Annotated in this window: 39 protein-coding genes, 1 tRNA gene and 3 pseudogenes (2 of these 43 running past the window's edge); 24 read left to right on the top strand and 19 right to left on the bottom strand. The window is 70.2% G+C overall.

The window, feature by feature from the left end; genetic code table 11:
• Both eccCa and ABZ906_RS05240 read left to right on the top strand, forming a co-directional pair.
• Nucleotides 1–3,942, top strand: partial view of a type VII secretion protein EccCa gene (gene eccCa / locus ABZ906_RS05245; RefSeq protein ID WP_361377543.1) — the 3' portion only. The gene continues 66 nt to the left of window position 1, outside the view; the window shows 3,942 of its 4,008 coding nt (coding positions 67–4,008); its start codon lies off the left edge, out of view; the stop codon is at nt 3,940–3,942.
• Entirely contained in the window at nt 3,939–5,390 is a 1,452-nt protein-coding gene (locus ABZ906_RS05240) for a DUF6177 family protein (RefSeq protein ID WP_361377540.1), read from the top strand. The genes eccCa and ABZ906_RS05240 overlap by 4 nt, the downstream gene beginning before the upstream one ends.
• 623 nt (nt 5,391–6,013) lie before the next feature.
• Here ABZ906_RS05240 and ABZ906_RS05235 read toward each other — a convergent pair.
• Both ABZ906_RS05235 and ABZ906_RS05230 read right to left on the bottom strand, forming a co-directional pair.
• Nucleotides 6,014–6,149 (bottom strand): annotated as a pseudogene (locus tag ABZ906_RS05235) (transposase); the annotation flags it as partial.
• Between the two features lie 104 nt (nt 6,150–6,253).
• On the bottom strand, nt 6,254–6,958 hold the full coding sequence (locus tag ABZ906_RS05230) for an NTP transferase domain-containing protein (RefSeq protein WP_361185793.1): 705 nt from the start codon (nt 6,956–6,958) through the stop codon (nt 6,254–6,256).
• Between the two features lie 208 nt (nt 6,959–7,166).
• Here ABZ906_RS05230 and ABZ906_RS05225 point away from each other — a divergent pair, with 208 nt between their 5' ends.
• The 4 genes from ABZ906_RS05225 (at nt 7,167) to ABZ906_RS05210 (ending at nt 23,621) form a co-directional block, all read left to right on the top strand.
• Nucleotides 7,167–8,372 carry a glycosyltransferase gene (locus ABZ906_RS05225; protein WP_361377537.1) on the top strand — a complete coding sequence of 402 codons (1,206 nt, stop codon included), beginning with the start codon at nt 7,167–7,169 and terminating at the stop codon, nt 8,370–8,372.
• Between the two features lie 831 nt (nt 8,373–9,203).
• Complete coding sequence (locus tag ABZ906_RS05220) at nt 9,204–13,196, top strand: amino acid adenylation domain-containing protein (protein WP_361377534.1); 3,993 nt, start codon at nt 9,204–9,206, stop codon at nt 13,194–13,196.
• A complete protein-coding gene (locus ABZ906_RS05215) occupies nt 13,193–22,714 on the top strand; it encodes an amino acid adenylation domain-containing protein (protein WP_361377531.1) in 9,522 nt (3,173 codons plus the stop codon). The genes ABZ906_RS05220 and ABZ906_RS05215 overlap by 4 nt, the downstream gene beginning before the upstream one ends.
• Nucleotides 22,715–22,748: 34 nt before the next feature.
• Nucleotides 22,749–23,621 (top strand): TauD/TfdA family dioxygenase, encoded by an 873-nt coding sequence (locus ABZ906_RS05210; RefSeq protein ID WP_361377528.1) that lies wholly within the window; start codon nt 22,749–22,751, stop codon nt 23,619–23,621.
• A gap of 491 nt (nt 23,622–24,112) precedes the next feature.
• On the opposite strand, the gene ABZ906_RS05205 is transcribed toward ABZ906_RS05210, so the two are convergent.
• The gene (locus ABZ906_RS05205) at nt 24,113–24,331 is read right to left on the bottom strand and encodes an EF-hand domain-containing protein (protein WP_249586417.1); all 219 of its coding nucleotides are present in this window, start codon (nt 24,329–24,331) and stop codon (nt 24,113–24,115) included.
• A gap of 195 nt (nt 24,332–24,526) precedes the next feature.
• Between ABZ906_RS05205 and ABZ906_RS05200 the strand changes: the two genes are divergently transcribed.
• Complete coding sequence (locus ABZ906_RS05200) at nt 24,527–24,847, top strand: transposase domain-containing protein (protein ID WP_361377525.1); 321 nt, start codon at nt 24,527–24,529, stop codon at nt 24,845–24,847.
• Between the two features lie 58 nt (nt 24,848–24,905).
• On the top strand, nt 24,906–25,145 hold the full coding sequence (locus ABZ906_RS05195) for a glycosyltransferase (RefSeq protein ID WP_361377522.1): 240 nt from the start codon (nt 24,906–24,908) through the stop codon (nt 25,143–25,145).
• Nucleotides 25,146–25,348: 203 nt separating this feature from the next.
• On the opposite strand, the gene ABZ906_RS05190 is transcribed toward ABZ906_RS05195, so the two are convergent.
• Nucleotides 25,349–25,609, bottom strand: a complete 261-nt coding sequence (locus ABZ906_RS05190; protein WP_361377519.1) for a hypothetical protein — start codon at nt 25,607–25,609, stop codon at nt 25,349–25,351.
• Nucleotides 25,610–25,790: 181 nt separating this feature from the next.
• Here ABZ906_RS05190 and ABZ906_RS05185 point away from each other — a divergent pair, with 181 nt between their 5' ends.
• Complete coding sequence (locus ABZ906_RS05185; protein ID WP_361377516.1) at nt 25,791–26,000, top strand: hypothetical protein; 210 nt, start codon at nt 25,791–25,793, stop codon at nt 25,998–26,000.
• Between the two features lie 744 nt (nt 26,001–26,744).
• On the opposite strand, the gene ABZ906_RS05180 is transcribed toward ABZ906_RS05185, so the two are convergent.
• Together ABZ906_RS05180 and ABZ906_RS05175 are read right to left on the bottom strand one after the other, a co-directional pair.
• The gene (locus ABZ906_RS05180) at nt 26,745–27,443 is read right to left on the bottom strand and encodes a TMEM175 family protein (RefSeq protein ID WP_361377513.1); all 699 of its coding nucleotides are present in this window, start codon (nt 27,441–27,443) and stop codon (nt 26,745–26,747) included.
• Nucleotides 27,444–27,608: 165 nt separating this feature from the next.
• Complete coding sequence (locus ABZ906_RS05175; protein WP_361377510.1) at nt 27,609–28,115, bottom strand: hypothetical protein; 507 nt, start codon at nt 28,113–28,115, stop codon at nt 27,609–27,611.
• Between the two features lie 184 nt (nt 28,116–28,299).
• On the opposite strand from ABZ906_RS05175, the gene ABZ906_RS05170 reads away from it, so the two are divergent.
• The 3 genes and pseudogenes from ABZ906_RS05170 to ABZ906_RS05160 all read left to right on the top strand — a co-directional run bounded on the left by ABZ906_RS05170 (nt 28,300) and on the right by ABZ906_RS05160 (nt 31,487).
• Nucleotides 28,300–29,532 carry a sensor histidine kinase gene (locus ABZ906_RS05170; RefSeq protein WP_361377507.1) on the top strand — a complete coding sequence of 411 codons (1,233 nt, stop codon included), beginning with the start codon at nt 28,300–28,302 and terminating at the stop codon, nt 29,530–29,532.
• Nucleotides 29,529–30,224, top strand: coding sequence for a response regulator transcription factor (locus tag ABZ906_RS05165; protein ID WP_361377504.1), 696 nt, complete (start codon nt 29,529–29,531; stop codon nt 30,222–30,224). Before ABZ906_RS05170 ends, ABZ906_RS05165 begins: the two co-directional genes overlap by 4 nt.
• Nucleotides 30,225–30,579: 355 nt before the next feature.
• Nucleotides 30,580–31,487 (top strand): annotated as a pseudogene (locus ABZ906_RS05160) (integrase core domain-containing protein).
• Nucleotides 31,488–31,650: 163 nt separating this feature from the next.
• Here ABZ906_RS05160 and ABZ906_RS05155 read toward each other — a convergent pair.
• Nucleotides 31,651–32,307 carry a hypothetical protein gene (locus ABZ906_RS05155; RefSeq protein WP_361377501.1) on the bottom strand — a complete coding sequence of 219 codons (657 nt, stop codon included), beginning with the start codon at nt 32,305–32,307 and terminating at the stop codon, nt 31,651–31,653.
• Between the two features lie 420 nt (nt 32,308–32,727).
• Here ABZ906_RS05155 and ABZ906_RS05150 point away from each other — a divergent pair, with 420 nt between their 5' ends.
• Genes ABZ906_RS05150 through ABZ906_RS05140 form a run of 3 tightly spaced genes read left to right on the top strand, consistent with a single transcriptional unit; the run spans nt 32,728 to nt 34,603 of the window.
• Nucleotides 32,728–33,363 (top strand): transposase, encoded by a 636-nt coding sequence (locus tag ABZ906_RS05150; protein ID WP_361377498.1) that lies wholly within the window; start codon nt 32,728–32,730, stop codon nt 33,361–33,363.
• Complete coding sequence (locus tag ABZ906_RS05145; RefSeq protein WP_361378099.1) at nt 33,246–33,533, top strand: transposase; 288 nt, start codon at nt 33,246–33,248, stop codon at nt 33,531–33,533. The genes ABZ906_RS05150 and ABZ906_RS05145 overlap by 118 nt, the downstream gene beginning before the upstream one ends.
• Nucleotides 33,509–34,603 (top strand): integrase core domain-containing protein, encoded by a 1,095-nt coding sequence (locus ABZ906_RS05140; RefSeq protein WP_361377495.1) that lies wholly within the window; start codon nt 33,509–33,511, stop codon nt 34,601–34,603. The genes ABZ906_RS05145 and ABZ906_RS05140 overlap by 25 nt, the downstream gene beginning before the upstream one ends.
• A gap of 330 nt (nt 34,604–34,933) precedes the next feature.
• Here the strand turns inward: ABZ906_RS05140 and ABZ906_RS05135 are convergent.
• A tRNA-Pro gene (locus ABZ906_RS05135) sits at nt 34,934–35,007 on the bottom strand.
• Nucleotides 35,008–35,115: 108 nt separating this feature from the next.
• Between ABZ906_RS05135 and ABZ906_RS05130 the strand changes: the two genes are divergently transcribed.
• The 3 genes from ABZ906_RS05130 (at nt 35,116) to ABZ906_RS05120 (ending at nt 38,899) form a co-directional block, all read left to right on the top strand.
• A complete protein-coding gene (locus ABZ906_RS05130) occupies nt 35,116–35,631 on the top strand; it encodes a DUF309 domain-containing protein (protein WP_361377492.1) in 516 nt (171 codons plus the stop codon).
• A gap of 320 nt (nt 35,632–35,951) precedes the next feature.
• Nucleotides 35,952–36,737, top strand: coding sequence for a precorrin-6A synthase (deacetylating) (gene cobF, locus ABZ906_RS05125; protein WP_361377489.1), 786 nt, complete (start codon nt 35,952–35,954; stop codon nt 36,735–36,737).
• Nucleotides 36,738–36,814: 77 nt separating this feature from the next.
• Complete coding sequence (locus ABZ906_RS05120; RefSeq protein ID WP_361185754.1) at nt 36,815–38,899, top strand: MDR family MFS transporter; 2,085 nt, start codon at nt 36,815–36,817, stop codon at nt 38,897–38,899.
• Nucleotides 38,900–39,032: 133 nt separating this feature from the next.
• Here ABZ906_RS05120 and ABZ906_RS05115 read toward each other — a convergent pair whose 3' ends face one another.
• The 6 genes from ABZ906_RS05115 to ABZ906_RS05090 form a co-directional block, all read right to left on the bottom strand.
• A complete protein-coding gene (locus tag ABZ906_RS05115; RefSeq protein ID WP_361377486.1) occupies nt 39,033–39,824 on the bottom strand; it encodes a sulfite exporter TauE/SafE family protein in 792 nt (263 codons plus the stop codon).
• A gap of 85 nt (nt 39,825–39,909) precedes the next feature.
• Nucleotides 39,910–41,445 (bottom strand): long-chain fatty acid--CoA ligase, encoded by a 1,536-nt coding sequence (locus ABZ906_RS05110; RefSeq protein WP_361377483.1) that lies wholly within the window; start codon nt 41,443–41,445, stop codon nt 39,910–39,912.
• Nucleotides 41,446–41,578: 133 nt separating this feature from the next.
• Nucleotides 41,579–42,766 (bottom strand): thiolase family protein, encoded by a 1,188-nt coding sequence (locus ABZ906_RS05105; protein WP_361377480.1) that lies wholly within the window; start codon nt 42,764–42,766, stop codon nt 41,579–41,581.
• A 194-nt stretch (nt 42,767–42,960) separates the two neighbouring features.
• The gene (locus ABZ906_RS05100) at nt 42,961–44,184 is read right to left on the bottom strand and encodes an FAD-dependent oxidoreductase (protein WP_361377477.1); all 1,224 of its coding nucleotides are present in this window, start codon (nt 44,182–44,184) and stop codon (nt 42,961–42,963) included.
• Entirely contained in the window at nt 44,181–45,626 is a 1,446-nt protein-coding gene (locus ABZ906_RS05095) for an FAD-dependent oxidoreductase (protein ID WP_361377474.1), read from the bottom strand. The genes ABZ906_RS05100 and ABZ906_RS05095 overlap by 4 nt, the downstream gene beginning before the upstream one ends.
• Nucleotides 45,623–47,092 (bottom strand): FGGY family carbohydrate kinase, encoded by a 1,470-nt coding sequence (locus tag ABZ906_RS05090; protein ID WP_361377471.1) that lies wholly within the window; start codon nt 47,090–47,092, stop codon nt 45,623–45,625. The genes ABZ906_RS05095 and ABZ906_RS05090 overlap by 4 nt, the downstream gene beginning before the upstream one ends.
• Before the next feature lie 234 nt (nt 47,093–47,326).
• On the opposite strand from ABZ906_RS05090, the gene ABZ906_RS05085 reads away from it, so the two are divergent.
• Both ABZ906_RS05085 and ABZ906_RS05080 read left to right on the top strand, forming a co-directional pair.
• Nucleotides 47,327–48,319 (top strand): hypothetical protein, encoded by a 993-nt coding sequence (locus tag ABZ906_RS05085; protein ID WP_361185738.1) that lies wholly within the window; start codon nt 47,327–47,329, stop codon nt 48,317–48,319.
• Nucleotides 48,320–48,428: 109 nt separating this feature from the next.
• Nucleotides 48,429–49,958, top strand: coding sequence for an amino acid permease (locus ABZ906_RS05080; RefSeq protein WP_361185736.1), 1,530 nt, complete (start codon nt 48,429–48,431; stop codon nt 49,956–49,958).
• Between the two features lie 98 nt (nt 49,959–50,056).
• Here the strand turns inward: ABZ906_RS05080 and ABZ906_RS05075 are convergent.
• The 4 genes and pseudogenes from ABZ906_RS05075 to ABZ906_RS05060 form a co-directional block, all read right to left on the bottom strand.
• A pseudogene (locus tag ABZ906_RS05075) lies at nt 50,057–50,610 on the bottom strand (GNAT family protein).
• A gap of 88 nt (nt 50,611–50,698) precedes the next feature.
• On the bottom strand, nt 50,699–51,451 hold the full coding sequence (locus ABZ906_RS05070) for an SDR family oxidoreductase (RefSeq protein WP_361377468.1): 753 nt from the start codon (nt 51,449–51,451) through the stop codon (nt 50,699–50,701).
• Nucleotides 51,452–51,605: 154 nt separating this feature from the next.
• Nucleotides 51,606–52,481 (bottom strand): NAD(P)H-binding protein, encoded by an 876-nt coding sequence (locus tag ABZ906_RS05065; RefSeq protein WP_361377465.1) that lies wholly within the window; start codon nt 52,479–52,481, stop codon nt 51,606–51,608.
• A 2-nt stretch (nt 52,482–52,483) separates the two neighbouring features.
• Complete coding sequence (locus ABZ906_RS05060; protein WP_361377462.1) at nt 52,484–53,533, bottom strand: saccharopine dehydrogenase NADP-binding domain-containing protein; 1,050 nt, start codon at nt 53,531–53,533, stop codon at nt 52,484–52,486.
• An 81-nt stretch (nt 53,534–53,614) separates the two neighbouring features.
• Here ABZ906_RS05060 and ABZ906_RS05055 point away from each other — a divergent pair, with 81 nt between their 5' ends.
• From ABZ906_RS05055 to ABZ906_RS05040, 4 genes are all read left to right on the top strand, one after another.
• A complete protein-coding gene (locus ABZ906_RS05055) occupies nt 53,615–54,247 on the top strand; it encodes a TetR/AcrR family transcriptional regulator (RefSeq protein WP_361377459.1) in 633 nt (210 codons plus the stop codon).
• A gap of 28 nt (nt 54,248–54,275) precedes the next feature.
• Nucleotides 54,276–55,517 carry a glycosyltransferase gene (locus tag ABZ906_RS05050; protein ID WP_361377456.1) on the top strand — a complete coding sequence of 414 codons (1,242 nt, stop codon included), beginning with the start codon at nt 54,276–54,278 and terminating at the stop codon, nt 55,515–55,517.
• A 125-nt stretch (nt 55,518–55,642) separates the two neighbouring features.
• Nucleotides 55,643–55,930, top strand: coding sequence for a DUF4190 domain-containing protein (locus tag ABZ906_RS05045; RefSeq protein WP_361185719.1), 288 nt, complete (start codon nt 55,643–55,645; stop codon nt 55,928–55,930).
• 237 nt (nt 55,931–56,167) lie between these two features.
• Entirely contained in the window at nt 56,168–57,544 is a 1,377-nt protein-coding gene (locus ABZ906_RS05040) for an AMP-binding protein (RefSeq protein ID WP_361377453.1), read from the top strand.
• On the opposite strand, the gene ABZ906_RS05035 is transcribed toward ABZ906_RS05040, so the two are convergent.
• Nucleotides 57,541–57,671, bottom strand: partial view of a radical SAM protein gene (locus ABZ906_RS05035; protein ID WP_361185714.1) — the final stretch only. The gene runs 1,237 nt beyond the window's last position; 131 of the gene's 1,368 nt are visible here — the last part of the coding sequence; the start codon falls outside the window, past its right edge; its stop codon occupies nt 57,541–57,543. The two genes, ABZ906_RS05040 and ABZ906_RS05035, sit on opposite strands and share 4 nt — an antisense overlap.

The following is a 57,671-nucleotide window of genomic DNA, read 5'->3' as shown; positions in this document are numbered from 1 at the left end:
ACCATCGAACCGCCGCCCAATCTGCCCGAAGGCAAGATGGGCAATGCGGCCACCGCGCTGCTTCCGATGGCCGGCGTCATGGGCTCGGTCGTCATGATGACCGTCATCCGCAACAGCCAATTCGCCGCCATCGGCGCGATCGTCCTCGTCTTCGCCCTCCTGGGTGCGGTAGCCCTGTTCCTGTCCCAGCGCGGCAAGGCCCAGCGCACCCGGCGTACCCAACGCGAGCGCTATCTCGAATACGTCGAGGAACAGCGCGAGGAACTCGGCGCCACCGAGCGGGAGCTGCGGCGCCAGGCACGCATCCTCAACCCGCCGACCGCCGCGCTGTACGACCTGGTGCGTGACCCGGCCCGGCTGTGGGAGCGCCGCCGCCTCGACGCGGACTTCCTGCGGGTGCGCCTCGGCACCGGCGACGTACCCGTACAAGGCCTTGCGATCGGCCAGAACCAGGGCAGCGGCGTACTGACTCCGCCCGACCCGTTCATGCTGAACGAAGCACGGGCACTGCAGCACCGGTTCACCACCGCGACCGACTTCCCGCTGACCGCGCCACTGGACCGGGCGGGCAACGTCAGCATCATCGGCGAGCGGGACGCCGTCCTGCGCATCGCCCGCGCCCTGCTGATCCAGACCGCCGTGACACATGCCCCCGACGACGTCGCCATCGCCCTCGGCGTGCCCGGCGAACGCCTGGAGGACTGGGGGTGGGCGAAGTGGCTGCCCCATGTCCTGGACCCGCAGCAAAGCGACGGGCCCGCCGCCGCCCGGCGCATCGCGCCCAGCATCGAGCAACTCGCCCGGCAGTGCGCCCCGGACCTGCGCCGCCGCTCCTCCTATGCAGCCGAAGTACGCCGCGGCCTGTCCGACCGCAATGCGCTGCGCATGAACGACCGGCTCCTGGTCGTGAGCGATTGCCACGGCAGCACGGCTACCGAACTCCCCCGCCACGACAGCGCCGTCGACCTGACGGGGATGGGCGTGACCGTACTGCACCTGCTCGAACAGCAGGTCCACGAACCCGACCAGGTCAGCGTCCGCATCATCGTCGACGGCGAGCACGTCACCGTCGAGGACCTGCGTGCCCCCGACGCGATGCCCGGCCAGGGCACGGCAGACGTCGTCAGCATCGCTGGGGCGGAGGGCCTGGCCCGCATGCTCGCCCCGCTGCGCCTCTCGGCCGAGTCCGCCGCCGAGGGCACCCCCATCTCCGGCCCCGTCGACTTCCCCACCCTGCTGGGCATCGACGACCCGGCCGCCCTCGACCTCGGCAAGCTGTGGGCGCCACGCGGCGAACGCGACTTCCTGCGCGTGCCCATCGGCCTCAACGACCGCCACGAACCCGTCTTGCTCGACCTCAAGGAGTCCTCCGAACTGGGCATGGGCCCCCACGGCCTGTGCGTCGGCGCGACCGGCTCCGGCAAGAGCGAACTCCTGCGCACCCTGGTACTGGCCTTGGCCGCCACCCACTCCCCCGAAGACCTGGCGCTCGTCCTGGTCGACTACAAGGGCGGCGCCACCTTCGCCCCCTTCACCGAACTGCCGCACGTCGCCGGTGTCATCACCAACCTGGAGAACCAGGCCGGGCTCGTCGAACGCGTCCACACCAGCCTGGCCGGCGAGGTCAAGCGCCGCCAGCAGGTCCTCAAGGACGCCGGGAACGTCGCCGACATCGGCCACTACGCTGCCCTGCGCGCCAAGCAGCCCGAGCTCGAGCTCGAGGCGCTGCCCCACCTGTTCGTCGTCATCGACGAGTTCGGCGAACTCCTCACCGCCAAGCCGGACTTCATCGACCTGTTCCTGTCCATCGGGCGCATCGGCCGCTCGATCGGCGTGCACCTGCTGCTCTCCAGTCAGCGCATCGAGGGCGGCAAGCTCAAGGGCCTGGAGACCTACCTCTCCTACCGCCTCGGCCTGCGCACCTTCTCCGCAGACGAGTCCCGCACCGTCCTGGACACCGTGGACGCCTTCCAGCTGCCGCCGCTGCCCGGCTTCGGCTACCTCAAGGTCGACACCTCTACGTACGAACGCTTCAAGGCGGGTTACGTCTCCGGCGCCTATCTCGGCCCGGCCCTGCGCGAGCAGACCGACGCGGAACCCCTCGCCTGGCCCTACCCCACCTTCAATACGGGCCAGGACCCGACCACCGGCGCGCCAGAAGAGCCCGCGATGCGGGAGCGGGAGACCGGCCCGACCGTCCTGACGGCCATGGTCGACCAGCTGTGCACGGCAGCCCCTCCCGTACGACGCATCTGGCTGCCCCCGCTGCCCGACGCAATCTCACTCGATGCCGCCGCCGGGCCCGTACAAGCTTCCGAGCGCGGCCTGCACCTCGCTACCTCCACCGGGGCCATGCAGATACCGCTGGGCGTCCTCGATGATCCGGCCAAGCAGTGGCAGAAGCCCTGGATCCTGGACCTGACCGTCGCCGGCGGGCACGCCGCCGTCATCGGCGGCCCACAGTCCGGCAAGACCACCCTGCTGCGTACCCTCGCGCTGTCCCTGGCCCTGACCCAGACCCCGCATCAGGTCGCCGTCTACGGCCTCGACCTGGTCGGCGGCGGCCTGACCGCCCTCTCCGGGCTACCGCACGTAGGCGGCATCGCGGGCCGCGCCGACCACGAGCGCGCCGCCCGCACGGTCGCCGAGGTCCGCGCCCAACTCGCCTTGCGCGAGGAGCTCTTCCGCGAATACGGCATCGACTCCGTCGACCAACTGCGCCAGCTGCGCGCGAACGGCCGCCTGACCGAGCTTGGCTCGACCGACATCGTGCTGCTCATCGACGGATTCGGCGCCTTGCGCGATGAGTTCGCCGAGCTGGACGACACCGTCGCCGACCTCCTCAAGCGCGGCAGCGGCTACGGCATCCACATCGTGGCGGGCATGCTGCGCTGGAACGACGTCCGCATCGCCACCCAGTCGATGTTCGGCACCCGCGTCGAACTGCGCCTCAACGACCCCTCCGACTCCAGTGTCGACCGCAAACTATCCGAGACGCTGAGCGCGGACACCCCGGGCCGCATCCTGACCGACGCCAAGCTCTTCGCCCACACCGCCCTGCCCCGCATCGACGGCCAGCCGACCACGAGTGACCTCGGCCCCGCCCTGGAACGCGCCGGACGTACGTTGCGTGCCAGCTGGCACGGCGAACTCGCCGCCCCCGTACGGGTCCTCCCCACCGCCCTGCCCACCGCGAAGCTGCCCTCGGTCACCGCCGAACCCTCACGCGTCCCGCTCGGCGTCGACCAGGACGCCCTCGCCCCGGCGTTCCTGGACCTGACCGGCCAGGACCAGCACCTGCTGATCCTCGGCGACAACGAATGCGGCAAGACCAACCTCCTCAAGCTCATCACAGCGCAGCTCATCGACCGCCACAGCGACGAGGAACTGGTCTTCGGCGTCTTCGATCCACGCCGCGGCCTGCGCGGCGTCGTCCCCGAGCCCTACCGCGGCGGCTACGCCCACAACGCCAAACTCGCCGCCGCCCTGGCCACCGGCATCGCGGGCGAACTGGAAAAGCGCATGCCAGAGACCGCCGACCCGGACGCCATCACCGACGGGCCCGCCTTCACCGGCCCCCGCATCGTCATCCTCGTCGACGACTACGACATCCTCACCACCGCGGGCCAGCAACCCCTGGCACCCTTCCTGCCCTACATCTCCTCCGCCCAGGACATCGGCCTGCACTTCATCGTCACCCGCCGCGTCGCCGGATCATCGCGCGCCCTGTACGAGCCCTTCCTCACCACCCTGCGCGAAACCGGCGCCACCGCCCTGCTGATGACCGGCGACCGCACCGAGGGCCAGCTCTTCCCCGGCCTCTACGCCTCCGCCCAACCCCCCGGCCGCGGCACCCTGGTCCGCCGGAGCCGCCGCCACCAGCTCATCCAGACCGCCCTGGCCGAAGACGCCGCAGCACCGGAAGAGACACAACACCCGTGACCAAGGACGTCATCGCCCTCACTCCCAAGATGCCCGACATCAACACGCTGCTCGCCGGACTCTTCGCCGGCGGCCCCGACCTCGGCGTGGACTCTCTGGCCGAGGGCGCCGTCGTCCAACTCTGCGCACCGAACGGCCGCCCCCTGGTCTCCGTCGAGGCACCCCAGTTCATCCAGGTCCCAGGCGAGGCACAGCGTCTGCTCGGCGCCGAAGTCACCACCCCCGACGGGCCCTACTGGTGGACCGAGGCCCGCGCCTCCACCGCGGTCGGAGAGGGCGAGCGGCTCGCCGGCTCCTTCGCCGGACGCCTGGCCACCGTACTCGGCGGCACGGTCTGGCCTCCGGAGGCCGCCCACACCGATGTCGTCCCGCTCACCTCCGACGACGTCACGGCGAACCCGGCCGCCGCCACCGCGTCACCGGCCGTCGACGTCCTGACGGACAAGGCCGCGGTCGTCATCCAGGACCGCCCCGTCGTCGCGATGACCAGCTGGCTCGCCGACGCCCTGCGAGCGGCGACCGCAGATGACCGCGCCCTGCAGATCGTCACCCCGGCACACACCCGCCTGACCCTCCCCACGCGCACCGCCCTGCAGGGTCACCACAACCGGTGGGTGGTCCAGGACCCGGACTGCGGCTACTACGACGGCCTGTCCGGCGCCGAACTCCACTGGCACGGCGGCCACTTCACGCCCGTAATGACCGAGGAGGGGAAGCCGCGGCTCGCGGAAGCCTTCAAGCCCGAAGCGGCCGCCTCCGGCACTACCGGCGAACGCCAACTGCTCCTCTCCTTCCAGACCACTCACCCCGCCGACGAACATCTCCAGCTCGGCGGCGCCCTGGAAGCGGCCTGGAGGGCCCTCACCGGCAGCCCGCCGGCCGGCTGGTCCACGGCCGAACCCATCGCCCTGCCCTGGTCCCCACGCCAGCTGACCGAACTGGCCCGCGCCCGCGCCCAGAAGAACGCCCCCACATGGCTGACCACCGTCGGCACCCCCCACCGCCCGGCCCTCGCCACCACCCGCGTTACCCACACGTCAGCAGGCGTCGAGGAACACATCACCCTGGCCCTCGGCTACGCCCCGGACGAAACTCCACCCGTTAACGCCATCAGCCCGCTGGCCGAGAGCCTGGCCACCGACCACGGCCTGACATCCATGCTCACCACCCTCCGCACCGCCCGCCGAGACCTGACCGTCCCGCCTCGTTTCGAAGCCCCGCCCATCCCTGTCTCCTTCACGCTGGGCGCGGAGGCCGTGAGCGAGATCGGCCTCGCCCACGCCCAGTACCCGCCCCAGGGCCTGCGTCCCACCCGCCTCGGCCCCGCGGCACGGCCCGCACTCCACTACACCCTCGGCGACGGCACCGACCCGACCATCTGGACCACCCTCCAGCAGCTCACCCGACACCTCAAGGCCACTCCGGGATCGGCTAGGCCACCTCGCTGAACCAGCACGATCGTGCGCAGGCTCTGGAGCAGAGGGGGCTCCTCCGGTGGTCGACTCTCCGCGTCGGTGCTGTCCGAGACTGTTCGGCGTTCCTTGTCCTGCTGGCTGGGCCAGCTCCTTCGAACCCGGAGCGTCTCGCGTTTGCCCGTGAGGGTGAAGGATTCGGCGAGTGCGTTGCCCTGGCTGGGGCGACGCACAAGGACTTAATGACGCCTGCTGGGCGGCAGGCGCCACGTCGTGATGCCCTGCGTCCAGCAGAAGTTCTGCGAGGTGTACGCGCCGCCGTCACGTCGGCGCGGGCCGCCTCGACGGATTTGGCAAATTCGGTCCCTCATTTCCTGACGTCTGCCAGGAGAGGAGCTACTCCTCCGGGTCTGTGCCGGCCAACGCTCAGCCCCGCCGCGGAGGAGAGATCCCGCGAGCGGGGCTGAGCTACGGAGTTCGCGTGCAGGTGATTCTGGCGGCAGAACCACCTGCACGCGCGTGAGTCCCTACTTCAGCAACGCCACCGTAAACGCGGGCCCTTCTGCCTCCGCGTCCTCGCTACCGAGGTAGCTGACGATCCCTCCCCTCCAGGCAATGCCCAGGACGAGGCTCCCTGTCACGCACCGGCAGGGCTTGTGGGCGACGAGCGAGCGCAGGAAAGCCGGGCGGCCCGAGCCGTTCCTCGGCGGTGGGGACGTCCAGAACGAGAATCTCGCGGTGGCCGTCGGCGTTGGCACCGAACGCGATCAGCACGCGGACGTCCACCATGCGTCCGCCCGCACGCCCCTCCGGACACTCGCTCTGACGCCAGGACGGACGCCCGGCTCAAGGGAGAGCCCGTACACCACACGTGCACCAACTCATCGACGCACGGAGAGTCAGCCTGCGGGGGTGTTGTAGTTGACGATCCCCTCCACCATGAGAGCGACCGCACCGGCCAACGGGTTGGCCGCTCCCATGCCCACGACGTCGGGCAGCCTGTGCGCCTCGCTCTCGGTGACGGCGACCATGCCCCAGAACGCGTTGAAGCCCGAGGGATCCGTCGGCTTGTCGGTGGCGGCCTCCACGGTCAGGACGCCTCCCGCCTCGGCCACGGTCAAGGCGCCCATCTGCCGCAGCGTGTCGTCATTGCGCTCCTCGGCGGCCACCACGCTCCAGCCCGCCGCCTCTGCCTGTCGTATGGCGTCGAGGAGTTTGCCCTGCGTGTCCGGCCCTGCGACAACGATGTCAGGCAGGACGAGGGCCACCGGTCCCTGTGTCATAGGCAGGGCGGACCGGATCGCCCCGTCGAGACCAGGTCCGGATGATTCGCCCTGGTAGACGAAGACCAGTTGGAAGGTGTCGGCATAGCGAGCAAGGTAACTGACCGTGTCCAGCTTGTGTGTTCCGAACACGACGACCAGACGCACATGGAGACCGCTCTTGACGAGTTCGACGACGGTTTCCAGGCTGCGGTCCAGAACGGTGACTCCAGGAGCCAGGCAGTGCAGTTCCTTCGAGTAGGGCGCACCGAAACGGGTTCCGTGGCCGGCGCAGGGCAGGATGACCGAAACATCAGGTACGGGTGTGGACGAACTCTGCATCGCGTAGCACTCCGGTTGTGTGGACGCTGGGGGATCTTGCACGTCTCGCCCAGCACACACTGCCCAGAGCCGGCCGCCACCGAACCTCCGGCCCCACGCGCACCGTAGCCACTGGGGGCGGCTTCCCTGGCCGACACGCGACCTACACTGCTGCCGGTCGAGCGCAGCCAGTACTCGACGAAAGACGAAAGACAGAAGAGGACGCTGAATGCGGGTGCTGTTGTCTACATACGGGACACGTGGCGACGTCGAACCGCTGGTGGCACTCGCGGTGCAGTTACGGGCGCTCGGCGCGGCGGTGCGCATGTGCGCCCCGCCGGACGAGGAGTTCGCCGAGCGGCTCGCGGGTATCGGAGTGGAACTGGTGCCGGTCGGGCCACCCGTCAGGGAGTTGATGCGCGACAAGAGCCTGCCCTCGGCAACGGAACTAGCCCGCTACAGGGACGAGTTGGTCGAGATGCAGTTCGACACCTTCCCCGCGGCGTTCGACGGATGTGACGTGGTGATGGCGGCAGGTCTGGCGCAGGTCGCCGCGCGATCCGTGGCCGAGGCCGCGGGTATCTCCTACGTGTACGTGAGCTATGCGGCAGTCCACCTGCCGTCCCCGCACCACGCGCCACCGCCGCGGCCGGGCTGGCCGAAGCCTGAGGTCGCCGACAACCGGACACTGTGGGAGCTGGACGCCCAGAACGTCAACGCGCAGTTCGGCGAGGCACTCAACAGGCACCGGACGGCCCTCGGTCTACCGGTGGTGGACAACGTACGCGATCACATCCTCACCGACCGTCCATGGTTGGCGGCGGACCCGGTCCTGGGATCGTGGCGGGAGACCAGCGGCCTCGACGTCGTGCAGACGGGCGCATGGACCCTCTCGGACGAACGGCCCCTCCCGGCGGACCTGGCGAGGTTCCTGGACGCGGGCTCCCCACCGGTCTACGTAGGCTTCGGCAGTCTGTCCCCGGCCGAAGGCACCGGCGGCATGGCCGTCAAGGCGATCCGCGCACAGGGGCACCGCGTGCTCGTGTCCCGCGGTTGGGCCGACCTGGAGCTCGTCGACGACGGGGACGACTGCTTCGCCATCGGCGAGGTCAACCATCAGAACCTGTTCGGCAAGGTGGCCGCCGTGGTCCACCACGGTGGCGCGGGCACGACGCTGACGGCGGCCCGGGCGGGCGCGCCGCAAGTGGTGGTACCTCTCCAGTTGTCGGACAACCCGTACTGGGCCGGCCAGGTGGCGGCACTGGAGCTCGGTGCGGCCCTCGATGCTCCGGCCACGACCGTCGAGTCTCTGGGCATCGCGCTCAAGACCGCCCTGTCACCCGGGACCCGGGCGCATGCGAAGTCCCTGGGAAGCCGGCTCCGCGCCGACGGAGCGGAGGTGGCCGCGCGGCGGTTGGTCGACGGGGCGCGGTGAACAACGCCGACCCGGATCATTCCTGGATCACCGAGGACGACTCCGCGGCCATGACCTTGCGATGGCTTTGCGATGGCCTTGCGATGGCCTTCCGTCTCCGGATACCCCGTCACCGGCAAGGAGGGCGTGGCACGACCGAAGCGAGCCGTCTGCCTCACGTGGTCCGCTTTCTTCAGGCAAATCCCTTAATGTCGCATGCCGGGCGCAAACAGTGTTCCGTCACCGAATGGGTGTGGCGTTGGTCACGGTTGACCACATGATCGAAGCACATTTAGCATCAACGCCAAATACGCCACCGTGCGGTTGACCGAATGACTAAGAAGCGTCCGCAATCGTCACTCTGCTGCACCTCACGCATGCACCTCATCACGCATTCACCTCACGTCATTTTACGGAGCCTTGATGGACAGACGGCGGTTTCCACGAGGTTGCGCGAGGCCCTGCTGACCCCACGAAAATCCCAATGAAAGTCCCCATGAAAGTCCGGTCCGCCATCTTGAACACAATCCGCTGTCCATGCTGATCACACAGCAGCGCAACGAGCGGCCGACCAGGCCGGACAGCTGATCACCACCCCAGCCACCCCAGCCACCCCAGCCGCGGTCCGCCGAAGGGCCCGGATCCGCAGGCATTGTTTTCAGATCGCACTTTGATTGCAGCGCACACATTCCGGACGCCGGTCCGACACTCCGGTCAGTCCGATACTCCGGGAACCCCGTAAATGATTTCCCACTGATTTCCGCCGCGTCCTCTTCTCGTGAAGGTTAATCCGTGCCTGTACCCCGAATCGCAGTCAGTAATCATTCCGACGAAGAGGCAGAATCCGCGCCCTTGTCCCTGGCGCAGGAACGTCTGTGGGTCATGGCGCGCATGGACGGCGACGCCAGCGCTGCCTACAACGAGCCGATGCCCTTCGACATCCGGGGACCGCTGGACCGGGACCTGCTCCTCAGGGCGCTGCAGCTGCTCACGGCCCGGCATGAGGCCCTGCGTACCCGCCTTGTCCCCTCCGGGGGTTCGGCTCTTCAAGTCGTCGATCCGCCGGACACGGGGTTCCCGGTGGCCTTCGAGGACCTGACGGCGCTGCCGGACGGGGCTGAACGGTTCGCACGCATACGGTTGGAGGTGGAGGGCGCTCCGTTCCGCCTGGGTGAGGAGCCCATGGCACGCGGCTGTCTGATAGCGCTCCAACCGGACCATCACGTACTGATCCTGGTGGCGCATCACATCATCTTCGACGGCTGGTCCCGCTCCCTGCTGCTGAAAGAGCTGGGGACGGTGTACTCCGCGCTTCAGCAGGGGCAGGACGTCTCGCTGCCCGAACCGACCTGGCAGTACAGCGATTACACACGCTGGCAGTGGGAGTGGATGTCGGGAGCCGAGCCCGCCTCGCACGCCGAGTACTGGACAGCCGCACTGGCCGACGCCCCTGCCGTGATCTCCCTGCCCACCGATCGGCCCCGCCCGCCCGAACAGGACTTCCGCGGCGACCGGTTGCCCGTGACCGTCGACGAGGACCTGACGCGGGCCCTGCGCGCCCTGGCGTCTGACAACGATGTCTCCCTCTACGCAACCGTTCTCACCGGCTGGTCCATACTGCTGTCCCGGCTCTCCGGGCAGGACGACGTCGTGGTCGGCGCCCCCACGTCGAACCGCCGACGCGGCGACGTCGAGGGTCTGATCGGCTTCTTCGTCAACACCCTCGCCCTGCGCGCCGACCTCTCCGGCTCACCCAGCGTCAAGGATGCCCTGAAGCAGGTGAACCAGCGGATCCGTGACGCCCTGGGGCATGTCGACCTCCCCTTCGAGCGAGTCGTCGAACTGGTCAACCCGCCGCGGAGCCCCGCCTACACGGCCCTGTTCCAGACCATGTTCGCCTGGGTCCCCTCCATGCGGAAGGAACTCGAACTTCCGGGTCTGGACGTCGCGTTGCGGGAGGACGCCGCTCACGTACCCGCGAAGTTCGACCTGGTCCTGGCCCTGGCCGACGAGGGCCGGCACCTCACCGGCGAGATCGACTACGCGGTGGCGCTCTTCGACCGGACGACGGTCGAACGGTACATACGTCATTTCCTGCGCGTGCTGCGTCTGATGACCGAACAGCCCGATGCCGAGATCGCCGACCTGACGCTGCTCGACGAGGACGAGCAGCGGGAGCTCCTCGCCACCTTCAGCGCAGGGCCCACCGTGCCGGACCCGGCACCGACGGACCCGGCATCGACGACCCCGGCATCGACGGACCCAGCATCGGTGGGCGTGCTGGAGCGCTTCGCCGCGCAGGTCCGCCGGCGGCCCGGGCAATGTGCGGTGGTGGCCGACGACACGGAGCTGGACTTCGCGACCCTCGACCGCCGGGCCAACCGTCTCGCCCATGCGCTGATCGCCCGTGGTGCCGGTCCCGACCGAGTGGTGGGCCTGCACGTCGGGCGTACGGCCGAACTCGTCATCGGCGTGCTCGCCATCCTCAAGTCCGGAGCCGCCTACCTGCCCCTCGACCCCGGCCAGCCCCTGGAGCGGCTCACCGCCATGGTCAGTGACGCCGCACCGGTCCTCGTGCTGACCGACCGGAAGGACACCGAGGACGACGACGGACAGCTGTGGAACCACCTGGAGAAAGTGGAGGCAGAGGGGACCCACGACGAGGCGCCGCCCGTCGACACGGACCCGACTCGGCTCGCCTACGTCATCTACACCTCCGGATCGACCGGCAGGCCCAAGGGTGTGGCGGTGACGCACGGCAGCGTCGTCAATCTCCTCGACCACTGGCACGAGCTCATGGGGGACTCCCCCGGCGAGGCGTCATCGGCCTGGTCGAGCATCGGCTTCGACGCGTCGGTGCACGAACTCCTCGTCCCGTTGACCACCGGCGCCGTCCTTCACCTGGTCCCCGACGAACTCCGTACCGACCCCGCGGCCTTGCTGGACTGGATGCGCGAACGCAAGGTCACCCAGGCGTTCCTGCCTCCCTCCTACGTCCTGTGGATCGGCGAGGACCCGGCCACCCGCCTGGCCGGATCACATCTCCGTCAGCTCCTCACCGGGGTGGAATCCCTGCCCGAGAGCACCCTGCACCGCATGCGCGAGCTGCTGCCCGGCCTGCGCATCTGCTTCGGCTACGGCCCGACCGAGGCCACCCTCTACGCCACGGCCTACACCGACCCGCAGCCGTACGACCGGCCATGTCCCATCGGACGGCCCCTGCGCAACACACGCCTGTACCTGCTCGACGACCGCATGCGTCCGGTGCCCGTGGGAGTCACCGGAGAGGTCTACCTCGGCGGAGCGAGTCTGGCCCGCGGCTATCTGAACCGCCCCGACCTCACCGACGAACTCTTCGTGCCCGACCCGTTCGTTCCCGGTGAACGCCTCTACCGCACCGGCGACTTGGCGCGCTGGCTGTCGGACGGCAACGCCGAGTACGTCGGCCGCCGCGACGACCAGCTAAAACTGCGCGGCTTCCGTATCGAACCCGGCGAGGTCGAGGCGGCACTCCTTGCGGTCCCAGGGGTCCGGGAGGCCGTCGTCCTGGCCGATCGCGAATCACCCGGCGGCCCCCGCTTGGTCGCCGGCGTGGGATGTGACACCGATGCCACGCGGCTGCCGTACGAATGGCGTGCGGCGCTCGGGCTCCGACTGCCGGACTACATGATCCCCGCCGTGGTGGTCGAGTTCCCGCGACTGCCGTTGAACCGCAGCGGCAAGGTGGACCGGCCACAGGTGCTGCGCGCCGCTGCGGGAACACGTGCGGGGCCGGTCAACACGGCCGCGCCCCGCGACCATGTGGAGATGGCGCTGTACCGGGTCTGGCGCGGAGTGCTGCTGCACCCGGACATCGGCATCAGCGACAACTTCTTCGAGCTGGGCGGCACTTCGATATCGGCGATCAAGATGGCGTCCGCCGTCCAGGAGGAACTCGGCGTCGCCCTGCCCGTCCGGGACGTCATGCTGCACCCCACCATCGAGGCGCTCGCCGAGCGGGTGCGCGGCAGCGTGGGCAACTCCGGCGAGGCACCGGAGTCCGCGGCGCCCGGCGGCCTGGTGGAATTCCGTGCGGGCGGCGGCCGACAGCGCGTGGTGTGTGTGCACCCCGCAGGCGGCACCGCGTTCTGCTACCTGCCACTGTCCGCCGAACTGGCCGACGACATCGGTGTGGTGGGACTCCAGGCGCCCGGCATCGATCCCGGTGAGTCCACCCTGCCCGATGTCGGGGCGATGGCCGAGGAGTATCTGCGGCTCGTCGGTCCCCGTGCCGACGAGGCACTGGTGTTGTGCGGGCTCTCCTACGGCGGTCTGGTCGCGTACGAGATGGGCCGCCGTCTGGTGGCGGCCGGGCACGACAAGGTGAGTGTCGTCCTCCTCGACACCCACGGTGCGCAGGACGACGAGCAGCGCGCCGCGATCGCGCCGGTCGGCATGGCGGAGTTCCGCGAGAAGCTGGTGCGCTTCAACGGCATGTACCCGGGCATCGACGACGACCAGGTGGCCCGGTACCTGAACGTCTACAACCACCATCGTGAGACGGCGCGCGACTACGTCGTACCCGAATCGCCCGCCCGTGTCGTGCTGATGCAGGCGACGGCCGTGGAGGACGAAGACGAGGACGCCGAAGGTGCTGCCGCTCGGCTGCGCGCTTTCTGGCGGCGGCGCGTCACCGGTGAGTTCGTGGTCGAGCCGGTCGCCTGCGGTCACTGGGACATGTTGGAGAGCGACGAACTGCCCCGCGTCGCCGCCGTCCTCACCGCCGAACTGCACCGGCTGACATCCGCCTCCGGTCGGGGCGAGACGCAGCGCACAGCACCTTCAGGCACGTCGGAGGCACGATGAAACCGCACGTCGAAACGGACCGCACCGACGTGTCCGAGGGCATGGACGACCCGGCCGGGATAGCCGCTGCGATTCACCGGCGAGCCCTTCGCACGCCACACGCCGAGGCGGTCGTGGACGGCAACGTCAGCGTCGACTACGCGACCTTGAACGCGGCAGCCGCGACCGTCGCCCGGGAGTTGGGGCGCCGGGGCGTCGCCGCGGGGCAGTCGGTGGCGGTGGCGATGCCGCGGTCGTGGCGGCTGGTCGGCGTGATGCTGGGCATTCTGCGGTTGGGAGCGCGGGTGGTGCCCCTCGACACACAGAGCCCCGCCGAGCGCCGTCACTTCATACTCCGGGACTCCGGCGCGGTCGCCCTGGTGCACGACACGATCGAGAGCGTCACCGACCTCCCGCAGGACGTGAAGGCACTCGCCGCGGACGCCCTTCTGCCCGAACTCCCGGACGCCACAGCCACAGCCACGGCCACTGCCGCTACCACCACCGCTGCTGCCACCACCACTGCTGCCGTCACCGTTCCCGCTGACGCCGTGGAGGCACCCGCCGCCCCCGGCGAGGTGTCCTTCCTGTTCTACACCTCCGGAACGACGGGCCAGCCCAAGGGAGTCGAGGTCCGTGACGCGGGAATCCGGCGACTGGCTCGACCCGGATACATCCGCGTCGAGCCCGGTCTGCGCTATGCCTGCATGGCCAATCCGGCATTCGACGCGCTGAGTTTCGAAGTCTGGGTGCCCCTGCTGACCGGTGGCTGCTGCGTGGTGCTGAGCGACCGGGAGACGCAGACTCCCGAGCGGCTAGCCGCGGCACTGCGGAACGAGCGCGTGGACACCCTCTTCGTCACCACGGCACTGTTCAACGCGATGGTCACGGCGGTGCCGCACTGCTTCGCCTCGGCCGGCGAGGTTCTGGTGGGCGGCGAGCAGCTCAACCCCCACGTGATGCGCCGCTGGTACCGGGACAACGCCGACAGCGGCACCCGGCTGTTCAACGTGTACGGGCCGACGGAGTCCACCACCTTCGCCCTGTGCCATCCGATCCCGCGCGACTTCGACGGGGACGTGGTGCCGATCGGCCGGCCCCTGCCGCAAACCGGTGCGGTACTGGTCGTCCCGGGCCACGAGCGGGTCGCCGCGCCAGGGGAGGTCGGCGAACTCCTGTTGAGCGGAGCCGGACTCGCCGCCGGATACCGCAACCTTCCCGAGGAGACCGAGCGGCGTTTCGTACGGCTGCCGTGGCTCGACGGCGGCGAGGAGCCGTACTACCGCACCGGTGACCTCGTACGGACCGGCGACGAGGGGCTGACGGAGTACGTCGGGCGAACCGACCGCCAGGTCAAGGTCCGTGGCTTCAGGATCGAGCCCGGCGAGGTGGAACGCCGCGTTCTCACCCACCCCGCGGTCGAGCGGGCCTATGTGTGCACGCGCCGCGCGGACCAGGAGGGGCCCAACGAACTGCTGGCGTTCGTCGTCCTGAGTCAGGAGTTGTCCTACGAGGAGTTCGACAGCCACCTGGCGGCCCGCCTGCCCGCCTACATGCGCCCCCACCAGATCCATCTCACGGCTGAGCTGCCGCTCAACGCCAACGGCAAGGTCGACCAGGCCGCCCTGCTCCAGCAGGCCGACTGCCCTTGGCGACCCGCCGCCGCCGAATCCGACGGACCGGCCGCGACGGAGACCGAACGCCGGGTCGTCGAACTGGCCGAGGAAATACTCGGCACCACCGGCCTCCGGCTCGGCGACCGGTGGATCGCCAGCGGCGGTGACTCGTTGAAGGCTCTTCGGTTCTGCTTCGCCGTACGACAGCGATGGGGCCGCGAGCTGACTCAGGCGGCCGTCCTCCACGGCGACCTGGCCGCCGTCGCCCGGTCACTCGCCGCGGTCCGTCCCCTCGAGGAGAACGCCTTGCCCGCACCGGTGGTCTCCGGTGCCCGCTCGGCGCCCGCCACCAGCGAACAGCAGCGGCTGTGGCTGGTGGAGCGCAGCACTCCGGGCTCCCGCGCCTACTCCGTCAACCAGGCCTTCCGCCTGGACGGACAGGTCGACGCCGTTGCCCTCCGGCGAGCTCTGCGCAGCCTGGTGGCACGCCACGAGGCGCTGCGGACGAGCTTCGGCCTCGGACCGGACGGCCTGGAGCAGACCGTCGGCGAGCCGTACGACCCCTGGCACGAGCCGGGCCTCCAGCATGCCTGGCACGAAGAAGAGGCACACACCTTCGCCGACACCTTCTTCGCCGAGCCCTTCGACCTCGCCGTCCCCCGCATGCTCCGAGCCTGCTGGCTGCCGCGTGACGGCGGCGGCACGCTCCTGCTGCACCTGCACCACATCGCTGTGGACGGCTGGTCGTTGAGCATCCTGCTGCACGACCTGTCGGCCGCCTACGCCGGAAGCGACAGGAGCGAGGCACCCGCTCCGACCCCGCTGGACTTCGCCGACTGGCAGAGCGCCCGGTTCGCGAGCACCGCGTACCGCGCACAGCGTAATGAACTCCTCGCTTTCTACGAGGAGTTGGGGGAGCCACAGGAGTCGCTACCCGCCCGGGACGCGGGCCCGGCACCGCGGGCACGCTTGCTGCGCACGTCGCTCGACGTCGTTCGGCGGACCCAAGTGGACCAACTGTGCGCCGAGTTCGGACTGACTCGGTTCCAGGTCCTGCTGAGCGTGTTCTCCTGGTGCCTGTACGGCGTGAGTGGCCTGACCCGCCCGCGTATCGCCGCCCCGGTCGCGGGCCGCCCTGTGCGCGAGTTCGAGAACAGCGTGGGCATGATGGCGAATACCGTGCTGCTGCCCCTGTCCGTCGCGCCCAGTGAAGACCTGCGCTCGCTCCTCGCCCGCGCGAAAAGCGACACGGGGCAGGTACTGGGACGCCAGGACGTGGCACTCACGGACGTTCTGACCGGCTGGGAGGCCGTTGGCGACAGCACACCGTTCGACTTCCTGTTCGTCCTGGAGAACACCGACTTCGAGGCGCTACGGCTGCCCGGCTGTGCCCCTCGCCCCCTGTGGTGGGCGGCACCGGAGGCCAAGTGCCCGATGACGGTCTCCGTGGTCGAGCATGCGGACGGACTCGACGTGCTGTGGGAGTACGCCGAGGACCGGTTCACCGGCGAGGACGTCGCGGCGATGGCGGAGCTGTTCCGGCGGGGCGTGGACGCGCTCGCGGCCGGCGGTCGCTCCACCGCTCGTGAACTCGTCGCGCCGTACCGGCACTCCCTCCCGGAGCACGGGCGCGGCCCCGCTCCGGAACCCGGCTTCACCACGATCGCCGAAGGCTTCGGCCAACAGGTAGCCAGCACTCCGGACGCCCCCGCCGTGGTGACGGCCGACGGCGGCACGCTGAGCTACGCGGCCCTCGACGCCCGCGCCGCGGCCCTCGCCACGGAACTGGCCGACCACTACCCGATCCCGGCCGACGCCAGCCCCTGCCGGGCGGCCCTGTATCTGGATCCCTCCGCCGAACACGTCGTGGCGCTCCTGGCACTGGCACGGCTCAACGTCACCGCCGTCCCTCTGGACCCCTCCTACCCGGCCGATGTTCTGCGCCGCGTCCTGCAACAGGTCGACCCGCTGTGCGTCCTGACCACGCAGGACAGCTCGCCGGCACTGGACACGCTGCTCCCGGACGGTGTGGTGCGCCACCTTGTCGTACCGGGGGCTGGCCGGGGACCGCAGAAGGGCGACGACACGCGTGCGTCGCGCGACGGGCAGACGGACGACCGAGCCACCGTCGGCGTTTCGACGCACGACGGCGCGCGCCCTCTCTACACGCTGTTCACCTCCGGCTCCACCGGCGTGCCCAAGGGCGTGCAGATCTACGACCGGACCCTGTGCGATCTGATCAGGTGGCAATCCGGTCCCGGCGGCCTGACCGCCCCCGCGGCCACCCAGCAGTTCTCGATGCTGGCGTTCGACGTGTCCTTCCAGGAGGTCTTCGGGACGCTGTGCACGGGTGGCACCCTCCAGCTCGTACGTCCCGAGTGGCGTCAGGACGTGCCCGCGCTCCTGGACCGGCTTGACTCCGCCGGCACCGAGCGGATCTTCATGCCTTACGTGGCCCTGCAACTGCTCGCCGAGTACGCCGTCCGCCTGAACAGGTACCCCTCCCGGCTGCGCGAAGTGGTCACCGCGGGCGAGCAGTTGGTGTGCACGGACAGCATCCGGCGCTGGTTCGCCGGGCTCCCCGGCGCGCGCCTGTTCAACCACTACGGGCCGACCGAGACACATGTGGTCAGCGCCTTGTGTCTGGAGGGAGATCCCGGGCAATGGCCCGAACGGCCCGCCATCGGAGGCCCGGTGGCCGGCGCCGACCTGCGTGTGGTGGACGCCCAGGGCGACCCGGCCCCGGCCGGATGCACCGGCGAACTGCTGATCGGCGGCACCATGACCACCCGCTGCTACCTCGACGAACCGACGCTCGACGACCCGACGCCCGACGAAACTACGCCCGACGACGTCCGCTTCGTCGAGCTCCCCGGCGCGGGCCTGTTCTACCGCAGCGGTGACCGGGCGTTCTTCGACCGCGAGGGCCTGCTGCACTACGCGGGCCGCGACGACCAGCAGATCAAACTGAGCGGGCACCGGCTGGAACTCGGCTCCGTCGAGGCGGCCCTGCTGCGCCATCCGGCGGTGGTCAACGTGGTCGTCACCCGTGACGGGGACCGGCTGACGGCCGGATTGGAGATCCGTGGTGAAGCACCGTCCGCCGACGATCTGAGCGCGCATCTGTCCGCCCTTCTGCCCTCCTACGTCCGTGTGGACCGCTTCCGCAGGCTGGAGAGACTGCCCCGCACACCCAGCGGCAAGCTGGATCGGCAGGCGGCCGTCCGGGCACCCGGGGAGGACATGCGTCGTTCCGCGAGCGCCCGCACGGGCCTGTCGGCCGAGGAGGAGCGCCTCACCGCCGCCTTCGAGGAGGTCACCGGGTCGACGATCGCACCGGACCAGACCTTCTTCGAGGCGGGTGCCTCCAGTCTCGCCCTGATGCGCTTCCACCTGCGCTGCACCACAACACTCGGTCTGCGCTTCGGTGTCGCGGACCTCTTCGAGCACGTCACCGTCCGCTCCCTGGCCCGCCACCTCACCTCCCCGCGGCCACTCGCCCCATCGGCAGCGAAAGGCGACGAGCCCTCCGAACAGACCCCCGAACCCGGCGAGCCGATCGCGGTCGTCGGCATGGCGGTACGGGTGCCCGGCGCCCCGGACCTGGCCGCCTTCTGGGATCTCGTGGTCTCCGGCGGCACCGGAATCCGCCGTATCGACGCGCCGGAGGGAGTCGTCGGCGCGCACAGCACGCTCGACGGCATGCTCGACTTCGACCCGGGCCACTTCGGCATCAGCCCTCAAGAGGCGCGTCTGATGGACCCCCAGCAGCGTCATCTGCTGATGGCCGGCGTGCAGGCCCTGGCGCACGCCGGGGTGGCGGACACCTCGTCCGCCCGGGTGGGCCTGGTGGCCGGTGCCGGGGAGAACACCTACTTCCAGTCTTTGCTGCGCGAGTCCTTGCAGCGCGAGTCCGTGCTGCGCGAGGGGGACCGTGGCCGACTGCCTGACGGCTTTCAGCTCGCCTTGCACCACGAGAAGGACTTCCTGGCCACCAAGGTGGCGTACCACCTCGGGCTGACGGGCCCCGTCTTCAGCGCCCAGACGGCCTGTTCCAGTTCTCTGGTCGCCGTGCACCTCGCCGCCGGTCTGCTCCGGCAGGGCGAAGCCGACGTGATGCTCGCCGGAGGAGTGCTCATCGACCCCGGCCTTACCGGCGGCTACCGCTACCGGCCGCAGCACATCTTCTCCGCGGACGGCGACTGCCGGCCCTTCAGCGACGACGCCACCGGCACGGTCGGCGCGAGCGGCGTCGGCGTCGTGGTCCTCAAAACGCTGCGGCAGGCACGGCGCGACGGCGACACCGTCCACGCACTCATCACAGGCTCCGCGATCAACAACGACGGTACGGCGAAGATGAGTTACACCGCGCCGTCCCTGGCCGGACAGCGGGAGGTGATCCGGACCGCCCTGTCCCGCGCCGGACGCACGGGCGCCGACCTCGGCTATGTGGAGGCCCACGGCACCGGCACCCGTCTTGGCGACCCGATCGAAGTGGGCGCGCTACGGCAGGCGTTCGACGTGAGTGAGTCCGGCCGCTGCGCTCTGAGTTCCGTCAAGAGTCAGCTCGGCCACCTGGGCGCTGCCGCCGGTGTGGTGGGCCTCGTACGCGCGGTCCTCGCCGTGCACCACGGGACGCTCCCGCCCAACCTCAACTTCCGCGCCTTCAACCCGGAGATCGGCCCCGATCCCACTCCCTTCCACGTCCCGGACCGAGCCACGCCCTGGCCCGAGGGACGCGAACGGGTGGCCGCGGTCAGCAGCTTCGGAATCGGCGGCACCAACGCCCACGTCATCGTGGAGCAGGCCACCACGCCCGGACCGGTGGCAACCCGCGAGGCACCCAAGTGCCTCGTCCTTTCGGCCTCCAGCGCGGACGCCCTGGCCGCCGACGCCGCTCGCATCGCCGACTATCTCCAACTCCACCCGGAGCGCCACACGTTCGTGCTGCGCCATCTCCAGGCCGGTCGGGTCGCGCGCCGCCTGCGGGTAGCGGCACCTGTGACGGACGCCGCGGCGGCCGAGCGCTGGCTGCGCACGGTGGCAGGCGGAGCGGTGCGGCCCGGTGGCGCGGACCCGGACGCCGTAGCGATCTCCGCGGCCGGTCGCACGGCCCACGACCTCGCAGCGGCCTGGGCCGCCGGACACCCTGTCGACTGGGAAGCAGGCTCCGCTCAGGCACCCTGGGACTTCCCGCCCCCGTCCTTCTCCCTCGCGGAGTACGACTTCGACCGGCTGCCCGAGGCCCCGCGCGATGGCACGCGCCAAGACACGCGCGAGGCCCCGGCCGCCACACCCCGGCGGCTGCCCCGGGAGAGCTGGCTGCACCAGCCGCTCTGGGTCCGGCTGCGCCGTGCCGCCGTCGCGGACACCACCGCGCCGACCGGCCGCGCGTCCGCCGTGGTCCTCGTAGCCTCGAAGGACACTCCGCGGACAGCGCTCGCGCCCTTCGAAGCGGTGGCGTCGCGAGTGATACGGGTGCACCCGGCCGGCGCCTTCGCCCGCAGAGGGCCGGACTCCTACGACGTGGACCCCGTCGATCCGGCGTCCGTGCGGCAGCTGCTCGATGCGCTGTCCGAGGACGGCATCCCGGTCTCAGGCGACACGGAGTGGGTGCACGCCCTGCCCCTCGACGTGACAGGGCCGGTCGGTCCCGACACCCTGGAACACGCCCGCCACACCTGCTTGGACAGCACGGCGGCACTGGCCCGGGCGCTGACCGGGCGAACCGACTCCCCCCGTGTGTGGTGGCTGTCGTACGGCGCCCGGCCCGTGACGGGAACGGTGGACAGACCTGAACTGGCGCTCCTCGCCGGGCCGGTCGAGGTCGCCCATCAGGAGTCCGTCCTGAACGGCCATTGGCTCGATCTCCCCGACGACGACCTCACCCGCTGGGCCGGACACGTGGCCTCGCTCGTCGCCGAAACACGTGGGGCCGGACGTCCCGGCGAACCGGCTCTCCCCCGCCAGCTCGCGCTGCGGCAGGGCTACTGGTGGCGGCCGGGCACGGTACCCGTACCGGAGCCGGAGGGCAGGAAGCCCGTCGTACCGGCCGGAGCGGACACCGTCCATCTGGTGCTCGGCGGCACGGGCGGCATGGGCCGCGCCATCACCGCCTGGCTGCTCGAACACACCCGCGGCCGGGTGCTGTTGCTGTCCCGAAGTCCGCGGCTGCCCGAGGAGTTGAACGGATGGGCCGACCGCATCGGCCTCGTCCCGGCGGATCTCGCGACCATGCCCGTTCACGAAGTGGCGGCGGCCGTCGCCGACCACACGTCACGGCTGGACGGCGTCATCCACGCGGCCGGTCTCGGACACGGCGGGCTGCTCGTACGACGTGACGCCACCGCGATGCGCGACGCCGCCGCGGTACGCGAGCGTGGCGCACTCGTCGTCGAGCACCTGATCGGAGCCTTCCGTCCGGAGTTCGCGGTCTACTGCTCCTCGATGTCCGCCCTGCTCGGCGGTGTCGGCCAGGCCGACTACGCGGCCGGCGCGAGCCTCCTCGACGGCTTCGCCCACCACCGGGCCACGGAAACCGAGGCAACCGTCCGGATCAGCGTCGACTGGGACATATGGCGCGAGACCGGAATGGCGACCCGGGTCCTGAACACGGACAGCCGTCATCAGGCCCACCTCGCGGTCGGCCTGACCGTCGAGGAGGGCAAAGCGGTCTTCGCGCATGCCCTGGCGCTGCAACTGCCGCAACTCCTCGTGTCCACAACGGACATCGAGGCCGCCCGAGCCGCCTTCTACACTCACGCCGGGCCCGTGGATCGGTCCTCGGGTTCCGGGCCGACGCAACCGACGGACGAAGAGCAGGAAGCCTCCGACGCCGACGGCACCGAGGAGCGGGCGGACGCCATGGCCCGGGTGATCCAGGATCTGCTGGGCGTGGACGAACTGGACCCCCAGGACTCCCTCTACGACCTGGGCGCCGACTCGCTGACCCTGATCGGCGTGATCGCCCAGATCGAGGACGACTACGGCGTCGAAGTCGACCTGGCCTCCTTCAGTCACCGCGTCAGCCTCACGGAGATCCTGAAACACATCGAGACGGCACTCACCGCCACCGAGCCCACGAACGAGGCCACGACCGAGGCCAGCACCGAGGCCACCACCGAGGCGGCCGGAAGTACCTCCCGGGTCGTCCTCGACATCTGGCAGGAGGGAACCGGTCCGGCCGTCCTGTGCCTGGTGCACCCGGTGGGTGGGGACATCCAGGCCTACCGCTCCCTGGTGGCAGCCCTCGGCCCCGAGCCGACGGTGTGCCTCATCGCCGACCCGGCGCTCCGCGACACCGGGATGCCCGCATGGTCACTGGCCGAGCGGGCCCATCACTACGACGCGGAGCTACGTGAGCGCTTCGGCGGACCGGACCGCCGCCTCCATCTGGCCGGGTGGTCCTACGGCGCCCGCGTGGCCATGGAGATGGCGGGTCTCGCCGAGTCTGCGGGCCGGGCGCCGGAAGCGCTCTACCTTCTGGATCCGCCACCGCCCCGGGCGGAGGCACTGGTCGCCGCCTACGACGAGACCCACCTGGAAAGGGTGTTCGCCGCCGAACTCGGAACCGGAGCCGCCTCGTTGCCGAACGGGCACGCGCAGGCGTACGCCGAGCGGCTTGCCCGCTGCTGCCGCGCCAACCTGCGCAGCCTCGGAGAACATCGCGTACGGCCGCTCGTCTCCGTCCCCACGTATCTGTGGCTGGCCGAAAACCCCACGGCGGGCATGCCCGCCCCCGCGGATCCTCGGGAGTCGGACCGGCAGTGGAGCGCCTGCCTGCCCGCGTCCGCCGTGCTCAGGCATCTGCCCACGCACCACTACGGCATCGTCGCGGCACCCCACGTGGACACGGTGGCCGGGACCATCAGGGCGACGCTGGCGTCCCCGGGTGCCGGTACCCGCGATACCGCCGACCTGTAACCCCACCAAACCCCACCCCCCTATGGAGGTTGACATGGAGTCATACGAACGCGAAGCACTGGAGGCGGTGACCACCCGCCCCATGTACTCCTACGACACGCTCACGGTGGAACGAATCACCCCCGTTCTGGGCGCGGAAGTCTCGGGCGTCGACCTGTCCCAGGAGATCCCGGAAGAGCAACTGGACGAGATCCGTACCGCCTTCCGTGACCACCACGTCCTCGTCTTCCGCGATCAGACGATCACCCCCGAGCAACACAAGCGCTTCGCCACCACCTTCGGCGAACCGCGCCCCGTCAACCCACCGCCGCCCGAGGGCGATCCCTGCATCCTGGAGATCCGCACGACATCGGCCGCGGCAGACGTGGCGGGCAACGGCTGGCACGCGGACGGCACAGCCGACGCCGAACCGTCACTGGGGTCGATGCTCTACATCACCGAGATACCCGAACCGGGATGCGGCGGCGACACCCTGTTCGCCAATATGCACCTCGCCTACGACATGCTCTCACCGCCCATGCGTGCCCTGTTGGACCCGCTGACCGCGATACACGACGGCGCGCAGGCCCTGGCGGGATACACACCGCCCGAGGACTACGTCATCCCCAAGAGCGAACACCCGCTCATCGCCCGGCACCCCGAGACCGACCGCAAACTGCTGTACGTCAACAAGGCCTACACCAGCCGCATCCCGCAGCTCTCCGCCGACGAGAGCCGGGCCCTGCTCGACGTGCTCTTCGACATCATCGCCCGCAGGCCGGTCCTGCACTGCCGCGTCCGCTGGACCCCGGGCACGCTGGTCTTCTGGGACAACCGATGCGTCCAGCACCACGCGACGTACGACTACTACCCCTACGCCCGCTACGGCCAGCGCGTCGCCATCAACGGCGGCCCCATCAAGGGCTGACGCCCTGAACAGGCAAGGCGTCGCGCACAAACCTGCGGGGCGCACGACCCCTTGCCTCGAACGTCAGACCGGGTAGCGCAGATGCTCCTTGGGAGCGACCGGATCGGGTGACCAGCCGTCCGCCCCCGGCTCCCAGATTTGCTCCCAAATACGAAGTAGGGGCCATCCGGAGATGGCCCCTACCTGCGACGTTTCCGTCGGGACGACAGGATTTGAACCTGCGACCCCTTGCCCCCAGTCAGGCGCGCGATTCCGGTTCGGAGTTCTGAAGCGCCATTGACGGTCGTACGACGCCGTACGCGCAACTACGGCGACGCTGAGACACCTGAAGCGGCAAGTCCGCAGCATGCCGCTGAACTGCGCGGATGTATTTCTCGGCAGGGGCAGTGCTCCCGCTTCGCACTGCCACTCGAGATCGCCCGGAGAACGGAAAGAGGCCGTTCGCAAACGGCCTCCCATCTCTGCGCCCACTTGACCTCGGCCGAGTGCTGTCAGGCGTCCTGCATCGGTGCCCAGAACTCTTCGAAGGACATGGTGCCGTCGCCGTCCGTGTCCAGCACGTCGATGAACCGCTGCGCCTGCTCGTCGGTGAGGTGCTCGCCGTTCAGCTCTGCGACGACCTGCCGATACTCCTTGGCCGTGATCTGACCGTCGCCGTCGAGGTCGTACCGGTCAAAGACCTTGCGTGCGGCCGCTTGCATGTCCACCACGTGAGTTCGCCTTTCCTTGTGATGTTCGGAGCGCCCAGGCTAGCGGTCACGCCAGCCCGGGTCGTACGAGATGTTCGCACGCTACTGCCCGCCATCAGCGAGGGAAGCCCCGGGGGGGGCCATCCGTGGCTTGGACGGTGAAGGACGTGTCACCAAGACTTTGTCCTGTGTGGTGAGGCGGAGTAGTACCTCACCATGGGTCAGGAGACGTGGAGTTGGATCGTTCCGGACAGACTGCGGGAGCCTGCCAAGCCGTTGGTCCCGCGCCTGCTGCCTGCCCGGCTGGTGGTGTATTTCGTGCTGGGGCTGGCGCTGTTCTCGCCAGCTCCGTATCTCGAGGTGATGCGGCACCTGGTCGAGGGCCTGCACGGTGCGGGTCTGCTCGGTGACTGGCGTATTCCGGCGATGCCCTCGCTGTTCAGGGCCCGGCAGCGGCTGGGGCCGGAGCCGTTGCTGGCGCTCAGCCCTTTCCAGGTCGCCACCGACTCCGACGGCGGCTCTCTCGGAGATCTGTGACGCGTTGGCCGGAGCGTGCCGTCTGCCTTGACGGGACCGAGCCGCGCCGCCTTCGCCAATGTCGAGTCCGAGCGCACACCTTCATCGGGCCCCCGACGCGGTACGTGACGGCGAACCGGCCGTCGACGGACACTCGGTGGCGGCAACAGCGGACCGCTTGATCAGACTCCTCAGCACCCCCGAACTCGCCCACACCATGGGCGAAAGGGGCCGCCACTGGGTCCAAGCGGAAGGGACCTGGGAGCACTCCTACGCAACTCTGGCAGAGCTGCTCCACTCCGCGCGAGCCGCCGGATGAGCGAGCGCAAGCCGTACTCAAGCGACGGGCCCGACGAATGCCGGGCACTGATCGAGCCGAACGGGCACCCAGCCCGTGTACGGTCCTGGCCGCATCGGCTCACGACAACACGCCCGGCACCGCCTTGCTCGGCCAAGCCGCCGAGCTCTGGAATCGCGGGCGATCAGTCAGTTGGAGCCGTCAGGGGCAGGCAGCCTGTGGACTCACGCCTGGTCGTCGTCCTTGTTGTCCTCGGGGTACGGGTCGGGCATGCGGCGCTCCATGAGCGGCCGGAGCAGGCCGCCGAGCCGGTAGATGCCGACCAGTGCCGCGAGCCCGACCGCGAGGGTCAGCCAAGGCATGTGCCACAGCCAGTTCGCGCCGCCCATGGCGGCAAACGCGATCACAGAGGCGAACAGGACGATGACACAGCCGCTCGCGCCGCGCCTCGCTTTGTCGGCGTCGCCCGTCTGAAAGGGCTTCATGGGGCCGGGAGGTCCTGCATAGCTCATATGGCGCCCCCGCTGACTCGAGTCGGACGTATCGCGTGGTGTGCAGTGATCATGACACCCACGATGCCAGAGACACCCCAAGTGAAGCCGTGGAGCACGGTCGTTGTCGTGTCATGGTCTGCTCGCGAAGGGGCCAGGCCCGGTCGAGGGGGCGGTGCGGCTCGCTGGGGAGTTCCACATCTACGCGTACAAGACGCCGCGGACGGCGGCGCACTGGGTCAAGACCATGAAGGCCAAAGGGGATTGGCGGCAGGTCGACCGGTTCACGCTCGCTTGGACCGCGCGCGCTCAGAAGTTCACGAGCAAAGAGCGGCGTACCGAACTGGTCGTCGCGCTGAAGGAGGCGGTCGCTACGCAGGGCTGATCGCCAGCGCCAACCAGCCCGGCCGCCTTCGTCCCTGTGGCCGGGCTTTCGCACGCCTCGGGGAAGTCTCTCGGTGCCCCCGCAGGGCGCTACAACAAGCACCGCACGCACCGAACGCGCAAGGCCGCCGCTCCCCTCCATGCCCTGCCCGACCCCATCGAGGCGGAACAGTATGACACCAGAACAAGCGCACTTGAATGACACCGTCCCTCCAGAACAGCAGAGCCATCAAGCGCGGATCCCCGTCACATCGAGGTGCAGATTCGCACTGCCCGCTCCAGGGCTCCGCCTGAGGCTGTGGCGTCTCACTCAGCGTGCAGCTCTACGGGCCGGTCCGCAGCCCCACTCCCCCCGCCGTCAGGCAAGGGGAAGGGCCGCCGCCCGTGCTGTAGTTCAGGCCCGGTTCTTGAGAAGCTTGATCAGCTGCTCCAGCTTCTCGGCGGGCATGCGCTCCTCGAGGATCCGCAGTACTGCTTCCGGTCGGCCGAACGGCATGGACTTGACACCCACGAGCTTCGGCAGTGGTTCCCGCTGCTTTGTCGAGTCGGCCTTGTTCTCCATTGGTGCGGCTGGGGATCCGGTTGCCGGACCGTCGGAGGGCTCGTCATCGGCTGACGTCTTCGCCTTGCTCGTCGAAGGCTGGGTACTCCCATGAGCGGGCAGACCTTCCGGGGAGCCTCCCCACGCGCGTAGAGCGTAATCGGCACCGGAACCTCGAACGCGATCGTCCCCCTTGACTGCGGGTCAGCGGGCGCCGCGCCGGCCCCGAAGGAACGTCCGCCTGGGCAGGACGAGCAGCAGCAGGCTGTAGTACTGCAGCACGGGTACGGCGAGGGCGAGGACAAGAGCCAGGACCAGAAGGAGGACGTTGAGATAGCTCACGGTATACAAATCCTTGATCCTCCGACGGCCCTCTTCACCGTCCCCCTCGACCAGTCCCGGGGTGGTCTTCAAGATCCTCAGCATCGCCAGCCGGCACACCATGCTCGCCAGGAGAACCGTGTAGTAGAACGCCGCCGCGAACCGGTTACGGCCGAAGGCGCCAATCATCTCCGTCGGCAGGGGGAGCACGACGACGGACAGCAGCCATCCCATGTTCCACACCATCAAAGAGCGGGTGACCCTCGCGACCGACGAGAAGGTCCGGTGGTGCTCCCGCCAGATGTTTGCGATGACCGCGAAGCTGAGCAGGAAGCTCCAGATCTGGTCGAGGTGACCGGTGAACACCTCGCTGGCCTGCTGGTGGGCGGACACGGCCTCCGGGACGAGATCGATCAGCGGCAGGATCAGCAAAGTGATCGAGATCGCGGTCACCGCGTCGGTGAACAGCACCAGCCGTTCGCCCGAGGCACCCCCTTCGCTCCTGCCCGGCGCGGGAACCGGCGGCTGAGTCGAGTCGTATCCTCCCGTGCCGGTTTGGTCGACGGCGTCGCTGGCACCCATGCGTGTTGCACCTTTCTTCTGTCCGGTCCGTCGGGCCGGGATCTGCCGGCCGCGGCGGCTCCCACGACCAGGGCGGATCTCAATGTCTGGCTGTACAAGGACTGTTGGGTAAACGGATTCGAGTTCGAGCACGAAGCAGCCGCTGCCCACGGGGCAGGCCGGGACTCAGGGCTGCCCGGAGGCGCGCACCTTCAGCGCTCCCGAGCGGGTGAGCAGCGCGGCGATCGCCATGAACACCAGCCCGTTGGTGACGATCGAGGCGATGTCCTGAGGCGGGGCGCCGTGCCGGAAGAAGAAGCGGCCCAGCTCGGACTCGTACCAGTAGGTGGCGCCGATGGAGAACACTGAGCGGGCGACAATCAGGCCGATCCAAAGCGCCGCGTAACTGCGGCCGGCCCGGGCGACGACCTGGCCGTCCGGCTCCCGGAAAACCTGGACCTGGCTGACGGCGACCAGCCCGAACAGCACGCCGGCCGCGAGGCCGCAGATCTCGACGGCCAGGCCGATCCCGTTGTCGAAGAAGGTGTGGACGAACACGGGGACGATGATCACCGCGACGATCAGCGGGCGGAGCAGGCGTGCGCGGCTCACCGCCTTGGTGCCGAGGTCGGCGTGCAGGGTTGTGAGCAGCACGACGACGTTGATGAGGAGAGCGCTCTGCAAAGTGGACATGGTTTCCGTCGGTAGGTGAAGGGGGTTCTTGTCCACACAGCGTCTGGCCTGTGCCACGGCCCGGGCGTCGGCCGAGGAGCCGAGGAGGGTGGAGCGCGGATCCCTCCACCCTTCTCCACCCTCCTCCACCTGTCGGCGGGCCCCGGCCCGGCTGCGGGGCAGAGGCGCATGCCAAGCTGAAACCATGGTCATTACCACCGAGGGCAAGCCGTCGTCGGCGCACCCCGTGCCACCGCGACCGATGCTGCCGCGTGCTGACCTCTGGCAGCATGCGCTGCCCCGGATGCTCGGGTTGGCTTTGGTGCTGGTCGGCCTGCCGTTCTCGGACGGGCTTGTCTGGTCCGCCACCACCTGGGTGCTGGTGGTGCTGATGAGCGGCGCCTGGGCTCTGTGGTGCGCGGCCGGCTTCCGCGCGGGATCTCCGGTGCCCGAGGCGTTGGCAGTGCCGATCCTGGGCGTCGCAATGATCAGCGGGAACCTCCTGGTCACCCTCGAACCCGAGGCCATGCTGGCCACGGCGATCGTCGGCATGGCGGCGGTGTCGTCCGGAGTGTTCCTGTCCACGCTGGTCAGCGCGGCCGTGCTGGCGGCCGGTGTCCTGGCGCTGGCGATCGGCGGGATCGTGGCCGGCTTCCCAGGGCAGGCATGGGCGCGCGTCGCCGCCTGGATCGCCGCCCTGCTGGCTTGCCAGCTCGCCGGAGCGACCCGGCGCAGCGTCGGGACGCAGCACGCGCAGGCGGAGGAACTGCTGCTGCAGACCCGGCGTGTGCACGAGCAGGAGCAGCGGGCCGCGGCGCTGGCCGAGCGGACCCGGGTCGCCCGGGAGATCCACGACGTCCTGGCGCAGTCGCTGGGTGCCCTGGCGGTGCAGTTGGACGTGACCGACTCGCTGCTCACCGCGGATCCGCCGCGCACCGAAGAGGCGGTGGAGCGGGTCCACAACGCCCGCCGGATCGCCGTCGACGGACTGACCGAGACCCGCCGCGCGATCACGGTCCTGCGTGCGGACACCCCGCCCCTGCCGGAGGCCCTCACCGCGCTGGTCCACGACCACCGCACCGCCTCCGGCGCGCCCGCGACCTTCACACCGGTCGGCACCCCGCGCGCGCTCGAACCGGACGTTGGGCTAGCGTTGCTGAGAGTCGCCCAGGAGTCCTTGGCGAACGCCGCCAAGCACGCCCGCGGACAGGAGCTGACCGCCACTTTGGACTACGAAGAGGACCAGGTGAGGCTGACCGTGCTGTCCGGGCCCGCCGGCTCCGGTGGCGGCGAGGCCGGCCCACGGCCCCGAGTAGCGGGGATGGACGGCGGCTACGGTCTGGCCGGCATGCGCGAGCGGCTGCTGCTGGTCGGCGGCGACCTGACGGCCGGCCCCACCCCGCAGGGGTGGCGCGTGCAGGCGGAGGTGCCCGCATGACTACTCGGGTCGTGGTCGTCGACGATCAGCAGGTGGTCCGCGAAGGCCTGATGACCCTGCTGGACATGATGGACGGCATCGACGTCGTCGCCGGGGGCGCGAACGGCGAGGAGGCCATCGCCCAAGTCGCCGAAACGCACCCGGACGCGGTGCTGATGGACCTGAGCATGCCGGGGATGGGCGGCGTGGAGGCCACCCGCCGGATCGTGACGGCGCACCCGGACGTGGCCGTCGTGGTGCTGACGACTATGGCGGACGATCAGCTGATACTCGACGCCCTGCAGGCCGGCGCCCGCGCCTACCTGACCAAGGACGCCGGCAAGGCCGAGATCGTCCGCGCGATCGAGGCCGCGCTCACCCGGCACACCACCTTGGACCCGATCGTCCAGGAGCGGCTGCTGGCCGCCGCCATGCGCGGCGCCGACCATACGACCGAACGGCGGCGGGCCGAACCGTCGCAGGACCTGCTGACCCCGCGCGAGTCTGACGTACTGCGGCTGCTCGCCCAAGGGTTGTCGAACGGCGCGATCGGCCGGCGCCTGCTGGTAGGGGAGGCCACCGTCAAGACCCACATCAACCACCTGTTCGCCAAGCTCCAGGTCCGCACCCGCGCACAGGCCGTCGCCTGGGCCCATGCCCACGGTTTCGGACCCCGTGCGGACCGCGTGCGCTCTGGCCAGCCCGCCGGGTGAGCGGCGCGCCGGGCTAGAACCCGTTCGCAAACCTTGAGTCAGCAGCAACGGTTGGGCGGCAGCGCTGGTCGTGACTATTCGCTGCTGATGAGTTGACCAGGGGCCTCGTGATGCGGGTTAGGGTGCTGTTTCCCAGTGATCCAGGGCTGTTTCGTCAGTCGTGAACCACCGCTCGAGTTCTACTGCAGCGCCGTCTTCAGTGATGCTGATGGTGGTGTGGTCAGCCACGGCGCGCAGGGCGGCAGGAGCGTGGCCCATGGCGACGCCGCGGCCTTGCGCCTGCCGGAAACCCCGTCCGCGCAGGCCACCCGGCCCACGTCCGCCGCTTACCGGCGGCACGGCATGATGATCGGCCGTGCTGCTCCAACTCGCCTACCTGACCGTGGCCAACGTCTTCGCCATGCTGCGCCTGCTCCCCATGAGCGACCATGACAAAGACGCCGAGATCCTGGCCCTCCGCCACCAGATCACCATCCTGCAGCGGCAACTCGGCCCCGGTCGAGCAAAGTTCAGGCCCGAGGACCGGGCGTTCCTCGCCTCGATCCTTCACTCTCTCCCGCGCCAGCTCCTGCGCCGCCTGCACCTGCTCATCCGGCCCGACACCGTCCTGCGCTGGCACCGCGACCTGATCAAACAGCGCCACGCGAACACTTCCCGCCCCCGACGCACCGGCAGACCCCGCACTGTGCGCTCCATCCGCCTGCTCATCCTGCGCCTGGTCCGCGAGAACCCCTCCCGGGGCTACCGCCGCATCCACGGCGAGCTCGCCACCCCCGGCAGCAAAATCGCCGCCTCCACCGTCTGGGAGATCCTCAAAGCCGAGGGCATCGAGCCGACCCCCGGCCGAGCCTCCACCACTTGGGCCACCTTCCTGCGCTCCCAGGCCGACGCCCTCCTGGCGACGGACTTCAACGAGACCGTCGCCCTGACCGGCGAGCGCCAGTACACTCTCGCCGTCATCGAACACGCCACCCGGCACATCCGCATCCCCCGCATGAACTCGATCATGGAACGTTGGGTACAGACCTGCCGCCACGAACTCCTCGACCGCACCCTCATCTGGAACGAGAACCACCTACGCCACGCCCTGCGCGAGTTCGGGGACCATCACAACCAGCACCGCCCCACCAGGCGATGAACCGGGGCACCCCACTGCAGGCGGTACCAGAACCGATCACCGACCCCGACCAAATCGCCAACCTGAACATACGCCGACACGACCGCCTCGCTGGCGTACTCCACGAATACCGACATGCCGCCTGACCTTGACGGATGAGGTTTTCAGCAGGCGCAGTTTCGAGGGCGTCGTAGAGGGTGAGGCCGGCGTGGGGACTTTTGGGGACAGGCGTTGTTCGGTGAGGAAGGCGTGGGTGGCGGTCACGAGGGTGACGTGGTGGTGCTGGCCGGGCCAGGAGCGGCGCCCGGCCTACTTGGCGGCGAAGGCCCAGCTGTATGTCGTGCCGCCCTGATCGGACCAGCGGACCTCGATCTCCTTGGCGTTGGCCGGGACCATGTAGGTCCGGCAGATGGTGTAACTCTGTCCGGCCTGCCAGTTCTCGATGTCGGTGGTGCGGTCGCAGCCGGGTGCGTCCTCGGCGGCCATCAGCACCAGACTCGCGGGGGCGCCGTCCGCGTAGATCTCGGTCGCCCTGCCGACGTCGGGCGAACTCTCCACCACACCACCGGACTTGTTGGTGAACTTCACATGGGCGATGGCGGCGATGAGACCCTTGGCGTTCTTGGGGTCATTGGCAATCTTCTTCGCCTCGGCTTCGGTACTCAGGTCGACCTTCTGCGCGGCGATCTCGTACGTGATCTTGGGTTCATTCTCCTTGAAGGGGACGGTGATGGACTCGCCGGCCTTCATCGACCCGGACTCCGTCTCGCCACCCTCGGGATTGTCACCCTTCGGCGTGCTGTCGGACGAGGCCTGCTTCGGCTTGTCCGCCGACTTGCCGCCGGAGTCGGAGCCCCCGCAGGCGGTCAGGGCGAGGGCCAGGATAGCGATGGGCGCGGCGGCGCGCAGGGCGCGGGTACGGCGGTTGGTGCGGATGGACGTACGGCTGAACATGCGGCGCGACAACTACGGTCTCCTGTTCGTCGATCTCCCCCATCGCGCCCGCTCAGTTGGACGGAGACTGGCGCGCGATCGGCTTTCGACCGGGAAGCATATGGGTGGCGCCGAAAGCACAGGAACGGCGGGGCACCCAGGGCCTGTTCCGCCCCGGCCCGGGCACTCAGGCCACGACTTCCACCTGTATCGCCGGTGTCACCTAGTGACCTGAGTCGGAGGTTGTTGGCAGTTCCAGGGGCTCCGAGTGGCCGGCCGATGCGCCCAAGTCCCTGGCGGGGAGTCGAGCCTGGCTCGTGCTGTCGTTGCCTGACCGCGAATGGAACTACCTGGAAATCTCTGACTCAGGACACTACCGGTGATTTGTTGACGTCGGGCAGTCGTCGCGGTAGGACGACAAGCAGGGGTGGTTGCCATGACCGCTCGTCGTCCGTGTCCACCAGCACCGGGGCCGCTCGAGGACTACGCGGCGGCTTCGATGACCTCTTCGACTCACTGGCTCAGCGGCGGGGTTTTCGCCAGTACCTGACCGAGCTGCTGGCCCCGCGGGAGCGGAACAAGACGCTGACCTGCCTGGCCGGGGCGGAACCGGTAGCCGGAGCCCAGCACCCGGCGGTGCAGCGGCTGCAGTTCTTCCCCTCCGAGTCGCCATGGGAGCACGAGCGGGTCAATGCCCGCCGTCTTGAGCGGCTGCGAGGCGATCCGCGTACCTCCCCGCATACGGGCGGGGTGCTGGTCATCGACGACTCCGGCGATCCCAAGGACGGGACGGCGACCTCCAACGTGGGCCGGCAGTGGCTGGGCCGCTACGGCAAGACCGACAACGCGGTGGTCACCGTGACGACGCTGTGGGCGGACGAGCGTCTGCGGTGCCCTTTACGCCCGCCCACCACTTCGAGCGGGGCCGCGGCGATCCCGGCTCCCGCACCAAGTGGCGCATCGCCGCTGCCCTGGCCCAGCAGGCCAGCGCGGCCGGGTTTCCCTTCCGGGCGGCGGTGGCCGACGGCGCCTACGGGGACGTGGATGACTTCCGCTGCGAACTGCACGCCGCGGACGTGCCGTTCGTGATGGCCATCAGACGCCGCCGCGGCATCTGGGCCTACGCGCATGAGACCCATACCCCCGTTGACGCGTCACGGCGGCTGTGTGCCTGCCGAGAATGTCGTCCATGCAGATCAGGAGCGTCTTCGACGGTGCGGCAGGATGAGCACTCGTGCTGCTTCGTCTCGCGTACCTGACCGCCACCAACATATTCGCCGCACTGCGGTTGCTGCCGATGAGCGACGGCGCCAAGGATGTGGAGATCCTCGCCCTTCGCCACGAGATCACCGTCCTCGAGCGGCAGCTCGGTTCTGACCGGGTGAAATTCACTCCGCAAGACCGGGCGTTCCTCGCCGCCCTACTGGCGCCACTGCCCCGTCAGGTCCTGCACCGGCTACGACTACTGGTGCAGCCCGACACCGTGCTGCGCTGGCACCGCGACCTGATGAAGCGGCGCCACGCCCGAACGTGTCGGCCGAAGAGACCGGGCCGACCGCCCACAGTCCGCTCAATTCGCGCGCTAATTCTCCGCCTGGTCCGGGAGAACCCATCCTGGGGCTACCGCAGGGTCCACGGTGAGCTCACCACCCTCGGAATCAAGATCGCCGCCTCCACCGTCTGGGAAATCCTCACGGCCGAGGGCATCGACCCCGCGCCCGACCGGGCCGCCACCACCTGGGCCGACTTCCTGCACTCCCAAGCCGAAGCGCTCCTAGCCTGCGACTTCATCGAGACCATCACCCCTACTGGCGAACGCCAGTACATCCTCGCGGTCATCGACCACATCACCCGGCGCGTCCGGATCCTCGGCACCACCGCTCATCCCACCGCCGCCTGGGTCACCCAGGCCGCTCGGAATCTGGTGATAGACCTGGCGGACGCCGAAGCCACCGTCGGCTACCTGATCCGGGACCGGGACGCAAAGTACCCGACCCTCTTCGACGAGATCCTGAGCGCCACCGGCATCCAGGTCGTCCTCACCGGCGTCCGGATCCCGCGCATGAACGCCATCACGGAACGCTGGGTCCAAACCTGCCGCCACGAACTGCTCGACCGCACCCTCATCTGGAATGAGGACCACCTGCGCCGTGCGCTCCGCCAGTTCGAACTGCATTACAACACCCACCGGCCCCACCAAGCGATGGATCAGGCAGCACCCCTGCGCACCGTTCCCGAACCACTCACCACCGACCAAGTCTCCCGCCTGAAGGTACGCCGGAAAGACCGCCTTGGTGGAGTCATCCACGAATACCAATATGCCGCTTGAACTGCGAGGATGGAGTTCTCGGCAGGCGCAGAGCCCCCGCAGACATGGGGTCGGTGAAAGCCGTGAAGGGGTCGAGTGGGAGCACGACCCCCTGACGAGTATTCGGACAAGGGGGCGAACAGCGCGACCCCTTGCCTCGTACACCAGACCGAGCAGCGGAGAAGCTCCCTGGGAGCGACCGGATCGGGTGACCAGCCGTCCACCCTCGGTTGACGTCGCTCCCAGACTCCCGCTCCCTGGGAGCACTGGGAGCGGCTTCCCGCTCCCAGAATTGCTCCCAAAAACGAAGTAGGGGCCATCCGAAGATGGCCCCTACCTGCGACGTTTCCGTCGGGACGACAGGATTTGAACCTGCGACCCCTTGACCCCCAGTCAAGTGCGCTACCAAGCTGCGCCACGTCCCGGTGCGCGTGTCTCGCGGTGTTCTGCGTGATCGCGCAGACAGAACTTTACCGCACGTTCGGGAGTGGTCCGCGCCCCCTGCCGGGGGGCCCGCGAGGGAGAATCGGGTTATGAGCACTGCACCGCGACCCGATGACCGTGGCCGTGACCGTGATGCCGAAGGGCGGGCCCGTAACGCGCGGCCCCGTGATGGGCTCGGGCGGCCGTTGCCGTACGGGACCGAGGGGGTGGAGCGGCAGCCCGAAGGGGTCACGCGTACGCCCGATGAGACGGTCGCTCAGGCCCAGGCCCTGCTTGACGCGGGGCGGCCCTTCCACGCGCACGAGGTCTTCGAGGACGCCTGGAAGTCCGGGCCCGAGGAAGAGCGTGACCTGTGGAAAGGGCTCGCCCAGCTGGCCGTTGGGCTGACCCACTCGGCCCGCGGCAACCTCACGGGCGGGGCGCGGCTGCTGCTCAGAGGCGCGGGCGCGATCGGCCAGGGGAAGTGGGGGGAGCGGCCGTACGGGATCGACGTGGACGGACTTGTGGGGTGGGCGCGGCAGTTGGCTGCGTTCCTGGAAGAGGACGGTCCGACGGTGGACGCGGCCCGGCACGCCCCCCGGCTGCGTGGAGACGCGCGGCACTAGCGGCTGCCGTGGTCGCGCCTACTCCATCGGGATCCCGTCTGCTCTGGGCGGTAGGGTGCGTGGCGCTCCCGTCGCATGCCCCCCGCCGCCGCCTGCGTGGAGATGCGCGGTACTAGCCGTCTTCACGGCGACGCGACGCGTACCCCCTCGCGGTCCGGCGTGCTCCAGCCCCCAGGGCCCGCAGCGCTCCCGTTGCATGCCCCCCGGCTGCGTGGAGACGCGCGGCACCAGCAGCCGTCACGGCGACGCGCCCCCCTCTCCGGATCCAACCCGCCCCGCCCGCCACCGCCCCCACCTCTCCCGTGCGGCAGACTTTTGGTGTGCGAGAGATTCATGTCATCGGGATCGGCGCCGGCGATCCCGACCAGTTGACCCTGCAGGCCGTCAAGGCTCTGAAGAGCACCGATGTGTTCTTCATCCTCGACAAGGGCGAGGAGAAGGACGATCTCGTCCGGCTGCGGCGGTACCTCCTCGGCGAGCACTGTGCCGACGGCGCTTACCGCGTCGTCGAGGCGCGCGACCCCGCGCGGGACCGGAAGGCGAGCGGCGCGGACTACTCCCCCGCCGTCGGGGACTGGCGCAGCCGTCGTGCGGAGATCTATGAGCGGCTGATCGCCGACGAGCTGGGCGAGGAGGAGAGCGGTGCCTTTCTCGTGTGGGGCGATCCCTCGCTGTACGACGGCACCATCGGGGTGCTGGACGAAGTGCTCGGCCGGGGTGCGGTGGCCTTTACGTACGATGTCGTGCCCGGTATCAGCAGTGTGTCCTCGCTCGCCGCCAAGCACCGCACCGGGTTGAACCGCGTCGCGCGACCCGTGCAGATCACCACCGGGCGCCGCCTCGCCGACAGCGGGTTTCCCGAAGGTGTCGATGATGTCGTGGTCATGCTTGATGCCCGGCAGACATTCCTGCACTACCAGGGCGGGGATGAGGGTGGGGGTGACATCTACATCTACTGGGGGGCCTACATCGGGACCGACGACGAAATTCTCGTTTCCGGGCCGCTCGACGAAGTCGCTCCCCGCATCGAAGCCCTCCGGGCCGAGGCGCGCGAGCGCAAAGGGTGGATCATGGACACCTATCTTCTGCGCCGCCACCAGGAGTAAGCACACTTCCCTCTCCCTTTCACCGGACCGGACCGGCCCCGCATGCACAGGCACACGCGCGGTGTGAGGGTGAGCGTGTGACCACCACCGCCGAGCCCGCCGCCGAGGCCCCCGCTCAGGGGCCGCCCGTCCTCGACAAGCGCCGCCGGAACATCGTCTTCGTGACGATCATGCTGGGCATGCTGCTCGCCGCTCTCGACCAGACCATCGTGGGCACCGCGCTGCCCACGATCGTGGCGGATCTGGGCGGTGCCGAGCACATGTCGTGGGTCGTGACGTCGTATCTGCTGGCGGAGACCGTCGCCACGGTGCTCGTCGGGAAGTTCGGTGATCTCTTCGGGCGGAAGATCGTCTTTCAGGTTTCGGCGATCGTCTTCATCACCGGCTCGTTCCTGTGCGGTCTGTCGACGAACATGACGCTGCTCATCGCCTGGCGCGCCCTGCAGGGCATCGGCGCGGGCGGTCTGATGGTGACCTCGATGGCGTTGATCGCCGATGTGATCCCGTTGCGCGAGCGCGGGAAGTATCAGGGTGCGATCGGTGCCGTCTTCGGGGTCTCCACCGTGATCGGGCCGCTGCTCGGCGGGCTCTTCACCGACCATCTGACGTGGCGCTGGGCCTTCTACGTGAATGTGCCGATCGCGATCGTCGTCGTGATCGCCGCCGCGCGGAACATCCCCGTCGTGAAGTCGGCGGTGCGTCCCGTCATCGACTATCTCGGCATCGCGTTCGTCGCGATCGGCGCCAGCGCGCTCATTCTGGCGACGAGTTGGGGCGGCAACCAGTACGCGTGGGGTTCCGGCACCATCATCGCGCTGTTCGTCGGCGGTGCGCTGGCGCTCGCGCTGTTCTGCGTGGTCGAGACGCGGGCCGCCGAACCGATGCTGCCGATGCGTCTGTTCGCCAACCCCGTCTTCACGGTCTGCTCGATCCTCAGCTTCATCGTCGGCTTCGCGATGCTGGGCGCGATGACGTTCCTGCCGACCTACCTGCAGTACGTGGACGGGGACTCGGCCACCATCTCGGGCGTGCGGACGCTGCCCATGGTGATCGGGCTGCTCATCGCCTCCATCTTCAGCGGCAACGTGGTGAGCAAGACCGGGAAGTACCGGATCTTTCCCATCGTGGGCGCGCTGGTCATGGCGCTCGGGCTCTATCTGCTCTCCCTCATGGACAACGAGACAAGTACCTGGCTCGAATCGCTGTACATGTTCGTCCTCGGTACCGGTATCGGGCTCTGCATGCAGGTCCTGACGATCGCCGTGCAGAACACCGTCAACTACTCGGACCTGGGCACGGCGACCTCCGGAGTCACCTTCTTCCGTACGCTCGGCAGCTCTTTCGGCACCGCCGTGTTCGGGACCATCTACGCCAACACCTTGAAGCCCAACCTGGCGGACGGCGTCGCCGCGGCGGCCAGGGCCGGGAACGTCGATCCCGCGGTGGCGGCCAAGGCCGCTCAGAGTCCGCAGGGGTTGCACGGCCTTCCCCCACAGGCCGCCGAGCCCATCATCAAGGCATACGCCGACACGCTGCACACGGTGTTCCTGTGGACGGTGCCCGTGGCACTGCTCGGGTTCGTGGTGGCCCTCTTCCTCAAGCAGGTGCGGCTGCGGGACAGCGCGCGGATGAGCTCGTCCGACATGGGCGAGGGCTTCGCGTCTCCGTCGTCGAGCGGCAGCCCGGACCGGGTGCTCGAACTGGCGGTCGGGAACATCATCCGCAGTACCGGTATGGACACCGCGCGCCGTGTCATCCGCGATTCCGACACGCGGCTCGACATCGCCGGGGCGTGGGCCGTCATGCAAGTCTCGCTCTTCGACCGGATGGTCGGTCATGCGAGCCTCGGCCTGATCGCGGCACGGCGTCAGCTGCCGTCCGAAGTCCTGGTGCCGGTCTTCGACCGCATGGTCGAGGAGGGCTTCCTCACCCGCTCCGGCCTGCTCTTCTCGCACACCCCGGCGGGTGCACGCGAGGCCGACGTGATCGGCAAGGCGTGGGCGAAGTGGCTGGGCGAGCAGGTGGAGAAGGACAGCGGCCGGCCCGCGGACCAGGATCTCGAAAAGGCCGTGGACGCCATCGCCAAGCGGCTGCTCGTGGAGGACCTGGAGCACGGCCTCGCACCCGAGGCCAGACAGCCGGCCTCGCTGAGCAAGGCCTGAGCAACGCCTGAGCAAGGCCTGAGCAAGGCCTGAGCAAGGCCTGAGCAAGGCCTGAGCAAGGCCTGTTCAAGGCGTAGGCCTGCCGCGTCCCGCCCTCAGGCCCTCAGCCCTAGCCCCTCAGCCCTTCACCCCCTCAGCGCAGCAGCAGCTGGAGTCCGCCGAGGATCGTCGCGCCGATCACCAGCTGCTCGAAGAGACGCTGGTTGATGCGGTGCACGGCGGCCTTGCCGATGAGGGCGCCCGGCACGACGAAGAGCACGAGCGCCGCGTCGAGCAGCAGCGAATGCCAGTCGATCAGGCCAAGGCCCACGCTGAACGGCACCTTCGACGTGTTGACGATGAGGAAGAACCACGCCGACGTCCCCAGGAAGCTCAGCTTCCGGAAGCCCGCGGACAGCAGATACATCGACATCACCGGGCCGCCCGCGTTGGCGACCATCGTGGTGAAACCGCCGAGCACACCGTACGAGGGGGCCTTCAGGCGGGCGCCACGCGACGGGCGCGAGGACCCTGAGGACCCCGAGGACCCTGAGGCCTCGGCCTCTTCCGCCGCGGCCCGGCGGCGCCACAGCGTGACCGCCGCCATCAACAGGAGGATCGCCCCGATCGACGTACGGACGGCGGCGTCGTCGGCCCACATCAGGAAGACCGTGCCGACCACCACGCCGCCCGCGACGGCGGGGAACAGACGCCACAGGGTGGGCCAGTGGGCGTGCCTGCGGTAGGTGAGGACGGCGAGGACGTCGCCCGCGATGAGGATGGGCAGCAGGACACCGGTGGAATCGCGGGCCGGCAGGACCGCGGCGAAGACGGCGAGGCTGACCGTGTTGGCCCCGCTGACGGCGGTCTTCGAGAAGCCGACGAGCAGCGTGGCCGCGGCGAGCACGGCGAATTCCCACAGGGATACGTCGAGAGATAGGTCCATTCCGGGAACAGATGCTAGGCCCAACTATCTTCGCGCCGCCCGGACGGCCACATCCTGGACGCCGCGGAGATCTGCCAGGAGGGCCCTAGGCCCCGCTGTACGTGACGCGCAGCTCCCGCTTGAGGACCTTCATGCTGGGGCCGAGCGGCAGCTCCGCGGTGAATTCCACCCGGCGCGGGTACTTGTGCCGGCCCAGGTGTTCCTTGGACCACTCGGTGATCCGTGCGGCGTCGGGGGCCGAGCCGGGCGCCGCGACGACGACGGCGCAGATCTCCTCGCCGTGCACGTCGTCGGGCAGTCCGATCACGGCGACGTGCGCGACGTCCGGGTGGCGCATGAGCACCTCCTCGACCTCGCGCGGGTAGACGTTGAAGCCGCCGCGGATGATGACGTCCTTCTTGCGGTCGACGATGGCCAGGAACCCGTCGGCGTCCTTGGTGCCGAGGTCCCCGGTGCGGAACCAGCCGTCGACGACGGCCTCGGCGGTGGCCTCCGGGCGCCCGAGGTAGCCGGAGAATACGTTGTGGCCGCGGACCACGACCTCCCCCAGTTCCCCGGCGGGCAGCAGCTCGATGCGGCCCTCGACCTCGGCGCGGGCGATCTCCACGTCCACGCCCCACAGCGGGTGACCGATGGTGCCCGCCCTGGTGCCAAACACCGGCTGGTTCACGGAGGCGGTGGGCGAGGTCTCGGAGAGCCCGTACCCCTCGTAGACCGGTACGCCGAAGGCCTCCTCGAAGCGTTCCAGTACGGCCACGGGCAGCGAGGCGCCGCCGGAGACCGCGAGCCGCAGCGCGGGCAGCCCGCCGGTCGTGGCAGCCGTGGCAGCAGCGGCAGCAGCGGCCACGAGGTTCACGTACATCGTCGGCACCCCGTGGAAGGTGTTGACGCCCTCCGCCGCCATCAGTTCGAGGGCCCGCGCGGCGTCGAAGCGCGGCAGCAGCACGAGGGTGGCGCCCGCACGCCAGGTGGCGTTCATGGAGACGGTCTGGCCGAAGGCGTGGAAGAGCGGGAGCGCGCCGAGCGCGATGTCGTCGCGGTGCACGTCATGGGCGTCGAAGGCGCAGACCGTCGCGTTCATCACCAGGTTGAGGTGGCTGAGCACGGCGCCCTTGGGGACGCCCGTGGTGCCGCTGGTGTAGAAGACGACGGCGGGGTCGTCGGCGTCACGTGAGACATATCCGGCGAGCGGCTCGGCGGCGTGCGCCAGGGTGTCCAGCTCACCGTCGCCGCCGAGGGTCAGCATCCGTACGCCGGTGGCGGTGGCAGCGGCCTTGCCCGTGTCGGCCTGCGCGGGATGGCACAGGAGCAGGGTGGCGCCGCTGTCCCGCAGGACGTGCTGGACCTCTTCGGCCGAGAGCAGGAGGTGTACGGGGACGACGACTCCGCCCGCGGCGAGGATCGCGTAGTAGGCGCGCGGGAACTCGGCGGTGTTGGGCGCCATCAGGGCCACGCGGTCCCCCGGCCGGACCCCGAGTTCCACGAGTGCCGCCGCCTGTGTGCGGGCCTGCGCCCACAATTCTGCGAAGGTGAGCCGGAGTTCGCCCTCGACGAGGGCGGTGTGGTCCGGGCGGCGGCGGGCGGGCTCGGCGAGGATCGCGGCGAGGGACAGCGTGGCCATGGGTGGTGCTCCGTTTTCTTGCGTTCCTTGCGTTTTGTGCGGTTGTGCGGTCGTACGTTCTGTGCGGTCGTGCGTTTCGTGTGCTTGTGCGGTCGTGCGCTCTGTGCGGCCCTTCGGGCTTACGGAAGGGAGTTCAGCCGCGTTCGACGAGCAGTGCGCTGCCCTGGCCGACGCCCACGCACATCGTGGCCAGGCCGCGGGCCGACCCGGTGCGGCGCATGCGGTGCAGGAGGGTGGTGAGGATGCGGGCGCCCGAGCAGCCGAGGGGGTGGCCGATGGCGATGGCGCCGCCGCTCGGGTTGACCAGCTCCGGGTCGATGCCGAGGGCGTCGACGCAGGCGAGGGCCTGGGCCGCGAACGCCTCGTTGAACTCGGCCTCCTGGAGGTCGCCGATGTCCCAGCCGACGCGGGCGAGGGCCTTCCGGGTGGCGGGGACGGGGCCGATGCCCATGACGTCCGGGTGCACACCGGCGGAGGCGCCGGCGACGTACCGGCCCAGGGATTCGAGGCCGAGGTCGTTCAGGGCTTCCTCGCTGACGAGGAGGAGTCCGGCCGCGCCGTCGTTCATCGGCGAGGCGTTGCCCGCGGTGACGGTGCCGTCCTTGCGGAAGACGGGGCGCAGGCCGCTCAGTTTCTCGTACGAGGTGTCCTCACGGATGCATTCGTCGAGGTCGACGGTGGTGCCGTCGGGCCGTGTGACGGGGAGGATCTCGTCGTCGAAGTGGCCGTTCTTGCGGGCCTCGGTGGCGCGCTGGTGGCTGCGGAGGGCGAAGGTGTCCTGGCGCTCGCGGGTCACTCCGTAGCGCTCGGCGACCTCCTCGGCGGTCTCTCCCATGGCGAGGACGCCGTGCAGGTCCTTCATCGCGGGGTTGACCAGGCGCCACCCCAGGCGGGTGTCCGCGGTCTCCATCTTGTGCGGCAGCGCTTCGTCGGGGCGGGGCAGGACGAAGGGGGCGCGGCTCATCGACTCGGAGCCGCCCGCGAGGACGACGTCGGCCTCGCCGGACGCGATGGTGCGGGCGGCGGCGGTGACGGCTTCCATGCCGGAGGCGCAGAGCCGGTTCACCGTGGCGCCGGGGACGGATTCCGGGAGGCCCGCGAGGAGGGCGGCCATGCGGGCCACGTTGCGGTTGTCCTCGCCCGCCTGGTTGGCGGCGCCCCAGTAGATGTCGTCGATCCGGGCGGGGTCCAGCTCCGGGGTGCCTGCGAGGAGGCCGCGTACGACCGTGGCGGCGAGGTCGTCCGGGCGGACGGTGGAGAGGGTGCCGCGGAGTTTGCCGATGGGGGTGCGGCGGGCTGCGGCGAAGTGGACTGGGCGCACGATACGGCTCCGGATCGTTTGCGGTCGTCGTCTCTGCGGGTGAGCGCTTGACGTTAATTAGCAGTGCTAGTTTTGGAGTGTACGGGCAGGTCGCGCTGCGGGGAAGAGTGGTCTTTTCGGGCGCGGCGGCCTTGGGCGGCGTGGATCACCGGCTTCGCCGAGTTCGTCCTCAAGCGCCGGACGGGCTGAAAGGCCTAGCCCACGCCCACCCTCACCGCTCCCCCCTCAGCGTCCACCCGCCCCGTCCAGCCGCCCTCCAGGTACAGCGCCTGGTTCGGCAGGACCCTGCGGCGGAGCCGCTGGCGGAACAGGGGGCGGTCGTTCTGGGTGACCTCCAGGACGGGGCGGACCAGCGGTTGCGTCGTGCGCAGGATGAAGCGGGGTTCCGGAGCGTTCGGTGTGAGGCGGTTCGGGGCCACCCAGCGCAGGGGGGCGTCGGCAAGGAGCGGTACGGCGTCGGCGGGCCATCCCGCGCCGTCCAGCCAGGCCCGTACCGACTCCGCGACCCGCGCGCCCTCCCCCGCGGCCACGCGCGCGGGCTCCACCGCGTGCACCCCGCTGCCCGCCGCGAAGACGCCCGGCGAGGCCGTGCGGTAGGAGCCGTCCACCGCGGGGCCGCGTGTGCCGGGATCCAGGAGCACGCCGCCGCGGCGAGCCAGTTCGTGGTCGGGCACGAAGTCACCGGTGAACACCACCGTGTCGCAGGAGAGCAGGCCCTGCCGTCCGTCACGGTGCCGCAGCCGTACCCCCGAAAGCCGTCCGTGGCCCAGGAGTTCGGCCACCACCGCCCCGGTCACCAGCGGCACCCTGCCGAACCCGAGCCGGGTCCCCGCGGACCGCGCCCGGCCCACCTGGGCCCGCGCCTCCCGGGTGACGAGCGCGGCGACCTGCACCCCCGCGCGTCGCAGCGCGGCCAGCGCCTCGTAGCTCACCGGCTCCGCGCCCACGACGACCGCCCGGCTGCCGATCTCCTGCCCGTGGAGGTGGATCGCCTGCTGGAGTTCCCCGGTGGTGAACACGCCCGCCGGTCGCGTGCCCGGCACCAGGCGTGCCGTCCGCGGCCTCTCCCGCGCACCGGTAGCCAGGACCACGGCGCGCGCGGTGATCCGTTCGAGGCCGTGCGGTCCCGTCGTGTCCAGGGAGAGCGGGCCGTCCCAGCCGGTGGCGGTCACCCCCGTCCGTACCGCCGCACCTGCGCCGAGGGTGGCTTCGACGAGGGACTCCGCGAACTGCGGTCCCGTCACTCCCCAGCGCCCGAATCCCCGGTGGTGGCAGTGGCGCGGCACCCCACCGGCCCGCGCCTCCCGTTCGAGGACCTCCACGGTGCCCGCGCCCGAGGCGGAGATCCGGGCCGCCGCCGCGAGCCCCGCGGGGCCCGCGCCGACGACCAGGACGTCCACGTTCCGCTGCCGCCTCATCGCGCCGCCCCCGACTCGCCCCAGCCTTCGAAGAGTTCCCGCACGGCGGCCCCGCAGTAGAACCCCTGGCATCGCCCGCCCCGGGCCCGTGTCCGGCGCCGCAGGCCGTCGAGCGAGCCGGGCGGGACCGTACTGATGAGGGCGTCCCTGATCTCTCCGCGGGTCACGCGCTCGCAGTGGCAGACGATGCTGCCGTACGCGGAGTCGGTCGCGATGAGGTCGGCGCGCTGGTAGGGGCGCGGGAACGATTCCCCGATGTTCGGCATGTGCACGGGGTCCAGGTTCCCGGCGACGGTCAGGTCCAGGTCGGGGCCCGCCGCGTCGGCGAGCAGCCCCACGACGTGCTCCGCGATCGCCATCGAAGCGGTGAGGCCGGTGGAGCGGATGCCGCCGGCGGTGATGTACCGCTGCTCGGGTGCGCTGTGAATCTGGTAGTCGTCGTGCTCGGTGGCCGCCCGCAGCCCGGCGTAGACCGCGGTGACCTCCTCGTCGACGAGGGAGGGCAGGATGCGCTCCCCCTTGGCGCGCAGTCCGTCCAGGCCGTCTCCGGTCGTGCCCGTGGCCCTCTTGTCGTCCAGTTCCTCGGCGGTGGGGCCGAGGAGGACGTTGCCGTACACGGTGGGCGCCACGAGGACGCCCTTCCCGAGTGCCGTCGGGACCGGCAGGAGGATGTGACGGACCAGATCGCGGGCGAGTTTGTCGAAGACGATGAGCTGGCCGCGGCGCGGGGTGACCGTGAACTTGCCGCTTCCGAGCAGGAGTTGGTCGATCACGTCCGCGTGCAGGCCCGCGGCGTTGATGAGGTGGCGGGTGCGGATGACGCCACGGGGTGTGGTCAGTTCGTGGTGGTCGGCGTCGTCCGGCGGCGGCTGGGGTGAAGCAATGCCCTCCACCTTGCAGTTGAGGTGCAGGTCCACGCCCGCGCGCACGGCCTGGGTGGCGTACGCGAGGGTCGTCGTCCAGGGGCAGATGATGGACTCGCCGGGGACTTCGAGCGCGCCCAGTGCGCCTTCGCCCAGGTGCGGTTCGCGGGAGCGGACCTCTTCGGCGCCGATGATCCGGGCCTCGTGGTAGTCGTTGACCTCCGCCTTCTTCAACAGGCCCGGCAGCGCTGACAGTTGTTCCTCGTCCCAGGCGACGAGCAGTGCGCCGACGGGTTCGACGGGGATGCCCGATTCGATGGCGTACGCGGCGAGCAGGCGGCGGCCTTCTCGTACGAGGCGCGCCTCCAGGGAGCCCGGCACGGCGTCGAAACCGGTGTGCAGGATCGCGGTGTTGGCCTTCGACGTGCCGTCGCCGACGTCGCCGGAGGCTTCGACCAGGGCGATGCGGAGGGGGTGGTGTGCCAGCTCGCGGGCGATGGCGGTGCCGACCACGCCCGCCCCGACGACGGTCACGTCGTAGGGCTCGGAGGGCAGCGGGCCCTTGGTGGTGACGGTCATGACGGTACGGCCGTGCGGTCGAGGAGGATGTCGACCGCCGAGCGGAAGCCGCCGAGGCGTTCGGCGGCCCGGGCGGCGTCGATCTTCGGCTCGTACACGGCGGCGGGCCGCCACCGGGGGACGGCGTCCCGCACCGTGAGCTGCGGGTCGAGGCCCAGGCGGGCGACGGCACCCACGCCGAGGGCGGTGACGTCGGGCAGCGCCGATACCTCCACGGGGATCTGCAGCAGATCCGCCTGGGTCTGCATCAGGAGGGACGAGCGGGTGAGGCCTCCGTCGACGCGCAGGCTCGTCAGGGGCTCGCCCAGGTCGGCGGCCACGGCGTCGGCGAGCGAGGCGACCTGGGCCGCGATGCCCTCGCACAGGGCGCGGACCAGATGCCCGGGGGTCGTGTCGAGTCCGAGGCCGGTGATGGAGCCGCGCAGATCGCCGCGCCACCAGGGCGCCGCGAGTCCGGCGAGCGCGGGGACGAAGGTGACGCCGCCCGTGTCGGGCACCGACGACCCCACCAGGTCGAGGTCGGCGGCGCCTTCGATGACGCCGAGGTCCGTGAGCCAGCGGACGGCGGACGCGGCGGTGTAGACCTGCCCGTCGAGGCAGTAGCTGCTCTCCCCCGCGAGGCGCCAGGCGACACAGCTGACCAGGCCGGAGTCACCCCTGCGCGGGAGTGAGCCGGTCTGGGCGAGCAGGAACGCGCCGGTGCCGTAGGTGCATTTGGCGGTGCCGGGCTCGGTCACGTCCTGGGCGAGCAGCGCGGCCTGCTGGTCGACGAGGAGGCCGGTGAGCGGGAGTTCGGTGCCGAAGGCCTTCGTGGCGCCGACCGGGCCCGCCGCGTCGACGACACGCGGCAGCCGCTCGTCGGCGAGGCCGAAGACGTCGAGGGCGCGCCGTGACCACGTGACGTCGTCCAGGTCGAGGAGCTGGGTGCGTCCGGCGGTCGCGGCGTCGGTGACGAACTCGCCGGTGAGCTGGTGGACCAGCCAGGCGTCGCTGGTGGTGACGACGCCTTCGCGGGTGAGGTGGCGGCGTATCCATGCCATCTTGGGCGCGGCGAAGTAGGGGTCCAGAGGCAGCCCCGTCAGGTGCCTGAGCTCTTCCGCGTACGGCGCCAGTTCCGCGCACAGCGGCTCCGCGCGCCGGTCCTGCCACACGATCGCCTCGGTCAGCGGGCGGCCGGACACGGGGTCCCAGGCGAGCACCGTCTCTCCCTGGTTGGCGAGACCGACCGCGGCGACGGGCTCCCCCGCGTCGGCCAGGGCGCGGCGTCCCGCGTCGACGACCGAGGCGTACAGAGCCGCCGGGTCGACCTCCACCAGGCCTCCGGGGAGGTGGCGCGGGCGTACGGGCGCGACGCCGGTGCCGATCACTCCGCGTTCCGGGCACAGGACGAGAGCCTTCGTGCCGGACGTCCCCTGGTCGATGGCGAGGACTGCCCCGCCGCGCTGTCCTCCGCCGTTGGTGATCACCGCGGAAGCCTGCTACAGCGGCCGGGAAGGCGTCAAGAGCCCCCATCCGGGCTGGTTCCGCACTGACTTTTTCTCAAAATGCCAACCGGCGCGCCGAGTTGAGCTCAAGTCAATCTCAAAAGATTCAAGAACTGGCCTGGAATCGGATGTTGCAGATCTACACTGACCGCCGAACAACATCATTTCGTCATAGGCCAGTTCACACGCCCCACCCTCCGCCCCCACAGAGGATTCATGCCCAATCCGTCAGGCCGCCCCGTTTACCACCCGGCGGGCCACGACGATCAGTTGCGCGCCGTGCTCCAAGACCTCAAGACGGGTCGCTGGGTGTCGACGCGCACCCTGCTCGACTCCACGCCCGACTGGGGCCTCTGGACCCAGCGCACGCAGATCCTGGCGGCCGCCGTCGCCGGTTCGGACGTGGTCAGGGCCTGGCGGGCCGAGGAGCCGCACAGCGCCGCCGCGTCCGTGCTGTACACCAGGGTCCTGGTGGAGCGGACCCTGCGCGCCCATCGCGCCGGGCACCGCCACACCAACGAGCTGTGGCGCGAGGCGGCGGCCGCGTGCGGTGCCGCCATCGACGCCTCGCCCGAGGACCCCGTGCCCTGGGTCTGTCTGCTCGCCCTCGCCCAGCTCGACAAGGGCCAGCGGTGGGACGAGCACCGGGTGCCGGCCCCCGAGCCGATGCTGTTCCCCGGCCCCTGGCACCTCCTGGCCGAGGCCGACAAGCGGGACCCCGGCAACCGCGAGGCCTACCACCGGATGCTGCAGTTCGCGTACACGCGCCGCCCCAACGGCCCGCTCACCGAAGCGGTCAACTTCGCTCACTGGGCGTCGGGATCGGCCCACGCAGGCTCGGCCCTGCACGTACTGCCTCTGTATGTGCGCGTCGAGCGCTACCGCAAGGACGGCGGCAGCGAGCACGCCCTGGACCTGCACTGGATAGGGGAGGACGCGACCCGCTCGGCCCTGCGCGCGCTGCACCTGTGGTTCGAGCACGCGCTGCCCGCGGCGACCTCGCTGCTCGACCTCAACTACCTGGCCCACGCCTTATGGGGCGCCCATCAATTCCAGGACGCCGGGCGGGTGTTCGAGGTGCTCGACCCCTTCTACACGGTGGCGCCGTGGACGTACCGCACCCGGTCGCCCGGTGACGCGGACGCGGCGGCCGAGGCATTCATGCAGGCACGTACGCGCTGTCTGACGGCCGTACGGGATTCGGGCTGAGGCCCCCGGACACAGCCTGCCGCATCGCCACCACCACCCGCTGGATCAGCCCCACCCGCTTCCCGCACGACCGCTCCCCGTACGACCGCTCACCGACGGAGGTACAACGTTGTCCCGCACCACCTGGTCGAGCCCAGCCTCGGCCAAAGCACCGCTGCCAGACGAGGAACAAAGGCTCAGGGAGCTCGGCTACCAGCCGGTCCTCGCGCGCCGGATGGGCGGCTTCGGCAACTTCGCCATCAGCTTCTCCGTCATCTCCATCCTCTCCGGCTGCATGACCCTGTACGGCTTCGGACTCGGCACCGGCGGCCCCGCCGTCATGCTCTGGGGCTGGGCGGGCGTCGGCCTCTTCGTGCTCTTCGTGGGCATGGCGCTCGCCGAGGTCACCAGCGCGTACCCGACCTCGGGCGCCCTCTACTACATGGCCGACCGGCTCGGCGGGCGCCGCTGGGGCTGGTACACGGGCTGGCTGAACCTGCTCGGCCTGCTCGGCGCGATAGCCGGCATCGACTACGGCGCCGCACTCTTCTCCGGGGCGTTCCTGAACCTCAAGTTCGGCTTCACGCCCACGCCGGAGAAGACCTTTGTGATCTTCCTGTGCATCCTGCTCCTGCACGCCGTACTGAACCTGTTCAACGTGCGTCTGGTGAGCCTGCTGAACTCCATCAGCGTGTGGTGGCACGTGGCCGGTGTCGCCGTGATCGTGGGCGTCCTCGCGATCGTGCCGGACCACCACCAGTCCCCCGGCTTCGTCTTCGGCGAGTTCGTCAACGACACCGGGTGGGACAACCCGCTCTACGTCACGGCGATCGGCCTGCTCCTCGCGCAGTACACCTTCTGCGGGTACGACGCCTCCGCGCACCTCTCGGAGGAGACCTCCAACGCATCGGTGACCGCGGCGCGCGGCATCGTCCGCGCCATCTGGGCCTCCTGGATCGCCGGATTCATCCTGCTTGCCGGTCTGACGTTCGCGATCCAGGACTACGCGGGCACCCAGGCCACCGAGACCGGTGTGCCGCCGGCACAGATCATGATCGACGCCATCGGCGAGTCCGGCGCCACCGCGCTGCTGCTCATCGTGATCGTGGCGCAGCTGTTCTGCGGCAACGCCGAGACCGCCGCGGCCAGCCGCATGGTGTTCGCGTTCAGCCGTGACAACGCGCTGCCCGGCTCGAAGGTGTGGCGCAAGGTCAGCTCGCGCACCCAGGTGCCGGTGCCCGCGGTCTGGCTCTCGGTCGGCCTCGCCGCGGTGATCGCGCTGCCGTCCCTGTACTCGACGACCGCGTACACGGCCGTGACCGCCATCAACGTCATCGGCATCACGCCCGCCTACGCCATCCCGATCTTCCTGCGGCTGCGGGCCGGCGACCGCTTCGAGAAGGGCCCGTGGAACCTGGGCCGCTGGAGCAAGCCCGTCGGCTGGATCGCGGTGCTCTGGGTGGCGTTCGTGACGGTCCTGTTCTGCTTGCCGCAGGTCTCGCCGGTGACGGTCGACTCGATGAACTACGCGTCGATCGCGCTCGCCGTGGTGCTCACGCTCGCCACGGTGTGGTGGTTCGTGGCCCGGCGCTCCTACAGCACACCGTCGGCCTACGGGTCCGAGCGGGAGCAGGCGGAGATCGCGGAGGACATCGTCTAGGGGCGGCGCATCGCCCAAGCGAATCGGCCGCACCCCGGACTGTCCGTCCGGGGTGCGGCCGTTTCACGGGGTGCGGTCGATTCATGAGGGCGATCGCTTCACGGGGTGCGGTCGTTGAGGATCCGCTGGAAGAGGCGGTGGTCGCGCCAGGCGCCGTTGATGTGCAGGAACTCCGGCGCGACACCAACTCCTCGAAGCCGCACTTGGCCAGGACCCGCTGCGAGGGCACGTTGTCCAGGAGGGTGCCCGCCTCGATGCGGTGCAGGCCGAGCTCGGCGTCGGCGGCCGTACAGGCGTGGGTCACCGCTGCGGTGGCGAGGCCCTTGCCGACGTGGTCCACGTCGATCCAGTAGCCGAGGTTTCCGCTGCGCAGGGGGCCGAGCACGATGGCGGACAGGGTGACGGAGCCGACGATGTCCCCTTCGCGGTCGAGCACCCACGGCACCACGCGTCCGGCTTTGCAGTCCTCCAGCTGTACGCGGAGCCGGGCGGTCTGCGCCTGTGTGGTGAAGTAGTCCTCGGGTCTGGAGGGCTCCCAGGGCTCCAGGTACGTACGGCTGCGCAGCCGGGCACGGGCGAGGCCGCCCGCGTCCTCCAGCGTTGCCTGGCGCATGACGACGTCCGGGGTGATGCGGGCGGGTCGGGTGATCATGCGCCTAGCGTAAGGACTTGGGCGGGCGTTCGGGTCGGTCCGTTCACCTTCCTCTGCGGTGGATGTACCTGTTTCGCCTGCGGTGGACTTACCTGCCGCCCGCGACGCGCAGGATCGTGCCCGTCGCGTAGGAGGCCTCGTCCGAGAGCAGCCAGGCGACGGCCGCCGCGATCTCTTCGGGCTGGCCCGAGCGTCCCAGAGGGATGCCCGCGGCCTGCTTCGCCGGGCGCTGCGGGTCCGCGTGGAACTCGGTCCAGATCACGCCGGGGGCGACGGCGTTGACGCGGATGCCGTGCGCCGCGACTTCCTTGGACAGGCCGATCGTCATCGTGTCGACGGCTCCCTTGGCGGCGGCGTAGTGGACGTACTCGCCCGGGGCGCCGAGGGTCGCCGCCGCGGAGGAGATGTTCACGATGCCGCCGCCGGTGGCGGTCCCCGTGGCGGTGCCGGTGCGCGTCATGTCGCGGACCGCGCGGCGGGCGCAGAGGAGATAGCCCAGTACGTTCACGTCAAGGGCGCGGCGCATGGCTGCGGCGTCGGCCTCCGCGAGGGGGCCCACCGGGGCGCCGATCCCGGCGTTGTTCACCAGTCCCGTGACCGGGCCCAGTTCCGCGGCGGCGGTCTCGAAGAGGCGGTCGACGTCCCCTTCGTCGGCGGTGTCCATGCGGACGGTGACGCAGTCCGCGCCTGCCGCGCGGATCTCCGCGGCCACTTTCTCCGCGGCGTCGGCGTCGGAGTGGTAGCCGAGGGCGATGTGGTGACCGTCCTTGGCCAGGCGGGTGGAGATGGCTGCGCCGATGCCGCGGCTGCCGCCGGTTACTACGGTGACGGGGTGGTTCACGTGATCCTCCGGAGGGCGGGGTCGACGGGGTCGCCGTTTGATCGATCATTCCCCAACCCCGCCCCTTCCCGAAAGCTCGATGGCGCGAGAGCCACGTACTCCCGGTGTCCGTCATCACCGGCTTCGCCGAGTTCGTCCTCAAACGCCGGACGGGCTATCCCCTCCGTACGAACTCCGCCAGCGTCCCCGGCGCCCTGCCCCCGAACCGCTCGATCGACGGCGTCACCTCGTACAGCTCGTGATGCGCGCCGATCAGGCGGAAGAGTTCCCAGAGTTTGTCCAGGTGGGCCACCACATGTGTGTCTCCGTAGAGGGTCATGGCCCGCTCCCGCCACTCCTCCGGCGACACGTCCACGTACTTCAGGCCGCCGCCGAACGTCTCCACGACCTCGGCGACGGTGAGCACCTGCCCCGTCAGGAGCACCACGGGGTCGGGGCACGGCGGCGCGGGTTCCGTGAGGAGTCCTGCTGCCACCCGGGCCACGTCCTCCCCCGCGATCAGCGGAAGCACCGTGTCGAGGGGGCCCAGCGGCATCGCGAGCTCGCGGCCCGCGCCCGCGCGGACCAGGAAGTCCAGGTTCTCGAAGAAGACCCCGGCCCGCAGATGCACCGCGCCGATCCCCGCCCAGTCGAAGACCTCCTCGGCGACCCAGTGCTGCCGCATCCGGGGCGTCCCCGCGTCCGGCGCAGCCGCCAGCTGGGACACCTCGACGACGCGTTCGAGGCCCTCGCGCCGGGCCGCCGCCGCGAACGCGCCGGTCGCCTCGAGCAGGCCGCCGGTCACCGGGTACGTGAAGAAGGCGCGCCGCACGCCCCGCACCGCCGCGCTCACGTCCGTGATCTCGCGGAGGTCGCCGACGACCACGTCCGCGCCCATGTCCCGCAGCCCGGCGGCGCGTTCGTCGTCGGTGCGCACGAAGGCACGTACGGCCTGACCGCGATCGAGAAGCAGCCGGACCACGTGGCGCCCTGTGGAACCCTGTTGTCCGCCCGCCGCTCCGGTGACGAGGACCGGTTCGTCCGTAGGCATGCTCACTCCCCTCCGCCCGGCAGCGTGAGCGTGAACGCACCCCGCCGCTCCAGTGCCCGCAGGAACGGCTCCGCCGCGAACGCCTCGCCCGGTGCGAGGACCCCTGTCTTCGACGGGCCCCTGCCCTCCGCGATCCGCACCGCCGCCTCGACCGAGGCCAGCGCCCCGGCGCGCCACAGGTCACGGCCGGTCAACTGCCCGGCCGCGCCGCCGCCTTCCCGGATCGCCTGGACGGCGACGGTGAAGTCGGTGGCCGCCCGCTCCTCCTCCCCGATGTTTTCGCTCTCGAAGGCGTCCTTCGCCTCGAAGGTGCTGGTGCTGAGCATGAGGTCGATGTTGCGTACGGGGACGTGGCGGGGCACCGTCACGACCTCGCTCGACGGGAACGGCGCGATCATCGTGCGCGGGCCGAGCGGCGGCGGGAAGGGGAAGACGGCGTTGCGGGGTTCGATGTAGCCCGCGTGCAGGGCGCCGTCGCTGAAGGTGAGGCGTTCGGTCGCGGCGAAGAGGAGGGTGGCCGTGTTCTTGGCGCCGGTGGTCAGCCGCCAGCCGTTGACGGCGTACGCGACGACGATCCGGTCGATGCCCGCGATGCCGTCGCAGACCGCCCCGGCCAGCAGGTCGCCGAGGCCGCCGTAGAAGCTGAGGCTCGGGATCATGACCGCGCCGGTGCGCTGCGCGGTGGCCTGCACGGTGTCGAAGACCCCTTTGACGTGGTGGGGTTCGAGGGCGTGGTCGATGTAGTGGCAGCCCGCTTCCGCGGCGGCGGTGGCGACGGGCGCGCCGGTGACGGAGAAGGGGCCCGCGCACTGGATGAGGACGTCGGCCTCGGTCATCACCTCGCGCAGGGCCGCGGCGTCGTCCACGGGGGCGGTGCGGGTCCCTACCCGCTCCCCCGCCACCGGATCGGCGAGATCGTCGGCCATCGCGTTCAGCGCGGCGGTGTCCCGGCCGACCAGGAGTAACCGCGCATCTCTGGCGCGGAGTTCGGAGGCCACGAGGCGTCCGGTGTGGCCGTAGGCTCCGTAGATCGCGAAGAGTGGCTTTGCCATGCTCGACTCGCTTTCATACCGAAGGTATGCAACTGGTGCGGAACCTACGTACCCTGAGTATGTTCGTCAAGAGGAGCCGACGTGATCCCGCAAGGCCCGCCCGAGCGACCAACTGCCCGCCGTACACAGGCGGAACGCTCCGACGCGACCACCGGGCAGCTCATCGCCGCCGCGCAGCGGCTCTTCGGCCGGGACGGGTACGCGACGACCTCGATCGTCGCCGTCGCGGCCGCCGCCGGAGTCACCAAGGGCGCGGCCTACCACCACTTCGACGGCAAGGCGGCCCTCTTCCACGCGGTGTTCGTCCGCGAACAGGAGCAGATCGCCGCCGAGTTGGAGCGGGCGGCGGCCGAGGAGCCCGACGCCTGGTCCGCGCTGCGACGCGGCTGCCACCGCTTCCTGGAGCACTGTCTCGACCCGGGATTCCGGCGGATCGTCCTGCTGGACGCGCCCGCGGTCCTCGGCTGGGAGACCGTCCGCGAGATCGAGTACGCCCATACGCTGCGGGTGCTCACGGGCGGCATGCGGGCCGCGGCGGCCGCGGGTCACATCGGCGAGGCAGATCTGAACGTGTGCTGCCAGATGATGTTCGGCGCGCTGTGCGAGGCGGGCATGCTCCTCGCCCGCTCGCCCGACCCCGTGGCCGCCCTGGCCACGGTGACGGCGCAGGCCGATCGTCTTCTTGCGGCGCTCGCCGCGTCGGAGGGGCCCTGAGGCCGGCGCCGTCTGGCATCCTGTCGCGGTGCGCGTACTGATCGTGACTGCAGGCAGCTGGGGCGACGTCGCTCCGTACACCGGCCTTGGCGTGCGGCTGCGCTCCGCGGGTCACGAGGTGGCCCTGGCCACCCATGAGCGCTTCGAGCAGGCGGTGACCGCCCACGGTCTCGGCTTCCGCGCCCTGCCCGTCGATCCGCGCCAGGAGCTGGCCTCGCGGGGCGGCCAGGGTCTTGCCAGAGCGACGAGTCCGCCCGTGGAGATGGCGCGAGTGGCGCGCATGGCACGGGCGTTCATGCCCCGGCTGACCCGGGGCGTCGCGGACGCCGTGCAACAGGGCACCGATGTGGTGCTGAGCTCCACGGTCACCGACCCGGTGTGCGCGGTGCTCGGCGAGGCGCTGCGGCTGCCGAGCGTCGGCGTCTATCTCCAGCCGGTGCAGCCCACGGGGGCCTTTCCGCCGATCGTGACCGGCGCCCGCTCGTTCGGATCGCACGGCAACCGCCTTGCCGGCTATGCCCTGTGGGCCGGTTCCGACCGCGTCTTCACGCCCGCCGTCACCGAGCTGCGCCGCGAACTCGGGCTGCCACGGCGCAGGTTCGGCGGCATGCTGAGCATGCCGCGCGGGCGCAGTGTCCTGCACGGGTTCAGTCCGCGGGTCGTCCCGCGCCCTGCGGACTGGCCCGAGGGGCACGAGGTCAGCGGCTACTGGTGGCCGCGGACCCCGCCCGGCTGGCAGCCGGAGCCGCGGCTCCTCGACTTCCTCGAAGCGGGCCCGCCCCCGGTCTTCGCCGGCTTCGGCAGCTGCGTCACCGACGACGCCCGGCGGCTGAGCGCCCTGCTCGCCGACGCCATGCGCCGCGCGAGGGTACGCGGCATCATCCAGGCGGGCTGGAGCGGCCTGCACGCCGAGAACGACGACCTGATCACCGTGCAGGAGGTGCCGCACGCCTGGCTGTTCCCCAGGACCGCCGCGGTCATCCACCACGCCGGCGCCGGCACCACGGCGGCCGGGCTGCGCGCCGGGGTCCCCTCCGTCCCGGTCCCGGTCCAGCTGGACCAGCACTTCTGGGCGGCCCGGCTGCACGGCCTGGGCGTCGCGCCGCGCCCGCTGCGCTACCAGCGCCTCACCGCCGAGCGCCTGTCCGCCGCGCTCGGCGAAGCCGTCCACAGCCCTGCCCTGCGCGCACGCGCACGTGACATCTCCGGGGTTCTCGCCAGGGAGGACGGCATGCGCCGGGTCATCTCGGTGGTCGAACGACTCGGGTGATCCGGAGATCGTCGCCAAGATGAATCCTCAACCATGAAATCCGGTCGGCTGATTACGTACTGAATACCAGGGCACTCGGAGTTTCGTCACGCAAGGCTGAAATGCGATCTCCAAGGAGTGTGATCATGTCGGCTTACGGTGGTTCGTCAGCGGCTTCGTCCGGCTCCCGGACGAATGGTCTCGCGATAGCCGGTCTCGTCTGCGGCATCGTCGGGGTGTTCTTCCTCAATTTCATCCTTGGACCGCTCGCGATCATCTTCGGTGCCGTCGCCCTGCGCCAGAAGGCGGTCAAGGGCAGTGGCGGCATGGCCAAGGCCGCCGTCATCCTGGGCATCGTCGACGTCATCCTGTTCATCGTGCTGATTGCCGTCGCCGCGTCCAACGGCGGATTCACCTGGTACGTCGGCAGTTGACGCGCAGGCAGTATCAGGGCGGGCCGGGAGGTTTCACCGGTGGGGAATGCGCATGACGCGCATTCCCCACCGGCTTGTGTGCGGCAGCAATCCCATTGGACTTTTCACCGACGGAATTCGACGTTCCTGGTTCGAAAAGCACATTGCGCGCGCGGTGGTCGACCGATTGGGTTGCCGGGGTCAGGACAGCGGGGTCGCTCCCCGGAACCGAGAGTCGGAAGGGGACGCGACCCGCGCATGCCATCCATGCTCGACGGCTGTACGCCCTGGCCCCCGGAGTTCACCGACCGCTACTGGTCGGCCGGGCACTGGCGCGGCAACACCCTGGAGAACCTGGTGCGGGGCTGGGCCCTGCAGTACGGGCCGCGGACCGCGCTCGTACACGGCGGTACGCGCCTCACGTACGCGAACCTGAACCGGCGCGTGGACCGCATGGCCGCCGGATTCCGGCTGCGCGGCGTCCGGCCCCGGCAGCGGGTCGTCGTCCAGCTTCCGAACGTCCCCGAGTTCGTCGTCACCGTGTTCGCGCTGATGCGCGTCGGCGCGATCCCCGTGATCTGCCCCCTCTCGCACCGCGCGTCCGAGGTGTCGCACGTCGCGCGGGTCAGCCAGGCCGCCGGGTACGTCGGCCCCTCGACGTACGAAGGCTTCGACCACGCGGCGATGGCAGCGGACATCGCGGCGCGCGGGGCGTTCCTGCGCCGGGTGTTCACCCTTGAGGCGCCGGGCGAGGCGTCCCCGTACGGGGGCATGACGACCGACTCCTCGGGCTGTCACTACTTCCCGCTGGCCTCCGTCGACGCCCCGCCCGGTCCGGCAGTCGCTCAGAGCGCCGACCAGGTGGCGTTCTTCCTGCTCTCCGAAGACACCAACGCGGACGTCACCGCGATGCCCGAGCTCATCGCGCGCACCCACGACGACTACGCCTACCAGGCGCGGGCCGCCGCCGACGCGGTGTCGCTCACCGAGGACGACGTGTATCTCGCCGCGCTGCCCGCCGAATTCAACCTCGCCTTCGGCTGCCCCGGCATCCTCGGCACCCTCTCCGTCGGCGGCACTGTCGTCCTGGCCGAGAACCAGTCACCGGCCGACTGCCTCGCGGCCGTCGAGCGGGAGCACGTCACCGTCACGGCCCTTGCGCCCGCCGCCGCCCGGCGCTGGCTCGACGCGCTTCCCGCGTCCGGGGCCGACCTGAGCAGTCTGCGGCTCGTGCAGGTCGGCGGCGCGCCCGCGGACCCGGAGACCGCCGAGCGGCTGCGCTCCGGGCTCGGCTGCCACCTCCAGCGGGTCTTCGCGCTGGCCGAGGGGCCCCTCGTCCTCGCCCGGCCCGCCCGTCCCGGCGAGACCGTGCCGGCCGCGCAGGGCCGGCCGCTCTCGCCGGACGACGAGTTCCGCGTGGTCGGCGCCGACGGCGAGGACGTGCCCGACGGGGAGCCCGGCGAACTCCTCGCCCGCGGGCCGTCCATCCCGCGGGGCTACTACCGTGCGCCCGAACGCAAGGCGCGCTCCTTCACCGCCGACGGCTACTTCCGCACCGGACACCTCGCGCGGCGCACCCCGGACGGCGACCTGCTGGTCACCGGCCGCGTCGGCGCCGCGGAGGAGACGGCCTAGGCCTTGCCGGTCGCCGCGGTCTGCGACACCTGGTCCTCGGGGGCAGCCGCCTCGGGGGCCAGGCTGTCCATGAACGAGGAGACGGAGAACACCGCGCGCCCCGGCCCCGCGGGACCGTATCCGGGCG

The organism is Streptomyces sp. NPDC046925 (assembly GCF_040644915.1).
Classification (GTDB): domain Bacteria; phylum Actinomycetota; class Actinomycetes; order Streptomycetales; family Streptomycetaceae; genus Streptomyces.
This window is presented reverse-complemented; position numbering and strand designations above follow the sequence as displayed.

What these genes read in the sequence shown, in the direction of transcription:
- ABZ906_RS05230 (WP_361185793.1), bottom strand. Translation starts at nt 6,958, where the DNA reads ATGCAGAGTTCGTCCACACCCGTACCTGATGTTTCGGTCATCCTGCCC.
- ABZ906_RS05225 (WP_361377537.1), top strand. Translation starts at nt 7,167, where the DNA reads ATGCGGGTGCTGTTGTCTACATACGGGACACGTGGCGACGTCGAACCG.
- ABZ906_RS05215 (WP_361377531.1), top strand. Translation starts at nt 13,193, where the DNA reads ATGAAACCGCACGTCGAAACGGACCGCACCGACGTGTCCGAGGGCATG.
- ABZ906_RS05210 (WP_361377528.1), top strand. Translation starts at nt 22,749, where the DNA reads ATGGAGTCATACGAACGCGAAGCACTGGAGGCGGTGACCACCCGCCCC.
- ABZ906_RS05200 (WP_361377525.1), top strand. Translation starts at nt 24,527, where the DNA reads ATGGGTCAGGAGACGTGGAGTTGGATCGTTCCGGACAGACTGCGGGAG.
- ABZ906_RS05195 (WP_361377522.1), top strand. Translation starts at nt 24,906, where the DNA reads ATGTCGAGTCCGAGCGCACACCTTCATCGGGCCCCCGACGCGGTACGT.
- ABZ906_RS05190 (WP_361377519.1), bottom strand. Translation starts at nt 25,609, where the DNA reads ATGAAGCCCTTTCAGACGGGCGACGCCGACAAAGCGAGGCGCGGCGCG.
- ABZ906_RS05180 (WP_361377513.1), bottom strand. Translation starts at nt 27,443, where the DNA reads ATGGGTGCCAGCGACGCCGTCGACCAAACCGGCACGGGAGGATACGAC.
- ABZ906_RS05175 (WP_361377510.1), bottom strand. Translation starts at nt 28,115, where the DNA reads ATGTCCACTTTGCAGAGCGCTCTCCTCATCAACGTCGTCGTGCTGCTC.
- ABZ906_RS05170 (WP_361377507.1), top strand. Translation starts at nt 28,300, where the DNA reads ATGGTCATTACCACCGAGGGCAAGCCGTCGTCGGCGCACCCCGTGCCA.
- ABZ906_RS05165 (WP_361377504.1), top strand. Translation starts at nt 29,529, where the DNA reads ATGACTACTCGGGTCGTGGTCGTCGACGATCAGCAGGTGGTCCGCGAA.
- ABZ906_RS05130 (WP_361377492.1), top strand. Translation starts at nt 35,116, where the DNA reads ATGAGCACTGCACCGCGACCCGATGACCGTGGCCGTGACCGTGATGCC.
- ABZ906_RS05115 (WP_361377486.1), bottom strand. Translation starts at nt 39,824, where the DNA reads ATGGACCTATCTCTCGACGTATCCCTGTGGGAATTCGCCGTGCTCGCC.
- ABZ906_RS05110 (WP_361377483.1), bottom strand. Translation starts at nt 41,445, where the DNA reads ATGGCCACGCTGTCCCTCGCCGCGATCCTCGCCGAGCCCGCCCGCCGC.
- ABZ906_RS05100 (WP_361377477.1), bottom strand. Translation starts at nt 44,184, where the DNA reads ATGAGGCGGCAGCGGAACGTGGACGTCCTGGTCGTCGGCGCGGGCCCC.
- ABZ906_RS05095 (WP_361377474.1), bottom strand. Translation starts at nt 45,626, where the DNA reads ATGACCGTCACCACCAAGGGCCCGCTGCCCTCCGAGCCCTACGACGTG.
- ABZ906_RS05085 (WP_361185738.1), top strand. Translation starts at nt 47,327, where the DNA reads ATGCCCAATCCGTCAGGCCGCCCCGTTTACCACCCGGCGGGCCACGAC.
- ABZ906_RS05065 (WP_361377465.1), bottom strand. Translation starts at nt 52,481, where the DNA reads ATGCCTACGGACGAACCGGTCCTCGTCACCGGAGCGGCGGGCGGACAA.
- ABZ906_RS05060 (WP_361377462.1), bottom strand. Translation starts at nt 53,533, where the DNA reads ATGGCAAAGCCACTCTTCGCGATCTACGGAGCCTACGGCCACACCGGA.
- ABZ906_RS05045 (WP_361185719.1), top strand. Translation starts at nt 55,643, where the DNA reads ATGTCGGCTTACGGTGGTTCGTCAGCGGCTTCGTCCGGCTCCCGGACG.
- ABZ906_RS05040 (WP_361377453.1), top strand. Translation starts at nt 56,168, where the DNA reads ATGCCATCCATGCTCGACGGCTGTACGCCCTGGCCCCCGGAGTTCACC.